The organism is Flavonifractor sp. An4 (assembly GCF_002161755.1).
In the GTDB taxonomy this organism is placed as follows: Bacteria; Bacillota; Clostridia; order Oscillospirales; family Oscillospiraceae; genus Flavonifractor; species Flavonifractor avicola.
The window spans coordinates 1-57,671 of sequence record NZ_NFIL01000008.1 but is presented as its reverse complement, the minus strand read 5'-3'; the positions used below and the strand labels follow the sequence as shown (position 1 = coordinate 57,671).

The 57,671-nt window shown below is 58.8% G+C and carries 32 protein-coding genes and 1 tRNA gene (1 of these 33 running past the window's edge); 15 read left to right on the top strand and 18 right to left on the bottom strand.

The features are described from left to right. Both B5F94_RS05450 and B5F94_RS05445 read right to left on the bottom strand, forming a co-directional pair. Positions 1–59, bottom strand: partial view of a cation diffusion facilitator family transporter gene (locus B5F94_RS05450; RefSeq protein WP_087188850.1) — the 5' portion only. Its footprint begins 1,117 nt before the window's first position; only the first 59 of its 1,176 coding nucleotides appear in the window; its start codon is at positions 57–59; the stop codon falls past the left edge of the window. 138 nt (positions 60–197) lie between these two features. Further along, complete coding sequence (locus B5F94_RS05445) at positions 198–989, bottom strand: sensor histidine kinase (RefSeq protein WP_087328568.1); 792 nt, start codon at positions 987–989, stop codon at positions 198–200. 259 nt (positions 990–1,248) lie between these two features. Here B5F94_RS05445 and gap point away from each other — a divergent pair, with 259 nt between their 5' ends. Further along, the gene (gene gap / locus B5F94_RS05440) at positions 1,249–2,262 is read left to right on the top strand and encodes a type I glyceraldehyde-3-phosphate dehydrogenase (protein WP_087328567.1); all 1,014 of its coding nucleotides are present in this window, start codon (positions 1,249–1,251) and stop codon (positions 2,260–2,262) included. 78 nt (positions 2,263–2,340) lie between these two features. On the opposite strand, the gene B5F94_RS05435 is transcribed toward gap, so the two are convergent. Beyond that, positions 2,341–3,180, bottom strand: a complete 840-nt coding sequence (locus B5F94_RS05435; RefSeq protein WP_087328565.1) for a pyridoxamine kinase — start codon at positions 3,178–3,180, stop codon at positions 2,341–2,343. 121 nt (positions 3,181–3,301) lie between these two features. Between B5F94_RS05435 and B5F94_RS05430 the strand changes: the two genes are divergently transcribed. The 5 genes from B5F94_RS05430 (at position 3,302) to B5F94_RS05410 (ending at position 9,501) form a co-directional block, all read left to right on the top strand. Then, positions 3,302–3,386: transfer RNA gene (locus tag B5F94_RS05430), tRNA-Leu, on the top strand. Positions 3,387–3,460: 74 nt separating this feature from the next. Continuing rightward, a complete protein-coding gene (locus B5F94_RS05425) occupies positions 3,461–4,762 on the top strand; it encodes a M18 family aminopeptidase (protein ID WP_087328561.1) in 1,302 nt (433 codons plus the stop codon). Between the two features lie 175 nt (positions 4,763–4,937). Beyond that, positions 4,938–5,639, top strand: a complete 702-nt coding sequence (locus tag B5F94_RS05420; RefSeq protein WP_087269713.1) for an ABC transporter ATP-binding protein — start codon at positions 4,938–4,940, stop codon at positions 5,637–5,639. 1 nt (position 5,640) lies between these two features. Then, positions 5,641–7,950, top strand: coding sequence for an ABC transporter permease (locus tag B5F94_RS05415; protein ID WP_087328558.1), 2,310 nt, complete (start codon positions 5,641–5,643; stop codon positions 7,948–7,950). Positions 7,951–7,968: 18 nt separating this feature from the next. Next, positions 7,969–9,501 (top strand): efflux RND transporter periplasmic adaptor subunit, encoded by a 1,533-nt coding sequence (locus B5F94_RS05410; RefSeq protein ID WP_087328553.1) that lies wholly within the window; start codon positions 7,969–7,971, stop codon positions 9,499–9,501. 50 nt (positions 9,502–9,551) lie between these two features. Here B5F94_RS05410 and B5F94_RS05405 read toward each other — a convergent pair whose 3' ends face one another. Then, positions 9,552–10,871: a hypothetical protein gene (locus B5F94_RS05405; protein ID WP_087328551.1), complete on the bottom strand. Its 1,320-nt coding sequence runs from the start codon at positions 10,869–10,871 to the stop codon at positions 9,552–9,554. Further along, entirely contained in the window at positions 10,868–11,335 is a 468-nt protein-coding gene (locus tag B5F94_RS05400) for an RNA polymerase sigma factor (protein ID WP_087328548.1), read from the bottom strand. Before B5F94_RS05400 ends, B5F94_RS05405 begins: the two co-directional genes overlap by 4 nt. Before the next feature lie 141 nt (positions 11,336–11,476). Here B5F94_RS05400 and B5F94_RS05395 point away from each other — a divergent pair, with 141 nt between their 5' ends. The 6 genes from B5F94_RS05395 (at position 11,477) to B5F94_RS05370 (ending at position 17,975) form a co-directional block, all read left to right on the top strand. Next, the gene (locus tag B5F94_RS05395; RefSeq protein ID WP_087328544.1) at positions 11,477–12,280 is read left to right on the top strand and encodes a M55 family metallopeptidase; all 804 of its coding nucleotides are present in this window, start codon (positions 11,477–11,479) and stop codon (positions 12,278–12,280) included. Positions 12,281–12,291: 11 nt separating this feature from the next. Continuing rightward, the gene (locus B5F94_RS05390; protein WP_087328542.1) at positions 12,292–13,080 is read left to right on the top strand and encodes an NYN domain-containing protein; all 789 of its coding nucleotides are present in this window, start codon (positions 12,292–12,294) and stop codon (positions 13,078–13,080) included. A 403-nt stretch (positions 13,081–13,483) separates the two neighbouring features. After that, positions 13,484–14,776 carry a UDP-N-acetylglucosamine 1-carboxyvinyltransferase gene (locus B5F94_RS05385; protein ID WP_087328539.1) on the top strand — a complete coding sequence of 431 codons (1,293 nt, stop codon included), beginning with the start codon at positions 13,484–13,486 and terminating at the stop codon, positions 14,774–14,776. Between the two features lie 65 nt (positions 14,777–14,841). Further along, complete coding sequence (locus tag B5F94_RS05380) at positions 14,842–15,630, top strand: MBL fold metallo-hydrolase (protein ID WP_087328623.1); 789 nt, start codon at positions 14,842–14,844, stop codon at positions 15,628–15,630. Then, complete coding sequence (gene rlmH, locus B5F94_RS05375; RefSeq protein WP_087328536.1) at positions 15,627–16,115, top strand: 23S rRNA (pseudouridine(1915)-N(3))-methyltransferase RlmH; 489 nt, start codon at positions 15,627–15,629, stop codon at positions 16,113–16,115. The genes B5F94_RS05380 and rlmH overlap by 4 nt, the downstream gene beginning before the upstream one ends. Before the next feature lie 132 nt (positions 16,116–16,247). Continuing rightward, the gene (locus B5F94_RS05370) at positions 16,248–17,975 is read left to right on the top strand and encodes a phospho-sugar mutase (protein WP_087328534.1); all 1,728 of its coding nucleotides are present in this window, start codon (positions 16,248–16,250) and stop codon (positions 17,973–17,975) included. Positions 17,976–18,028: 53 nt separating this feature from the next. On the opposite strand, the gene B5F94_RS05365 is transcribed toward B5F94_RS05370, so the two are convergent. The 6 genes from B5F94_RS05365 to B5F94_RS05340 form a co-directional block, all read right to left on the bottom strand. After that, complete coding sequence (locus B5F94_RS05365) at positions 18,029–20,395, bottom strand: S-layer homology domain-containing protein (RefSeq protein ID WP_087328531.1); 2,367 nt, start codon at positions 20,393–20,395, stop codon at positions 18,029–18,031. Positions 20,396–20,407: 12 nt separating this feature from the next. Next, entirely contained in the window at positions 20,408–21,616 is a 1,209-nt protein-coding gene (locus B5F94_RS05360) for an ABC transporter permease (RefSeq protein WP_087328526.1), read from the bottom strand. Next, positions 21,613–22,308: an ABC transporter ATP-binding protein gene (locus tag B5F94_RS05355; protein ID WP_087328522.1), complete on the bottom strand. Its 696-nt coding sequence runs from the start codon at positions 22,306–22,308 to the stop codon at positions 21,613–21,615. The genes B5F94_RS05360 and B5F94_RS05355 overlap by 4 nt, the downstream gene beginning before the upstream one ends. A 1-nt stretch (position 22,309) precedes the next feature. Beyond that, a complete protein-coding gene (locus B5F94_RS05350) occupies positions 22,310–24,328 on the bottom strand; it encodes an efflux RND transporter periplasmic adaptor subunit (protein ID WP_087269677.1) in 2,019 nt (672 codons plus the stop codon). A gap of 293 nt (positions 24,329–24,621) precedes the next feature. Beyond that, on the bottom strand, positions 24,622–25,212 hold the full coding sequence (locus B5F94_RS05345) for a metallophosphoesterase family protein (protein WP_087328519.1): 591 nt from the start codon (positions 25,210–25,212) through the stop codon (positions 24,622–24,624). Next, positions 25,209–27,080 (bottom strand): BMP family ABC transporter substrate-binding protein, encoded by a 1,872-nt coding sequence (locus B5F94_RS05340; RefSeq protein WP_087328516.1) that lies wholly within the window; start codon positions 27,078–27,080, stop codon positions 25,209–25,211. Before B5F94_RS05340 ends, B5F94_RS05345 begins: the two co-directional genes overlap by 4 nt. Positions 27,081–27,346: 266 nt before the next feature. On the opposite strand from B5F94_RS05340, the gene B5F94_RS05335 reads away from it, so the two are divergent. Then, a complete protein-coding gene (locus B5F94_RS05335; RefSeq protein ID WP_087328513.1) occupies positions 27,347–29,038 on the top strand; it encodes a hypothetical protein in 1,692 nt (563 codons plus the stop codon). Between the two features lie 52 nt (positions 29,039–29,090). On the opposite strand, the gene B5F94_RS05330 is transcribed toward B5F94_RS05335, so the two are convergent. Beyond that, positions 29,091–30,284, bottom strand: coding sequence for an aminotransferase class I/II-fold pyridoxal phosphate-dependent enzyme (locus B5F94_RS05330; protein ID WP_087328511.1), 1,194 nt, complete (start codon positions 30,282–30,284; stop codon positions 29,091–29,093). 217 nt (positions 30,285–30,501) lie between these two features. Here B5F94_RS05330 and B5F94_RS05325 point away from each other — a divergent pair, with 217 nt between their 5' ends. Further along, positions 30,502–31,779: an S-layer homology domain-containing protein gene (locus tag B5F94_RS05325; RefSeq protein ID WP_158100258.1), complete on the top strand. Its 1,278-nt coding sequence runs from the start codon at positions 30,502–30,504 to the stop codon at positions 31,777–31,779. 148 nt (positions 31,780–31,927) lie between these two features. On the opposite strand, the gene B5F94_RS05320 is transcribed toward B5F94_RS05325, so the two are convergent. Next, positions 31,928–37,219, bottom strand: a complete 5,292-nt coding sequence (locus B5F94_RS05320; RefSeq protein WP_158100257.1) for an S-layer homology domain-containing protein — start codon at positions 37,217–37,219, stop codon at positions 31,928–31,930. 455 nt (positions 37,220–37,674) lie between these two features. Then, entirely contained in the window at positions 37,675–39,864 is a 2,190-nt protein-coding gene (locus B5F94_RS05315) for an S-layer homology domain-containing protein (RefSeq protein ID WP_158100256.1), read from the bottom strand. A 287-nt stretch (positions 39,865–40,151) separates the two neighbouring features. Between B5F94_RS05315 and B5F94_RS05310 the strand changes: the two genes are divergently transcribed. Beyond that, positions 40,152–41,348 (top strand): histidine kinase, encoded by a 1,197-nt coding sequence (locus B5F94_RS05310; protein ID WP_087328499.1) that lies wholly within the window; start codon positions 40,152–40,154, stop codon positions 41,346–41,348. Between the two features lie 195 nt (positions 41,349–41,543). On the opposite strand, the gene B5F94_RS05305 is transcribed toward B5F94_RS05310, so the two are convergent. From B5F94_RS05305 to B5F94_RS05290, 4 genes are read right to left on the bottom strand one after another with little or no spacing between them, the layout of a single operon-like run. Beyond that, on the bottom strand, positions 41,544–42,953 hold the full coding sequence (locus B5F94_RS05305) for a S8 family peptidase (RefSeq protein WP_087328496.1): 1,410 nt from the start codon (positions 42,951–42,953) through the stop codon (positions 41,544–41,546). Positions 42,954–42,957: 4 nt separating this feature from the next. Beyond that, the gene (locus B5F94_RS05300; RefSeq protein WP_087328493.1) at positions 42,958–49,614 is read right to left on the bottom strand and encodes an S-layer homology domain-containing protein; all 6,657 of its coding nucleotides are present in this window, start codon (positions 49,612–49,614) and stop codon (positions 42,958–42,960) included. Positions 49,615–49,626: 12 nt separating this feature from the next. Then, positions 49,627–57,153 (bottom strand): immunoglobulin-like domain-containing protein, encoded by a 7,527-nt coding sequence (locus B5F94_RS05295; protein ID WP_087328490.1) that lies wholly within the window; start codon positions 57,151–57,153, stop codon positions 49,627–49,629. 16 nt (positions 57,154–57,169) lie between these two features. Further along, a complete protein-coding gene (locus tag B5F94_RS05290; RefSeq protein ID WP_087328489.1) occupies positions 57,170–57,457 on the bottom strand; it encodes a hypothetical protein in 288 nt (95 codons plus the stop codon). Positions 57,458–57,671 lie beyond the last annotated feature (214 nt).

The following is a 57,671-nucleotide window of genomic DNA, read 5'->3' as shown; positions in this document are numbered from 1 at the left end:
GCCGGGTCCTGTACCTGCTGATAATCTCGTACAAAATGCCGGACCAGAAAATCCGTCATATAGGCTCACTCCAAACCAAAAAACAAGATTCTTATTATTATCCCACGGAAGGCCGGTAACGTCAAGTTCCATACCGCTTTCCTGGGAATAGAAAAAGAGCGCTGCGCCAAGCGCCGCGCTCTTTTTTCATTTGTATCTTACTCCAGGTCAGCGGGTAAAAAAGCCTCGTAGGGCAATACGGCGGACAGCTCCACCATCAGATCGGAGAAACCACCCGACCGGTCCCAGTCTGTCCGCGGGGTACGCAGCACCGCGCCCCCCTCCGGCGGCCGGATGGGCAGAGAGACCACCGCCCGGGACCCCCGGTCCTCCCGCTGCTCAAATACGATAGCCCCGCCGTGGAGGGCGGCGATCCGCCGGGCCACCCGCAGGCCAAGGCCCAGGCCGTCGGGCCGGTGGAGCAGCTCCTGCTCTTTCTTCTCCTCCGGCGGCAGCAAACCGGGGCCGTCGTCCCATACGGTAAGCACCGCCCGGTCCTGGCGCACCGCCAGGCGCAGTCCGGTATGCCCCCCTTTTCCGGCCGCCCGAAAGGCATTGGAAATGAGGCCCAGCAGCATCCGCCGCAGCTGGGGGCCATCCCCGGTGGTGATGAGGCTGCCCCGCTCCTCCTCATAAGAGAACTCCAGGCCCGCCTGTCCCGCCAGGGAGGCCACCTGCTCTCCAAGGCCGCGGCACAGCCCGGCAAGGTCCAGACTGGTCCGGGTCACTGTCAATTCGTCCTCCGGCAGCTGGAGATATTCCAGATTGCCCAGCATCCGCATCATGCGGTACATACTCTGGTGGAGGATGGCCAGGTAGGGCTCATATTGGCGCCCTCCCTTCTCCTGTACCACCGGCGTCAGCAGCTGCACCGCCGCCGCCAGATTGTTCATCTGCTCCCGGAACTGCTCCACCAGCAGCAGCCCCAGATCCTCGGAAACAGGCTCCATGGGCCTCCCTCCTCCTCTCAGCTCCCAAAACACGGTAAAGTCAAAGTCAGTATAGCAAATATTTTGTCGAATCTCAAGGAATACGGTCGTATTACATCGAAACCGCCACGTTTACCGATAACCACCATATAAATTTATACAGTTTCCCCAGTAAGTTTTGCATTTTTCCTCTTTTCATTCCCGGCAGATTAGTCTATAATGTAGTCGCGCCAAAGAAAGATGTATTAAGAGGCTATTTAGAACAAAGGAGAGATTCACTATGAGCATTAAAGTGGGTATTAACGGTTTTGGCCGTATCGGCCGTCTGGTGTTCCGCGCCGGCATCAACCGCTCTGACATCGAGTTCGTGGGTATCAACGATCCCTTCATGACCCCCGACTACATGGCTTATATGCTCCGTTACGATACCATGCACGGTCAGTTCGACGGCACCATCGAGTACACCGATGACGCCATCATTGTCAACGGCAAGACCGTGAAGTTCTTTGCCTGCATGGACCCCAAGGACATTCCTTGGGGCGAGGTGGGTGCTGAGTACGTCGTGGAGTCCACCGGCGTGTTCCTGACCCAGGAGAAGGCCCAGGCTCACATTGACGCCGGTGCCAAGAAGGTCGTTATGTCCGCTCCTTCCAAGGACTCCACCCCCATGTTCGTGATGGGCGTCAACCACAACACCTACACTTCCGACATGAAGTTCGTGTCCAACGCTTCCTGCACCACCAACTGCCTGGCTCCCATCGCCAAGGTGCTGCATGACAACTGGGGCATCACCGATGGTCTGATGACCACCGTTCACTCCACCACCGCTACCCAGAAGACCGTCGACGGCCCCTCCAAGAAGGACTGGCGTGGTGGCCGCGCTGCTGCCGGCAACATCATCCCCTCCTCCACCGGCGCCGCCAAGGCCGTGGGCAAGGTTATCCCCGAGCTGAACGGCAAGCTGACTGGTATGTCCATGCGTGTTCCCACCCTGGACGTGTCCGTTGTTGACCTGACTGTCAACCTGGCCAAGCCCGCCAAGTACGACGAGATCTGCGCCGCCATGAAGGCTGCTTCCGAGGGCGAGCTGAAGGGCATCCTGGGCTACACCGAGGACGCCGTTGTCTCCTCTGACTTCCTGGGCGACGCCCGCACCTCCATCTTCGACGCCGGCGCCGGCATCGCTCTGACCGACACCTTCGTGAAGGTCGTGTCCTGGTACGACAACGAGTGGGGTTACTCCAACAAGGTCCTGGACCTCATTGCTCATATGTATTCCGTGGACCACAAGTAAGTTACTTGAATCCAAAAAAGGGACGCTGCATCAGCAGCGTCCCTTTTTTATGTTTGTCTCTCTGATGTTAGGCGGCGTTTACACCAGTTCTTTCAGCAGGGGCTCAAACTGAACCCCTTCCAGAGGCTGGGTACCCACCTCCAGGGTGCAGGCCACGCAGCGCTGTACAAAGTCCACTGCCTGCCGCACCGATCCGGGCAGCTCGTCCCCCCGCATCAGGGCGCCCAGCAGCACGCTGGCAAAAAGGTCACCGGTGCCGGGGAAGTGGGCGGGCTCCTGGTGGGCCATGGCAAAGCCGGTAGTGCCGGTGATGCGGTCAAAATAGCTCGCCCCGATTTGGCCCTCCGTCAGGCTGACACCGGTAAGCACCACCGAACGTTTGCCGTCCAGACTCAGCCGCTCCAACCAGTTCCGGATGCCCGTCTCCTCCGTGGGACGGTTGGCGTAGTCCTCGTCCAGCAGCAGGGCGGCCTCGGTCCAGTTGGGGGTGATGCAGTCGGCCTGGTCAGCCAGCTGACGCATTTTAGCGCACAGGTCTGGGGTACAGGTGCGGTAGGGCTTTCCGTGGTCTCCCATCACCGGGTCCACCAGTACCCGGGTGTGTTCTCCCCGGAACTGCTGATAAAAGCGTTCAATGATGCGGATCTGGTCCGCTGAGCCCAGGAAACCGCTGTAGATGGCGTCAAAGGTCACGCCCAGCTCCGCCCAATGGGCTGTGGTCCCCTCCATCTGGCCGGTCAGGTCCAGAAAGGTGGCTTTATCGCTGGGCGGGAAAGCGGTATGGGCAGAGAGGCTGGCGGTAAGCAGGGGGCAGCACTGGCTGCCCATAGCGGACAGCACCGGCAGCACCACCGTCAATGAGCAGCGGCCAAAGCCCGAAATATCCTGTATGGCAGCAATCCGGGGTGCAATTTCCATGGTATGGTTCCTCCTTTGGGCTGCATATGCCATTTCATTATAATGCCTTCCTGTCCCTGCCGCAACCCCCTGTCGGAATTGACATTTTCCCTCGCGGATGCTAAACTAGTGGACACAACAGGCGGGCATGATGGAATTGGTAGACATGCGAGATTTAGGTTCTCGTGCTTCACGGCGTTGGGGTTCGAGTCCCCATGCCCGCACCACACTGCCGCGGACGTTGCCACGTTCGCGGCTTTTTATCATATCTTTGGATCTTTCACCCAGGAGGTTACCAAATATGGATACCCTGCATCAACTGATGAATTTTATTTCCCGCAGCCCCAGCCCCTACCACGCCGTGGGCAGCGCCGCCGCCCTGCTGGAGGAGGCCGGCTTCACCCGCCTGGAGGAGTGCGCGTCCTGGACCCTGGAGTGGGGCAAAGGCTATTACACTACCCGCAACCAGAGCAGCCTCATCGCCTTCCGGCTGCCTAAAACCGCTCTCACCGGCTGGCGTATGACTGCCGCCCACAGCGACTCCCCCACCTTTTATATCAAGGGCGACGTGCTGGAGGGGGACAAGCGCTACCTCCGCCTGTCTGCTGAAGGCTACGGCGGCATGAACTGTGCCTCCTGGCTGGACCGGCCCCTCACTGTGGCAGGCCGGGCCATTGTCAAAACCGCCCAGGGCGTGGAGAGCCGTCTGGTCTACCTGGACCGGGACCTGCTCACTATCCCCAGCCTTGCCATCCATCAGCAGCGGGATGTGAACCGGGGCCATGACTACAATGCCCAGAAGGATATGCAGCCCCTGTACGGCCTGGCGGGCAGCCCCTCCCTCACCCAGCTGGTGGCCCAGGAGCTGAACGTGAATCCCGAGGACATTCTCTCTACCGATCTCACCCTCTGCCCCCGGCAGCAGCCGGTGGTGCTGGGCCCCGCCGGGGAGCTGTTCCAGGCCCCCCGCATTGACGATCTGGGCTGCGCCTACGCCACCCTGGAGGGCCTGCTCACCGCCGCCCCTCAGGACAAGCTGGGCCAGGTCTACTGTCTCTTTGACAACGAGGAGGTGGGCAGCGGCACCCGGCAGGGAGCCCTCAGCTCCTTCCTGCCCGATGTGCTCTCCCGCATTGCCCATGTCCTGAAGCTGGACGACCAGCAGGTGCGGCAGGCTCTGACCGGCAGTATGCTCCTCAGCGCCGACAACGGCCACGCCGTCCACCCCAACTTCACCGAGAAGGCCGATCCCGCCAACAAGGTCTACCCCAACGGCGGCGTGGTCATCAAGCTGTCCGCCAACCAGAAGTACACCACCACCGGCCTCACCGCCGGTCTGTTCAAAGCCGTCTGCCAGCAGGCCGGAGTGCCGGTGCAGATCTTTGCCAACCGGGCCGACGAGCCCGGCGGCTCCACCCTGGGCAATCTGCTCAGCCAAGCTGTCAGTATCCCCATGGTGGACATCGGCATGGCCCAGCTGGCCATGCACTCTGCCGTGGAGACCGCCGGCAGTCAGGACCCGGCCTACATGGCCAAAGCCTGCGCCGCCTTCTTCCAGGCCGGCTTTGCGCCCATCGCCGACGGCATCTATCAATTTGCATAATACCAAATCATCTGCGGTTACTTCGGAAACCGCAGATGATTTTTTATTCAGCCTTTCCCCCAGGGATTGAGAAAGCAAATATGCCGTGTTATAATATAGCATAATAGCACAAATAATTTCTCTAATTCCACCGATATCCGTATTTTTTAACCAATTTCAGGGAGGTGTCGTCCCTATGGCAGGCGTTCGGCTGGAGCACGTGTCCCGGGAATATATCATGGGCAAAACGGTGATCAAAGCGGTGGACGACATCAGCTTTACCATCCCCGAGGGCAAATACACCATTATTCTGGGGGCCAGCGGCGCCGGTAAATCCACGGTCCTCAACATTTTGGGCGGCATGGACTCCCCCACCGGCGGCAAGGTCTTTGTCAACGAGAAAGAGATCTCCGGGTTCAACAAGAAGCAGCTCACCCAGTACCGCCGGGAGAGCATCGGCTTTGTGTTCCAGTTCTACAACCTGATGCCCAACCTGACCGTGGAGGAAAATGTGGAACTGGCCAGCCAGATCTGCCCCAACCCTCTGGACACTCGGGAGGTACTGCGTATGGTGGGGTTGGATGAACGGCGGCGGAATTTCCCCGCCCAGTGCTCCGGCGGCGAGCAGCAGCGGGGCGCCATCGCCCGCGCCCTGGCCAAAAATCCCGACGTGCTTCTGTGCGACGAGCCCACCGGCGCCCTGGATTATGTGACAGGCAAATCCATCCTGGCCCTGCTGTACGACCTGTGCAAGCAGAGCAAAAAGACGGTGGTAGTGGTCACCCACAACGGCGCTCTGGCTCCTACCGCCGACGTACTGATCCGCATGAAGAGCGGTAAGATCGAATCCTTTGAGCAGAACCCCAACCCGGTGCCCGTACAGGAACTGGAGTGGTAGCATGATCTGGAAGAATTTTTTCCGCGACCTTCGGCGCACCGCCTCCCGGCTGATCTCGGTAAGCATCATCACCATGATCGCCGTGGTGGTATATACCGGCCTCAGCGGCATCATTTATAACGTAGACCGGCTGATGGGCGACTACTACGACACCCAAAATGTGGCCGATTACTGGATCTCCGGCACTGGCCTGGATCAGGGGGACTGCCGGGATCTGTCGGCCATCACAGGGATTACCGGAGTACAGCCCCGGGTGGTGCTGGATGCCGAGGACCGCTATGACAGCGATCTGACCCTCACCCTCTACGGTGTGGCCAATTTTTCCATCAATACTCCTTATATTGTGGAAGGCTCCCTGCCCCAAAACAGCCGGGAAATCTTCCTCAGCGACCAGTACGCAGCCGCCCACAGTCTGGAGGTAGGTGACTGGTACGAGATCACCCTCACCGGCCTGGGGATCCACCTGCGGCTCCAGATCTGCGGTGTGGGCAAGGACCCGGAGTGCCTCTACAACATCAACGCCACCAATCCCTCCCCCGACTTGTCCCGTTTCGCCTTCGCCTATGTGGACGAGGAGGTCCTCAGCGGGGTGATGGGAGCCAATCAATATACCCAGATCTGTATCACCACCGCCGATGACATTCCCGCCTCTGCCATCCGGGAAGCCATCGATGATGCGCTGGGCAACAAAGTGGTCAACATCCTGGCGCTGAAGGACAACCAGCCCGCCTATTCCCTGATGGAAGGCAAAGACAACCTGGTACCCATCCTCACCTTCTTCCCCACCCTGTTTTTCCTGTGCGCGGTACTGATGATGGTGAGTACCATGAACCGGCTCATTGAAAATGCCCGTATGGACATCGGCACCTTCAAGGCTTTGGGCTATAACGACCACACGATTTTGATCTACTATCTGCTCCATGCCCTGCTGGTGGTGATCGTAGGGTTTCCCATCGGCGCGTTGCTGGGCAAATACATCTCCCAGCTTATCGTGTGGACCATTGCCACCGGCTGCGACCTGCCCCCCTACACCATTGTCCACGATTTCTCCGCCTGGGGCCAGGCGGCAGGTCTTACCGCCCTGTGCTGCCTGGGCAGCGCCTGGCTGGTGGCCCGCTCCCTGTTAAAGGAAAGTCCCGCCCAGTGTATGCGCCCCAAGCCCCCCAAAAACGCCAAGACCGTTCTGTTGGAACGGGTGGGTCCTCTGTGGCGGCGGCTGGGCTTTAACAGCAAGTACATCATCCGCAACACCTTCCGCAACAAGGTGCGGATGCTCACCTGTGTGGTGGGTATCGCCTTCTGTATGGCCCTGGTGTTCATGGCCTTTGCCATCAAGGACTCCATGGATGCCTACTCCGATGCCCTGGCCAAAAATCAAAACAAGTATGACGTAATGGCCAGTCTGAACAGCTCAGTCACCGAGGCCCAGCACAGCCGGTTGACCAACGCCCCCGGCGTCACCGGGGCAGAACTGGAGATGACCACCGCCTGTTGGATGTATACCGACGATCAGCGGACCACCTCCACTTTGACGGTGACCGAGGATACCGTCTCCCTTCACCTGTATGATCCCTATGCCACCGGGTCCCTCACCCTGCCGGAGGACGGGGTGGTGCTGGAAAAGCTGCTGGCTGACGATCTGGGGGTGGAGGAGGGCGATATCATTACCCTTCGTTTTACCGGCGACAACCATTACTACAGGTTAAGGGTCGCAGAGATCAACCGGTGCGTCAGCGGCGCCTATATCAGCCGCAGTCTGTGGCGGGAGCTGGGCAAGTCCTATACGCCCACCACCGCCTATCTCACCACCCAGGATGCCGCCGCACTGGAAACAGAACTGGACCGGTACGACTTTGTGGACGGCTGGCAGAGCCGGGAGGCGGTGACGGCCGCCGCAGTGGAGAAGATGACCAACACCTCCATGGTGGTGTACATCCTCATTCTCTTTGGCGGCGGGCTGGCCTGCATCGTCATCTATAACCTGGGCATCATGAGCTTCTATGAACAGATCCGCAGCCTGGCCACTCTGATGGTCCTGGGCTTCTACGAAAAAGAGATCAAAAAATTGCAGCTGAGCGAAAACCTGATTTTCGCCGGAGCCGGTATCCTGTGCGGCATTCCTCTGGGCATTGCCCTGGATCGGTTCCTGATCCTCTCCATCACCGCCATGCCTCTGGAGGTGATCATCACCCCCATGGCCATCGGCCTGTCATGCGCGGTCACCATGATCTTCGCCCTGGGCGTCAATGTGATCATCGGGCGAAAAATGCGGGAGATCGATATGCTGGGCGCACTGAAAAGCGTGGAATAGCACACGGGGGTGTTTCTTATGAAAGTTGTGTATTGGCGGCGGGGCACGGCTCTTCTGTCTGTGCTGGGCCTGCTTCTGCTAAGCGGCTGTTCCGGCTCCGACCAGGACGAGTATCGCACCGTCCAGCCTGATACCGGCCCGGTGGAGTACCGGGTGGAGGATACCGGCACTGTGACCTATGCCGACAACTATACCATCGTCCCCACTGTCAGCGGCACCGTGACGGAGTGTACCTTTCAGGAGGGGGACACCGTAACGGCAGGTCAGACCCTGTACACCATTGACTCCGATGCCCTGGAGGATCAGATCGTCCAGGCCCAGCTGTCGGTGGACAGCGCCAAAGTGGCCCTGGAGCAAACGGTGGCCTCTCTGGGGCAGGCCAAGGTCAGTCTGTCCCAGGCCCAAGCCGCCTGCGCTGACCTGACGGTGGTCTCTCACGCCTCCGGCTCGGTAACAGCGGTCAACGTCCATGTGGGTGATTTCATCTCCTCCGGCACGCCGGTGGCCCAGGTGGTGGACAGCGTGAATCTGAAACTCACCGTCCCCTTCGCCCTGGAGGACGCCAAGGCCCTGACACCGGGTGCTGCTGCTGTCATCTCCTTCCCCGGCAAGGCGGACACCCTCACCGGCACGGTGGTGCGGGTCTATGATACGCCGGTGGCCCTCAGCGGCAGCCGCACCGGCGTCAACGTGGAATTCTCCTTCCGCAATCCCGGCACCCTGGCCAGCGGCTCCACCGCCATGGCGTCGGTGAACGGGGTGATGTGCATGGAGGCAGGTACCATCTCCTACACCACCGAACAGTCCATCTACGCCGGCCAGTCGGGTCAGGTGCTTACCCTCTCCATTCAGGAGGGCGAGACAGTCACCGCCGGGCAGACGGTGCTCACCCTGAAAAATGACAGCCTGACCAACGCCGTGGACAACGCCCAGCTCCAGGTAGACAACGCCCAGCTCCAGGTGGACGCCGCCCAGGTTCAAGTGGACTCGGCTCAGGCCAGCCTGGACCAACTTACCGATCAGCGGGAGGACTACACCATCACCGCTCCGGCGGACGGGGTCATCCTCTCCCGCACTTCCAAGGAAGGGGATCTGGCCTCCGCCGGCAGCCCCATGGCGGTGCTGGCCCAGCCTGAAGCCCTGTGCGTCCACGCCAGCATTGACGAACAGTACATCGACCGGGTGGGCACCGGCCAGAGCGTATCCATCACCTTCACCACCGACACCGGGGAGCAGCGCACCTACACCGGCTCGGTGCGGCGGGTGGAGGATACCGGCGTCACCTCCGGCGGCGTCACCGACTACACCGTGGAGATCGCCCTGGACAACACCGACGGTCTGCGGGACGGCATGAATGTGTCGGTGTCCATCCTCACGGAGGGGAAGGAGAACTGCCTCCGTGTGCCTGCGAAAGCGGTGGATGGAGATACCGTCCAGGTCCTGCGAAACGGCAAGGCCGAGACGGTCACTGTGGAGACCGGCCTCTGGGGCAGCGAATATGTGGAGATCCTGTCCGGGATCACGGAGGAGGACACCATCGTGCTTCCGTAAACAGAACAGCGCCTGCCGCGGCAGCGGCAGGCGCTTCTTTTCTCCAGATCTTAATCCAGGCTCCATTCTCCCTGGCAGCTGTTCACAAGGGCGGCGGCCTCCTCCGGGGTAAGGCCCTTGATGGAATAAGTGACGGCCACCGTGGGCTCCCCGTTGCGGAAATAGTGAACAGTGAAGGATTCGTATCGCCAGCCCGGGGTATCCCCCAGGTCATCGTCCACATAGCGGCCGAACCGCTGCTCCATTGCCTGGGGCGTGATCTCGTCCGGCAGCACGTCCGTGTCCAGCTGCTCACCGGTGTTGGAGTCCAGCAGCAGGGCTGCCTTCACGCTCACAGTGTCATATCCCCGGCACCACAGGATGCTCAAACTGTCCTCCACCTCGTCGAAATGCCAGTGGGCGCTTTCAAAGGTAAAGCCGTCGGGCAGGGCCGACCGGTCGGGCAGATAAGCGGCCAGCTCCTGCTGATAGGCCTCGCCCAGGGTCAGCTCCCCGCTGCCGTAGAGTCGGGCGGTACCCAGGTCCATATGCTGCCCGCCGGCGGGGGTAGTCAGGCCGTCGGCGGTAAATCCCTTGTGACCCACCACCAGATTGGTCAGCCAGGCGGCGGTCCCCTGGTCCTTGCTGGTACAGGTAAAGTTCACCCCCATGGCGCCGTCAAAATAATCCGCATGATAGGTGTATTCCTTAGTATCGTCCCCGTCCTGATCGTAGTAGAGGGAGTAGGTGGTGACCTCTACCCCATCCACATCCTGGACAGCGGCATCTGCATAGATCAGATCAATGATGGGCTCCCGACCGGGCCACAGCTCCAGGCGCAGGGTGTCCGCCCCCCGCTGACCGATGATCTCGATCCGCCAGGGGTTCCCCTCCCCGTCGTAGATCACCATGCCGCTCAGGCCGAAGCCGGTCCAATCTAACTGCCAAGGTACCTGATCGGTCCCCCCCAACACGTTGATGATCTCCTGGGCGGACAACAGCTCCATGAACCACCCCTCCGGATAGGCGTAGTCGCCTATCACGACGTCCGAGCCGGTACAGTCGGGGTAATGGTAATCATACCCGGGTACATTGGGGAAGCTGTGGGGCTGTCCTCCGAAGGCATCCTCCACCACCAGGGCATAGCCCCGCTCCGGGATGGTCTGTGTCACGGCAGGCGTGGCCGCTACCCCCGCCGTGGAGTCCGGCCCGGCCAGACTTCTCCCCTGCCACAACTGCCAGCCACCTACCGCCGCCACCAGACAGCAGGCCGCCAGAACGCCCGCGGCCAAAGCGGGACGGGCCCGACGGGGCCGCTTTCCCTCCAACACCCGGCCCGCCAGGGATTCCGGAGCGGAGATGCGGTCCATATAATTACGATATCGGTTCATTGCATTTCTCCTTTCAGCAGCGCTCCCAGCTTTGCCCTGGCCCGGGTGAGCCGGGAGCGAACGGTACCCTCCCGCCAGCCGGTCATTTCGGCGATTTCTGCGGTCTGATATCCCTCATAATAATAGAGGTGGAGCACCGCCCGGTCCCTGGCAGGCAGGGCCCCGATGGCCTCCATCAGGCTCTGCTCCTCCGGTCCGGCCGCGGGGTAGGTGTCCAGCAGCGGGGCGGTGCGCCTCCGCCATGGTGACCGCAGGCGGCTCTTGCAGCCATTGACGGTGACCCGCAGCAGCCAGGCCTTCTCGTGGGCGGGGCTTTCAAACTCCGGCCCCTTCTCCAGGCAGCGCAGGAAGGCGTCCTGCACCGCGTCCTCCGCCTCATGGGCATCCCCAAGAATGGCCAAGGCAGCCCGGTACAGGGTATTTTGATGGATCTGAATCAGCGATTCCAACCGGTTGGGGTCCATGGTTCCCGCTCCCCCTTTCACCCTGTATACGCTTTTAGACGGCAAATTGCTGCAATGGTTGCACAAAATAGTAGCTCCGCCAAGTTGCCTGAAGGCAAAAAACTATGATATACTGAAAAAAACACTTGGGAGGCCTGTCTTATGCAATTTTATCTCAGCGCCGACATTGAGGGCACCTGCGGCATTGCCGATTGGAAAGAGACCGAGCGGGGCTCCGCTTCTGATTATGAACCCTTCCGCAAACAGATGACCGCCGAGGTGGCCGCCGCCTGTCAGGGCGCCCTGGCCGGTGGAGCGGAGGGTCTGCTGGTAAAGGACGCCCACGACTCTGCCCGCAATCTGGACGCCGCCGCCCTTCCCCGTCAGATCCGCATCTTCCGGGGCTGGACCGGCGATCCCCTGTGTATGATGGCCGGCCTGAACCGGGAAACGTTTGGCGGCGTACTTTTTACCGGCTATCATGCCTGGAGCTCCTGCGGCGGTAATCCATTATCCCATACCATGACCACCGACTGCGCTCAGGTGCTGCTCAATGGAACTCCGGCCAGCGAGTTTCTCATCAATGCCTATATTGCAGGTTACTTCGGCGTACCCGTCTGTTTTCTGTCCGGGGACAAGGACCTGTGCGACAGCGCCCGGCAGCTCATCCCCGCCATTGTCACCGTCCCGGTGAATGAGGGTGTGGGGGGCGGTGTACTTTCCATGCACCCCAGCGCCGCAGTGGAAGCCATTCGGAAAGGGGCGGAGGAGGCCGTGGGCCGGGCGGAGGACTGTACGGTGCCTATGCCGAAACACTTTGAGACTGCCGTTACCTTCCACGACCACAAACTGGCCTACCGCCGCAGCTTCTACCCCGGCGCTTGCCTGAAAGACAGCCGTACCGTCTCCTTTGCGGCAAAGGACTGGTACGAGATGCTGCGCTTTTATCACTTCGTACTGGCTTAAGGAGGACCGCCATGTCAGAACAGACCGACCTGCGCCTGGCAGTGCTGATCGACGCAGACAACGCGCCCCGCTCGGCCTTGGGCGACATCATGGCGGAGGTGGCGGTATACGGCACCCCCACCATCAAGCGAATCTACGGAGACTGGACCACCCCCAACCTGGCCTCCTGGAAGGGCCCTCTGCTGGAAAACGCCATCACACCCATCCAGCAGTACAGCTATACCACCGGCAAGAATGCCACCGACTCGGCTATGATCATCGATGCCATGGACATCCTCTACACCGGCCAGGTGGACGGCTTCGTGCTGGTGAGCAGCGACAGCGATTTCACCCGTCTGGCCGTCCGGCTGCGGGAGGCGGGCAAAAAGGTCTACGGTATGGGAGAGCGGAAAACCCCCAACCCCTTTATTGTGGCCTGCGATAAATTTGTTTACATTGAGGTCATCCGGGCGGCAGCGGAGCAGGCCAGGGCGGAGGAAGAAAAACCCAAGGCCCAGAAGCCCCAGAAAAAGAAGGAGGCTCCCGCACAGCCTCAGGAAGCGGAGCACAAGGTCCCCCAGGCGGTGGTCAAGCTCATTGCCGAGTCGGTGGACACCATTGCCGATGAGGACGGCTATGCCGCTCTGGGCGAGCTGGGCAATCTGCTGGTGAAAAAGCAGCCCGACTTCGACCCCCGGAACTTCGGTTTTTCCAAGCTGTCCAAGCTGGTCAAATCCCTCTCCCGCTTTGAGGTGGATGTGCGTCCCACCAGCCAGCCCAACGTGACCCACATCCTGGTACGGGATAAACAGAGCAAATAAAGAATGTCATCCATATTCTTCCACGGGAGGCTGCGAAATTCATAGCTTCCCGTGGCTTTTTTTGTGCATTTTTCAGAAAGACAGAAGCAGTCCCATAGGGTATAATATTCCGGACCCAATGCGCCGGGCAGTACGGATCTTTTTTCCGGATTCTGCGTCCGTTTTGTCTGACTCGTTGGTATATTTCCCGCATAGCAGGGTAAATTATGATCAAAACATCACTGTCACAGAGGCATTAAAGAAATGTCTTTGATTTTATGGCAGGTTATGTTATAATGTATACGTATTGGAGCGCTCTGCCGCAGGCAGGCGTTTGCAGATGCTTTATGGTGCCGGTCTGATCCGGCCTTGGATGCCGCCGGCGTGGGTGTGTTCCCCGGCGGAAGGAATAGAGGGTTGCATTTTGACAAAGTATGTGATTCACGGCGGGAAACCGCTTTTTGGAGAGATCGACATCAGCGGCGCAAAAAACGCCGCTGTTGCCATCATCCCCGCCGCCCTGTTGGTGGACGGGGTATGCCGCATTGAAAATCTGCCTCAGATCAGCGATGTGACGCTGCTGCTCAATATTTTGCAGGAACTGGGCGCCGACGTGCGTACGGTCAACCGTACCACCGTGGATGTGGACTGCTCCCACATCCGCAACGCCCGGGTACCTGAGGAACTGGCCCGCAAGATCCGGGCCTCCTACTACCTGATCGGCGCTCTGCTGGGCCGCTTTGGCTCCGCGGAGGTACCCCCGCCCGGCGGCTGTGATTTCGGCGGCCGGCCCATCGACCAGCACATCAAGGGTTTTGTGGCCATGGGGGCCAACGTGGACGTCCGGGGCGGCTATATCCATGCCAAGGCCTCCAATGGCCGGATGAACGGCACCCAGATCTATCTGGATATCGTCTCCGTGGGCGCCACCATGAATATCATGCTGGCCGCCGTGCTGGCCGCCGGCATGACCATCATTGAAAATGCCGCCAAGGAGCCCCACATTGTGGACCTGGCCAACTTCCTCAACTCCATGGGCGCCGAGATCATGGGCGCCGGCACCGACGTCATCAAGATCCGGGGCGTGGAGCGGCTGACCGGCGGCACCTACTCCATCATTCCCGATCAGATCGAGGCGGGCACCTATATGACCGCCGTGGCTGCCACCGGCGGCGAGGTGCTCATCAAGAACGTGATCCCCAAGCACCTGGAGTGCATCACCGCCAAGCTGCTGGAGATGGGCGTGGACGTGGAGGAGCAGGACGACGCCGTGCTGGTGCGCCGCACCGGCAAGCTGACCCGTACCAACGTCAAGACCCTGCCTTACCCCGGCTTCCCCACCGATATGCAGCCCCAGATCGCCGCTGTCCTCTGCCTGGCTGAGGGCACCAGCGTCATCACCGAGGGCGTGTGGGACAACCGGTTCCGTTATGTGGACGAGTTCCGCCGCATGGGTGCTCAGATCCAGGTGGACGGTAAGATTGCCGTCATTGAGGGCGTGGAGAAGTTTACCGGCGCCCGCATTCAGGCCTGTGACCTGCGGGCAGGCGCGGCCATGGTCATTGCCGGACTGGCCGCCCAGGGCACCACAGAGATCGGCCACATCCACCACATCGAGCGTGGCTATGAGGACATCGTCCGCAAGCTGTCCGGCGTGGGGGCCGACATCCGTGTGGTGGTCACCCCCGACGAGGACAAACAGGCCCAGGTTGGATAATCAACATAAATCTTATGCAGGCGGGGGAACTCCCCCGCCTGTTTTTTCTGGAAAGGAGCGATTTTGTGCTTCAACTGTGTACCCTGGCCAGCGGCTCCAGCGGCAACAGCCTGCTGGTCAGTGACGGCGCCACCCACATCCTGGTGGACGCCGGCATCTCCTGCCGCCGGATCACCACCGCCCTGAAGGGGCTGGGCGTCGACCCCGCCAGCCTGTCCGCCGTGCTCATCACCCATGAGCACACCGACCACATCTCCGGTCTCACCACCCTGACCAAGCAGCGGAAAGTGCCGGTGTACGCCAGCCGGGGCACCGGTCGGCAGCTGTGCTACCGCATCGCCTTTCTGGAAGAGGTACTTCACCCCTTCACGCCGGGGGAGTGCTTCTCCATCGGCTCCATCGACATTGAGACCTTCCCCACCCCTCACGACGCCGCCGAGAGCACCGGCTACGCCCTCTCCGCCGGCGGGCGGAAGGCGGCGGTGGTCACCGACCTGGGCCATGTAACAGAGGCGGTGAAGGCAGGCATCCGGGGCGCCAATCTGCTGGTAGCCGAGGCCAACCACGACGTGGAGTGGCTCCGCTCCGGCCCCTATCCCTACTTTCTCAAGGACCGCATCCTGGGCGACCGGGGCCACCTGTCCAACGAGGCTGGGGCTGCCCTGGTGTGCTCCGCTGTATCGGCAGGCACCTCCGCCGTGGTGCTGGCCCACCTGTCCCACGAGAACAACACCCCGGAGCGGGCCCGGCAGGTGGTGGGGGATTCCCTCACACGCATGGGAGCCGTTCCCGGCCAGGACGTACTGCTGGATGTGGCTCCCCGCAGTGAGCCGGGACGGAGGTACACTGTATGAAAGGAAGTTCCATCCATATCATCTGCGTGGGCAAGCTAAAGGAAAAGTTCTACATAGACGGGGCGGCGGAATACGTCAAGCGGCTGGGGGGCTACTGCAAGCTCCAGCTCACCGAACTGCCCGAGGAGCGGCTGCCGCAAAATCCCTCCCGGGCCCAGATCGACGCCGCGCTGGAAAAGGAAGCGGCAGCGGTGACCGCCAAGCTGCCCAAGGGCGGGGCGGTGGTGGCCCTGTGCGTGGAGGGCCAGCTTCTCTCCAGCGAGAAACTGGCCGCCCGTCTGGAGGGGTGGACGGGCCAGGGCAAAAACACCCTGACCTTCCTCATCGGCTCCTCCTACGGGATGCACCCCTCCCTGAAAGAAAAGGCCGATCTGCGACTGTCCATGTCCCCCATGACCTTCCCGCACCACCTGGCCCGGGTCATGCTGCTGGAGCAGATCTACCGCTGCTTCAAGATCGTGGAGGGCTCCGGGTACCACAAGTAAAGAGCAGGAAATTTTTTGCAGCTTACGGCGTAAACTCCCAAAAAACAGGGTAGATATACCGGTCAGTTTGTGCTATAATCACAAGCGCAGAGATGTGCTTTTGCTGAAATTGAGGTATTGGAGGTAATTCCCATGGCTTATCGTGATGTATATGAAAAGTGGCTGAACAGTCCCGCCCTCAGCGAGGCGGAGAAGGAGGAACTGCGTTCCATCTCCGGCGACGAGAAGGAGATCGAAAGCCGCTTTTTTGCTCCTCTGGAGTTTGGTACCGCCGGTCTGCGCGGCACTATGTGCGTGGGCCTGCATCAGATGAATATCCACGTCATCCGCCACGCCACCCAGGCTTTCGCCGAGGTCATCAAGGCTGAGGGCCCCGAGGCGGTGGAGCGGGGCGTAGCCGTGTGCTACGACTGCCGCAACAACTCCGAGACGTTCGCCCGTGAGACCGCCTGTGTCATGGCGGGCAACGGCATCAAGGTCCGCCTGTTTGACGCCATGCGTCCCACCCCCGAGGTGTCCTTTGCCGTCCGGGAGTACCACTGCATCGCCGGCGTCAACGTGACCGCCAGCCACAATCCCAAGGAGTACAACGGCTACAAGGTCTACTGGCAGGACGGCGCTCAGCTGCCCCCCCACCACGCCTCCGCCATTGCCGCCAAGATGGAGGAGCTGGATCTGTTCGACTCCATCCAGCGTATGGACTATGACAAGGCTATGAAGGCCGGCCTCATCACCCTGATGGGCGAGGAGACCGACGAGAAGTTCCTGGCCAACGTGATGGGTCAGGTCAACGACAAGGCCGCTGTGGAGAAGGTGGCCGACACCTTCAAGATGGTGTATACCCCCTTCCACGGCACCGGCTACAAGCTGATCCCCGAGGCTCTGAAGCGTCTGGGCATGAAGCACGTCATCTGTGTCCCTGAGCAAATGGTCATTGACGGCAACTTCCCCACCGTGGTCTCCCCCAACCCGGAGAATCCCGAGGGCTTCTACCTGGCTGTGGATCTGGCCAAGAAGGAAGGGGCCGACTTCATCCTGGGCTCCGACCCCGACGCCGACCGCGTGGGCATCATGGTGCGCAACGACCAGGGCGAGTACATCACCATCTCCGGCAACCAGACCGGCGTGCTCCTGCTGGACTACCTGATCGGCGCCAAGCAGCGCACCGGCAAGATGCCGGACAAGCCGGTGGCCCTCAAGACCATCGTCACCACCGAGATGGCCCGCAAGGTGGCCGAGACCAACGGTCTGGCCTGCTACGACACCTTCACCGGCTTCAAGTTCCTGGCCGAGAAGAAGGACAAGCTGGAGAACGCCGGCGAGGGCAAGGTGATCTTCGCCTACGAGGAGAGCTATGGCTATATGCTGGGCGACTACGTCCGGGACAAGGACGCCGTCACCGCCGCTCTGGCCCTCACCGAGATGGCCGCCTGGTACGCCGGTCAGGGCATGACCCTGTACGACGCCCTCCAGAAGTGCTATGAGAAGTACGGCTTCTACGGCGAAAAGACCCTGAACCTGGTGATGCCCGGTCTGGACGGGCTGAAGAAGATGGCTGACCTGATGGCCGGCCTGCGGGAGCACCCCCCGGTGGAGATCGCCGGCGTGGCGGTGACCCAGCAGAAGGACTACAAGGACGGCTCCGTGGTCACCGTGGCCGACGGCAGCAAGACCACCATGGAGCTCTCCGGCTCCAACGTGCTGCGCTACGAGATGGCCGACGGCACCAGCCTCATCGTCCGTCCCTCCGGCACCGAGCCCAAGGTCAAGGTGTATATCCTGGCCAACGGCGCCACCAAGGCGGAGGCCGATGAGAAGGTAGCCAAGTATGCCGCCTGGGCCGAGAGCCTGAAGGGCTGATTTGAAATGCAAAAAGCCGCCCCCGCTTCACGCGGGGGCGGCTTTTTTGATGGTTACTGCACCACTACCGCACGGACCTTGCCGCCGTTCTCCGGCGTGCGGTCGTAGTAGATGGTGATGTTGTCGGAGAAGGCCCGGGCCTGATTGAGGGCATCCATGGGGTCCTCCGCCGTAAACCACTGCTTGGTTGTCTTGTTGTAGCACACCACACTGTCCGAAATGGGCAGCACCATGTCGGTGGTGGTCACCGTCTTGGCCTTCATGTCAAAGGCGCTGCGGTGTACACCGCCCAGTTCCTTCAGGAACACATAACCGGCAATCTTGTTTTTATCCTGAAGGGTATTCAGAGAGGCGACCACACCGCCTATCGCGTTGCGGGGCACTTCCACTCCGCCCACCAGTTCCAGCTTGGTCTCTCCATTCTTGTCCGAGGTGGTCACAATTACAGTGGAGTTCACAATCTCTCCCATGCTGGAGGGGGTAGTCATGGTACCCTTGCTCATGAAGCCATAGGTGTACAGATCTCCGGTTACATCGTCCAGCACCAGCACATTGTACCGGCCGGCATAGTCCTTGCCGGCATACAGGATCTTGGAGGCTGGCACGCTGACGGCGGTGATCTGGCTGTACTTGACAGGCTGGAGCTTACTGCTGCCCACCTTCTCGTATACCGCCACGTTGTCAGCTAGGGCCACGCCGCCCAGAGTACGGGCAGCCACATCCAGCTTGCCGGTAACCCCGCTGGAGGAGCCGCCGGTGAGGCGGGTCAGGGTGATCTGGCCCAGCTTATAAGAAGAGACGGTGACCAGTTCACCCATCATCTTCTCTGCACTGTCCCCCCGGTAGGAGGTTTTGCCTTCCACCTTGCCCAGAACGCTGTCCAGCAGCTGTACCACAGCCGTTCCATCCTCGGCAATGCTCTTCACATAGCCCACTGCGTTGCCCTTGGCAGCAGCGGTAGTAACCGCACCGGCCACCTTTCCGTCACTGGTGAGCAGCAGAGTCAGAGTATCGCCAATCTTGAAGTTGCGCAGATCCTCTACCGCACAGGGCAGCACTGGCAGTTCCTTCCCCATGGCCCAGATCTTGGCCGGAGTATCGGTATTGGGGTAGACGTTCTCATACATACCGGTGAGCCGCAGGTCCGAGATGTTCATGACCTTAGCGCCGCTGTCATAGGTGGCCACGTCATACTGACGGATGTCATTGACGGTGGCGGGCATCCCGTTCTTGTAGATCTGGTAATTGCCCTCCCCCTTGGTCAGGGCAGTAAAGGGATTTCCGGAGGGTACGCTCCGAGCCACCATAGCGGTGTCAGAGGCGGAGGCGGAGCGCAGGAACAGATAGTCCACCTTGCCTTCCGCCGTGTAGTAGAAGGTAACGGGGGTGCCCGGCTTCAGATCCTGCCACAGCTCCTCATACACCTTCTTCTCGCCGTCCTGATAGATGGTGGTCTGAGGCGGCAGCTCCAGGGTCTCGCCGCCGGTGAGGCGCGCTTCGTTGTAGGCCCACTCAGCCACATTGACCGCCCGGCTGGTGATGTTCTCCTTGGGCTGGAAGGCCAGCAGCTTGTCGTTCTTGTCCAGAACCACGTCGCCCTGCATTCCTTCCAGGTTCTCGTCCAGCCCTGCCCGGTCTGTCTTGTAGGTGCCGGTGGTGGTCTTGACCGCAGTGTTGGAGCCGGCCAGGGTGGCGTTCACATCCAGCAGGATGCCGCCGTCCTCCACCTTGCAGCCCAGGCCGGTGAGGTAGAGGCTGTCGCTGCCCTTGGTCTTGGCAAAGAGCAGGTTGTAGAACAGAATGGCGGCCTGGCCACGGGAGATGGTGGATGCTCCGGTCAGGTTCAGTTTATCCAGCAGTCCAGCGGAGCCGGCCAGTCCCATATAGCCGTCGTACCAGTTGAGGCCGCCAGCTACGTCGCCGTCGCCGTAGCCCAGCACCCGCATGAGGATGGTGACCGCCTCGCCGCAGGTGATGACCCGGTCGGGCTGGAATGTGCCGTCTCCCACGCCCATGATCAGCCGGGTACCCGCCGTGGCGCTCTCTCCGTCACCACCGGAGGAACCGCCCACAGTGATGGAGGCAGCCAAATTGATGTATCCTCTGGCCCAGTGGGTGGAGCTGACGTCGGTAAAGATGGTGCGGCTGCGCTGGGCGGGCTCCTCGTCGCCCCGTCCCATGATCTCCACCGTCATCTTGCAGAATTCGCTCCGGGTCAGGGTGCCCTGGGGCCGGAAAGCGCCGCCGCCGGTGCCATTCACCACGCCCAGCAGACGCAGCATTTCGGCGGCATTGGCCTGGTCGGGATCGGTGATGTCGGTAAAGGCTGAATTGCCTGCCGCGGAGGCGGAGGGCACCACCAGCATACTCACCAGCAGCGCCACCGCCAGCAGGGCGGAAAGCCAAGTTCTCTTTTTCATGATCTCACTCCTTTAGTCTGCCCGCAGGGCCTCCACCGGCTGGAGGCCGGAGGCCTTGATGGCAGGATAGAGGCCAAAGGCCACGCCCAGGGCAACGGAGATAAAGAAGGCGCCCACCGTTATCCCGGCGTTGGGTATCAATATGGTATGGAAGGATATTTTCCCCACGATCAATGTGCCGATATAACCCACGATGATGCCAAAGATGCCGCCGATGCCGCAGATCATACAGGCCTCAATGAGGAACTGGGCAATGATGCTCTTGCGTTCAGCGCCAATGGCCTTGCGGATGCCGATCTCCCGGGTACGCTCGGTGACGGTGACCAGCATGATGTTCATGATACCGATACCGCCTACCGCCAGAGAAATGGCGGCGATACCGCCCAGGAAGCGCTGCTGCATCTGATCCTGCTCCTTACCCTCCTCCTGCATCTGGTTGGGGGTGGTGACGCTGTAATAACCGCTGTTGGGGTCGATGAGGCCCTGAAGGAAGCCCTTGAGCAGCGTGATGGCCCGGGTGGTGGACTCGGAGTCCTTGGCTTTGGCCACAAAGGTATCCATGCTGGTCCGGCTGTTCAGCACCCGGTTCATGGAGTAGGGCAGCACGATGTAGCGGTCCATACCGGTCATGTTGTTGGGGTCTTTTTCCTGATAGACTCCAATGACCTCAAAGGGGATGTTGTTGATGGTGATGGTCTGGCCCACCGGATTCATGTAGTTGAAGAGGGCGTCCGCCATCTTGGAGCCCAGCACACACACCTGGTTGTAGTTCTTCACATCCAGGTAGGCAATGTCTCTGCCCTTGGCCAATGTAAAGTTGTTGCACAGGGAGAACTGCTGGTTGCCCATCACCACTTGGGGAGATTCCTCCCAGGGGGTATTGTAGTTGTCCAGGGTCTTGGCGCCGTACTTGATGACGGTCTGATTGTACATCTGCACCACCGGGGTGACGCCCAGTACATACTCGTCCAGCTCCATACAGTAGTCGTACAGCTCATCGGATACCTTCTCGCTGTTCCAGCTGCTGGCCTGGATGTTGATGATGTTGGTGCCCAGGCTCTCATAGAACGCCCGCATCTGCTGGTTCTGGCCCTGGGCATAGGACACCAGGATAATGACGGCGGCCAGGCCGATGATGACGCCCAGCATGGTAAGGACGGAGCGGGCCTTCTTGGCCGCAATGGATTTGACCGCGATCTTGAACGCCTGGGTCAGATTCATGCGAAGGCCCCCTCTCTGTCCCCGTCATAAATGATGTGTCCGTCGGAAATCCGCACCACCCGCTGGGCGGTGGAAGCGATGCCGTTGTCGTGGGTGATGAGGATGATGGTGGAGCCCTCCTCATGGAGCCCGTGGAGGATCTCCAGCACGTGCTTGCCGGTGCGGGAGTCCAGGGCGCCGGTGGGCTCGTCGGCCATGATGATGGGAGGCTGGGTGGCAATGGCCCGTGCAATGGCCACCCGCTGCTGCTGACCGCCCGACATCTCGGTGGGCTTGTGCTCCGCCCGGTCGGCCAGCCCCACCCGCTCCAGAGCGGCTTCCACCCGGTCCCAACGCTTGGAGGCGGGCACCCCCTGATAGATCAGGGGGAGTTCCACGTTCTCCCAGGCGTTGAGGGCGGGAATCAGGTTGAATCCCTGAAAGATAAAGCCGATCTGCTTGTTGCGGATGTGGGCCAGCTGCTTGTCGGTCAGCTCGGTCACGTCCACCCCGTCCAGATGGTAGTCCCCGTAGGTGGGGATATCCAGACAGCCCAGAATGTTCATCAGGGTGGACTTGCCGGAGCCGGACTGGCCGATGATGGCCACGAACTCTCCCCGATCCACCGTGAGGCTCACCCCGTCCAGGGCCCGGACCTCGCTCTCCTCCCCTTCATGGTAGATCTTGAAGAGGTTTTTTACATCGATCAGCATATCAGCCACCCCAACTGTCGGCGCTCTGGGTGGCGTAGCCGATAAAGACCTCGTCCCCCTCGTTGAGGCCCCGCTTGACCTCCGCCCGGCTGGTGTCGTTGATGCCGATCTCCACCGGCACGGCCCAGAAGCCCTCGGGACACTCCCAGGCGGGATCGGGCTCCAGGATGGCGTTGGCGGGGGCCTCCTTGGACTTCACAAAGACGATGGTGCCGGTTTCCTCATCGGAGGAACCGCCGCCCATACCGCTACTGGCGCCGCCGCCCGCGGAGATACCCGGACCGGGCATGACGACCACACCCAGCTTACGGGCGGAGACACCGCTGTTGGAATACCGCTGCGGCACTGCCACCGCGCCGCCGCTGACAGACATATTGCCGTCTATGATCATGCCGCCGTCGTCGATAATCACATTTCCGCCGTCAACGGTCCCGCCGTCGTCGGGCAGGATCTCACCGTCAATCACGCTGCCGTCATCAGGCAGGTCACTACCGCCCATTTCGCCGTCCATACCATCCTCTCCGCCGTTCTCGGCAGGGGGAGCATCCATATTGTCGGGCAGCGTCACATTGTTGAAGCTGACGTACTTCACAGCGGCCACAGGCACGGTGAGGCAGTTGTCCGACTGGCTGGCCACGAAGGAATAGCTGACGTAAGTACCGGGGATCATGGAGCCGTCAAAGTTGTCCACCGCGACCACCGCCGGGATGGAGGCCACGCCGTTTTCTCCGGAGGCGGTGAGGGAGACGCTCTGCACCACGCCCATGTAGGGGGTGCCATACTGGTCCAGATCCACCATCATGCCCACCTTGACGTACTGGGCATTGCGCTCGTCCACGCTGATCTCCACCGTCATCTGGGAGGTATCGGCAATGCTGATGCCCTGGCCGCTCTGTACCTCCTCACCCTCCATGAGGCTGCAGGACAGAACCGTACCGGCGATGGGGGCCACGCCGTTATACTTGCTCAGCTCGTCATTGGCCTCCTTCAGCTTCTCCTGGGCAGCCTTCAGGGCCTCTTCCTTGGCGCTGATCTCCTCGTCGGAATCCTTGGCGCCCAGCTGGACCAGTACCTGGCCCGCCTTCACGTCGGCGTAATTGAGCAGTCCAAAGCTCTCCACCGGACCGGAGGCCTTGGCCTTCACCACGGTAGTCTCATAGAACTCCAGCTTGCCGTTCTGATAGGGATAGATGGGGGTGCCGTCGGCGGCGGTGAGGGAGGCGGAGGCCTCCATCCCCTCGGTGAGGGTGCCGGGGTTGTCCAGCACAAAGACCACCTCAAAGTGGGTGGCACCCTCAGGAGAGACAAAGCGGACCTTGTTGATCTTCTCCACCGTACCGGTGCGGCTGCCCATAATGGAGGGGATGGTGATCTGGGCAGTCTGCCCCACCTTGATGCTGTCCTCATAGGCATAGCTGTAATAGAGGGAGATGCGTAGCTTGGTGTCGTTGACGATGGTGGCGATGGTGTCGCCCTCGTTCACCGTATCTCCCGCCTTCAGGTTGGCCACCTCCCGCAGGTTGCCGGCATGAGGGGCCTTGATGGTCAGCTCCCCGATCTTCTCGTAGACCGCCTGGAGCTGCTTCTGGCAGTCGTCCACAGTCTCCTGGGCGGCCTTGACGGCCTCCCGGGCCGCGGTGTCGTCCATGCGGTAGAGGGGCTGGCCCTCGGTGACCTGGTCACCCTCCTTCACATAGAGCTCCAGGATGGTACCGGTGCCCGGTGTAACAGTGGCCGATTTGTTGGCCTTGGCCATGCCGCTGCCTTCCACCTTCACCTGGATGGACCCCAGCTGAACGGTGTCGGTCATGGCTTCACCCAGTCCAGTCTGATCCTCCCGGAACACAAAGTACCACAGAGCAAAGACAATTCCGGCAATCACCGCCGCGGTAATGAGCAGGCCCACGATCAGCTTGACCTTACTGCGGCGCTTTTTCTTTCTGGGGCCGGAAGGCGCCCCAGCCGGCGGCGTTTGGCCCGGAGCGGGCCGCTCGAGCACAGGCGTCTGTTGATCCGTCATATTGAACTCCTCCTTGTGTACTTGCTTGTTCACTGCCATTCTAGCATACCGGGTAAGGTAAGCAATGACAAAGCAATGACAAATTCTTAACAAATCCTTAAGTTTCCCAGTTGACTTCAGGTTGGACATCTGCCAGCACCAGTGTATGCCCTTCCGCAGGAAATCTCCGCCGAAAACCGCCGCTCCTTTCTTTGGTATACGTTTCCTTTTCACAGACGTTTTCCGTCTGAAAAGGTTCCATCTTGGAAGAAAAGCAGGCGGCGGAAGGTAATCCTTCCGCCGCCTGCTTTCATTTAAAGTTCAATCAGATAGCGCTCATACCCGTTGATCACTCTGGTCTTGCCGTAGCGCTGTTCCCGCTGGATGCTCCGGCCGTAATTCAGGTGGGTGTGTCCATGGAGATGGAGGGCGGGCTGATACTTGTCCAGCATCCGGTTAAAGGCCCGGAAGCCGGTATGGGCCAGGTCGGCGCAGGGCACCATGTCCTTGCCCGGCGCATGGGTCAGCAGAATATCAAACCCCTTTTTAAAATACAGCTTTGGGGCCAACCGTATGGCCCGCAGATTCATCTCCCTGTCGGTGTACTGGTGGGGGCCCTTCTTATAGCGCATGGAGCCCCCCAGGCCTACGATACGCAGTCCCTGGTACTCATAGTACTGCCCGTCGATACAGGTGCAACCCAGAGGCGGGTCCTTTTCATAGTGCCCGTCGTGGTTCCCATGGACATAGAGCACCGGGCAGTGGGCAAAGGTAGCCAAAAAGGACAGGTAATGGGATTTCAGGTCCCCGCAGGAGAGGATCAGATCCACCCCCTCCAGCTTATCCGGTGTATAGTAGTCCCACAGGGCGGGGGACTCATAGTCGGCTACAGCCAGAATCTTCACTTCAGCCCAGCCTCCTCAAAGCCCTGAACCCGCATCCACGCCCTGGCCCGGTCGGTCAGCTCCTCCGGCCTGGGGATGGACCCCTCCACATAGGTGGACAGCCAGTTCATGGACAGAATCTGCTGGGCGGGCAGGGGTCCGTCGTCGCCGTACACCACATGGCCCTGCTGGTTCATCAGCACCCCGTAGAAGGGGTCCAGCCGTTCGGCCCGGATGGCGTCCCGCAGCACGCCGGCCAGACGCCGGGTGCCGGCGGGCAGGCGGCGGGAACAGAGCACATCCACGATTTTCTGGTTCAGGCCCCACCAGTAGCTGATAGCGCTGCTGCCCCGGCTCTCCTTTTTCCAGCTGCCGTCCAGCACCCGCCGCACCAGGCTCTGATAAAATCTTCCCCAGTCGCAGTGGATCATGGCCAGATTATGCAGCTCTCTCGACCGGGGCCCGGCGTTAGCGGCCAGCCGGTCCAGGTAGTCGATATACACGATGCCCTTGGCCCGGAGGCTGTCAATGCCCCCGCCCTCCTTCAGGCTGTTCCAGGACAGCAGCACCCGGGCATTGGCGTTGACCATTCTGGCCCCCTGGGCAAATGCGTTGATGCTGGCAATGGTGCCGAAGGTGGGGTAGTCGGCCACATAGCCGATCCATCCGCTGCGGGACAGGGTGCCGGCAATGGCGCCCTTGATAAACTTGGCCTCATACATCCGGGGATAGTAGGTCCGCACCGAGGGATAGGAGTTGTTGAGGGAGCAGTTGAAAAATTTCACCTCCGGATGGCGCACGGCCTGCTTCACGCTGGGCAGCAGCAGAGAGGGATCGGTAGTAAAGATCAAGTCCGCCCCCTTGGCCATCGCATCGTTGATGGCCGCCTCCGCCGCCTGCTCAGTGACGGCATTTTCATAGGAGAGGGTATAGAGCTGGTCATTCATGGTATCCTCCAGCAGGTAGCGGCCGCACTCATGCTCATAGACCCAGCGGGAGGTATCGCTGCTGCCGGCGTGGATGAAGGCGGCGCACAAACGCTCGCCGATAGGATGGAAGGGGAACAGGGGCTTTTTCACCGTGTCCTCCAGCATAAGGGTCACCCCGGCGTTTTCCAGCCGGTTGCGTACCTCCTGCCGGATCATGGGCAGTTCCCGGGCGATCTGGGTGGACAGCTTGCCCTGGGAAGCCTGATAGCCAAACAGCTTCACATATACCAGGAAAGCCAGGGAGATGTACTGCTGATCGGCATTCTCCCGCAGACAGGCATCCCGGAACATATAGTAAAAGGAGCGGAAATCGTGGATCTCCTCCGCGCTCCACGCTTCCCGGCTGGGCCGTCCCATGGCCTCCATCAGCTCCCGGTACTCTCCCGGTCGCCGGAACACCAGGAAATTCAGCCCTGTCATCTGGTAGAAGTTGAGGAACTCGTAGTAGGCGGTCACCTCCGGGTCGTCGGAGGGCCGGGGCAAAAGCCGGGTGACCACCGCCGGAATGGTGATGGCCCCAAAGTATTTCAGCACGCTCACCCGCTTGTGGCCTTCCACCACATAGAAGCGGTTGAGGTATTCCACCGCTTTGATGGGGTCCCGGATTCCTTCATTCAGGTGGGCCTGACAGAGGGACGCCCACTTGCCTGCAAACTCGCTGTCAGCCTCCAGGGCGGGATAAAAGCCGGGGGAAAAGCTGTTGCGCCGCAGCTTGTTGCAGGTACCCACGATGAGCTCGCTGGGCACCTCCACCACGCCCAGGCTCTCCCGCCGCATGGCAAGTTCCTCCGGATCGCCGGGCAGCACCTGCAGGCCGGTTTCCTCCCCCCGGGCTGCCGCCGCCTTGATCTCCTTTTGTCCCAGGCGGAGCGCATTGTGGTATTCCTCCAATACGGGCATATCCGCCGTCCCCCTTTCCAGTTGGATCTTTCTTCTCTCCCAACAAACTACCACGACCGAAACAAAAATACAATCCCTTTCTCCTTCCGGCTTCTGGTTTTTGGTGGTAATAACATACAAAAAAGGAGCGCTCCGGTTGAAGAATGGCCCAAGCCGTGCTATAGTATTACCTGTTGGGCAGACCCTGGGCGGTCTGCCGTTCACCCATCCGCCCCAATCTATCCGCACCGGCCCTGCCGGTGCGTACCATAAAGGAGATTTTCCTCATGAACGAACGCAATACTCACAAGGGCACTGTTCCCTGTCATACCTGGCGCATGACCCGTGCCCAGGAAGAGGACCTGTACTACAAGCGCCCCGCGGTTCCCGGCCGCCGTCCCGCCATCGTGATGCCCGAGTCCCTGTTGGTTTCCAAGGCTCCCGCAGAGCCTGCTGCCGCTCCCGTACCCCAGGCCGCCCCTGTGGCGGCGGAGCCCGTGCCCAGCATCTTTGACCTGCGCATGGAGCAGTATGGCGACGAGCTGGCCCGGCTGTACCGGGAGCAGTTCCACGGCGACCTGGCCGCCTGGGACCGTCTGACCACTCTGCTGCGCCAGAGCTGGGAGAACCGCCGGGAGGAGCTGCGGGCTCAGGACCAGCGCCGGACCGCCGACGCCGGCTGGTACTGCCGCCGGGATCTGCTGGCCATGGCCGTGGACGCCGCCGGCTTTGCCGGTTCCCTGGCCGGGGTGGCAGACCGCCTGCCCTACCTGAAGGAGTGCGGCGTCAACTTCCTGCGTCTCAACGGTAACGGCAGCCAGGAGGAGCTGGCCGCTCTGGCCGACGCCTGCCGGGCCCAGGAGATCCTGCTGGCCCTGCCTCTGAAGGCCGACGCTCCCCAGGACGCCGCCGCCTTCCACGCCTGGATCGAGCAGCTGCTCTGCCTGGCCGGTCTGGGTGCAGACGCCATCCGCCTGGGTGACCTGTCCCGCCTCCCCCACAGCGTGCTGCGAATGGCCCGCCTCATCTGCCAGCTGGTGTGCCCCGGCGTGCTGCTGATGGGCAAGGCCCCCGCCCACGACGAGGCCCCCTACTTTGGCAGTGAGGACAAGCCCGAGTGCCATCTGCTCTGCCGGAACAACGGCGCCCTGCTGTGGAACACTCTGGCCACCGGTGACGTGTCCCTCCTCCGCCACGAGGTGGAGGGTTCCCTGTCCTCCGCCGGTCTGTTCCTCAACCGGCTCCACGGGGATAGCGGTCTGGACTGGGCCCTGGACTACAACTGGCTGAAAGAGCACTGCGGCACCGACGAGAATGCCCATCGCCAGTACCTCAACGACTGGGCCACCGGCAAGTTCCCCGGCAGCAACAGTCGGGGCGAGCTGTGCCGTGAGGGCAAGGTGTGCGGCACCACCGCCTCCCTGTGCGGCGTGGAAGCCGCCGACTATGAGCAGGACAGCGTCAAGCTGGAGCAGGCCGTGGCCTGCGACCTGCTGCTCCACGCCTTCCTGCTCACCCAGAGCGGTATGCCCCTGCTGACCTGCGGCGACGAGGTGGGCCAGCTCAACGACTACAGCTACCACGAGGACGCCGCCCGGGCCGATGACGCCCGCAACCTCCAGCACGGCCCCTTCCAGTGGGAGCTGGCCGCTATGCGTGACAATCAGGAGACCCGCCAGGGCAAGCAGTTCCAGGGTCTGCGCCGCCTAGAGCAGCTGCGCGGGGCGGAGCCCGCTTTTGACGCCCGGGCCAATGTGTGGACCTTCGACACCGGCAATCCCCATGTGCTGGGTCTGGGCCGCTGGTATGAGGGCCGCAAGCTGGTGGCACTGTTTAACTTCAGCGGCGACTTCGTCACCGCCGGTGCCCCCGAGGGCGGCGCCTTTGATGAGCTGATCTACGGCGGTCACTACGACGAGATCGGCCATGTGGAGCTCTATCCCTACGGCTTTGTCTGGCTGCTCCAGCAGGAAGCCTAAAAAACATACAAAACGGACCGGGAACTGAGTTCCCGGTCCGTTTTTTCTTTGGTCACCGTTCCGGCAGCGTCCGGACAGCCTTCTCCAACAGCTCCAGCAGCAGGGGCATCTGTTCCCGCTCGGGCAGCATCAGCCGCACCGCCCGGCAGTCCAGGCCCACATAGCTCTCGCAGCTAACTGTGAGCAGCCCCTCCCCTATCAGGTGGCGCTGCAAATGGAAGGTGGGGTCCTCTGTCTCCACATAGAGCATGAGGATGGGGGTACTCTCGCAGGTGACCGCCGCCCGGAGATTGCGTCCATACCGCTTGTTGTACCTCTCTATAGCTGCCAGCAGTTCCCTCTTGCTCACAATCACCGGCTGAATGCCAAAGGGTTCCTCCGGCCGCTCGAACTTGGTCTCCAGCGCGGTCTGGGCCAGCACCCGGGCAATGCCGTTGCTGTTGAAGGGCAGCACCAGCTTCTCCAGCTGAGGCAGCAGACCGCTCTGGGTGGAGCTGACCCCGTAGCCCAGCCGCACCCCGGCCATACCCCACCCCTTGGAGAAGCTGCGGGTCACAATCAGGTTGGGATGGCTGGGGATCAGGTTGATGGCGCTGGCGGAAAAGGGCAGGTACTCGGCATAGGCCTCGTCCACCACCAGCAGCTTTCCCCACTCCTCCGCCCGCCGGGCGATGCGGGCGATGTCCTCCAGACTGACCGGCAGGCCGGTGGGGTTGATGGGATTCTCCACGATGAACAATCCATACTCCGCCGACATCTTGGCCAGATAGTCGTCCACATGGAAGCGGTAGCCGTCGGAGCGGTCCAGATAGCAACACTCGTACACCGAGCCGGTGCAATTCACATGGTCCACATAGGCTGTGAACTGTGGGGCGTGGCCCAGCACTTTCTTGCCTCTGGTGAGGCACAGCAGATTCAGATTGCACAGGATGTCGTAGGAACCGTTGCCCAGGATGATGTGGTCGGCAGTGAGCCACCCCTCCCCCACCCCGTTGCCCCGGTACCAGTTGGCCAGAGCCTCCTTCAGGGTGCCGCCGTGGGGATAGTATTTGATCTCGGCAAAGTTGCCGCCGTGGGCCTCCGTCCGCTGCTCAAAGGCGTGGAGGCGCTGGAAGATACAGTTGCCCAGCAGATCGGCGTTGACCCCCAGGGAGCAATCCAGCTTGATATCCCCCTCCGGCAGGCTGCCTGCATAGTCCTTTGAAACGTAATCCCGCACATAGGGATTGATCTCCAGATGAAACATCCCGCTCCCCCCTGTTACAGCTTTTTCCTGTCTGTGCTTTCAGGATAACACCGATTCTTTTCAAAGGCAAGGTCCATCCTGACAGCGTCTTTGAGGATGACCCGCTGTTTCCACCCCGGTCCAGTGCTTCTGATACACTATGCAGCTGGCAGATTGTTTTCCCCGCTTAATGGGCCTAGAATGGGACTGCATAAACCCAGTCTTAACGGAGGTGTCTATGATGAAAAAACGCTTGCTATCCCTTGTGCTCACCCTGTCTCTTTCGCTCTCCTTGTGCCTCACACCTGCACTGGCAACCGCCGGACTCTCCAACTTTACCAAGAGCAAGCCCTATACCCCCGGACAGTTTACAGATGTGGCCTCCTCCACCTGGTACACCTCTGCCGTCCAGGCCGCCTATGAATACGGCCTGATGCAGGGCTCCAGCGACACCACCTTCAATGTAAGCGGCAAGCTGACCATCGGCGAGACCATCGCCATCGCCGCCCGGCTCCACGCCACCTATCAGGGAAACGGACACACCTTCTCCACCAGCGAGCCCTGGTATCAGACCTATGTGGACTACGCCCTGACAAACGGCATCTGCCAGGCCTACCCCGACTATACCGCCGTCATCAGCCGGGCCTCCTTCGCCATGATCCTGACCAATGCCCTTCCGCCCGAGGCGCTGACCGCCATCAATACGGTGGAGGAAAACGGTATTCCCGATGTGCCCAGCGACGCCAACTACCATGACGCCGTCTATCTGCTCTACCGGGCCGGCGTCCTCTCCGGTACCGATTCCACCGGCACCTTTGCCCCCTTCAACCAGATCACCCGGGGTGAGGTAGCCGTCATTCTGTCCAGCATGGTGGACCCCTCCCTGCGTAAGTCCTTCACCCTGAAGGCGGTGGTGAAACCCACCTCTCTCACCCTCAGCGCCCCCAATTTCGTGGTGGACGCCGGCGCCAAGCAGAGCCTGAAGGCCACTGTAGCCCCTGCCAACACCACGCTGCCGGTGACCTGGTCCTCCTCCAACACCAACGTGGCCACCGTGGCCTCTGACGGCACCGTCACCGGCGTCACTCCCGGCACCGCCACCATCACCGCCAAGTGCGGCTCCCTCACCGCCACCTCTGTGGTCACCGTGCAGAAGGTTCCCCCCATCGGCAAACCCACAGGCTTCTACTTCACCCGCAACAGCGTCAACGGCATCACCCTCTCCTTTGACGGGAAAAACAACTCCGGCAAGACCATCAATTACTACACCGTCCATGTGACCTTCCTGGACCCCATCGGCAACCCCGCCTACGATGAGATCACCCACAAGGCTACCGCCTCGGTCCGCTACGTGGGACCCGTTTCCCCCGGCAGAAGCATCCTTGTTTACAAGCTGATGGGCTATGTGCCCGCCTGCGACGCCATCCGGATCGATACCATTGATCTGGAATATGCCGACGGGACAAAGGAGACCATCGTTTATAACCAGACGACCCATCGGGAGGAACATTTCTGATTCTGCCGCCCGGGTTGCAAAACAGGCATGAAAGGAGCCGCCCGTTGGGCGGCTCCTTTCATGCCTGTATCGTTGGACTTCTCAGCTGCTGGGACAGATATGACAGGGGCGCGCTGCTGACGCAGCGCGCCCCTGTCGGCATGGATCGTTACTTCTTCAGGTTCTGGGCAAAATTCATGAAGATCTGCGCCACTTCCGCCCGGGTGGCGGTGCCGGTGGGATCCAGCACGCTGCCGCCCTTGCCGGACAGCAGCTTGGAGCCTACCGCCCACTCCATAGCCTGGGCAGCCCAGGAGGAGGTCTTGGCGCCGTCGGTGAAAGCAGTCAGGTCGCCCTTGGCGGATACGTCATACTCCTTGTACTCGGCGTAGCGGTACAGGATGGTGGCCAGCTGCTCACGGCTCACAATGTCGTTGGGAGCAAACACGGTGTCGCTGTAGCCCTTGACGATGCCCTTGGAGGCGGCCCAGTTCACAGCGTCGGTGTACCACACGCCCTGTTCCACGTCGGTGAAGGACAGGGTGGCCTCAGCCTTGGGCTGGCCCTCCAGCCGCCACAGCATGGTGACCACCATGGCCCGGTTGGTGGTCATGAGGGGAGCAAAGGTGGTGGTGGAGGTACCGTTCATCAGTTCCTTGTCATAGACGTACTTCACAGCCTCGTAGAACCAGTCGTTGGACTTCACATCGGTGAAGGGCAGATCCGTGCCCACAGAGCCGTCGTCCTTGGCGAAGGAGGCCTTTACGGTGACGGCAGAGGCAGGCATGGTGAAGGTGTACTTGCCGTCGCCCTTGTCGGTGAGCTTGAGCTCATTGCCGTTCTTGTCGGTGACGGTGAGCTTGTCCAGCTTACAGCCCTCGTCAGGCTTCACAGTCAGGGTGATGGTGAGGCCCTTGGAGGCGCGGGTACGGCTGGCGGTCACGGTACCGTCGTCCGCCTTCTCCACGGTGATGGCGTAGGAGGTGGAGGGCGTGCTGCCAGAGTCCTCGATGGCCTGCATGGCATCCTCCAGAGCGGCAGTGGCCGCAGTCACCTCTTCCATAGTGGCCAGAGGGCTGCCGCTGAGGGCACGGGCATAGACCACAGCCTGGAACAGGTCGCCTTCCAGACCAGTGCTGGTAAAGCCCAGGCCCTTCTGGGCCACGATTTCCTCCGCCTTGGCCAGCAGGTCGTTCAGAGCGGTCTTGTCCACAGCTTCATAAACCAGGAATTCCTGTACTTTGTAGACCGTACCGTTATTGCTGGCAATCCCCTGCAGCTTGACATAGCGGGCGGAGACAGGAGTCTCCAGTGTGATGGTCTCTCTGGCCTCCCGATTGTCGGCGACCTGAGCCGCCACATCCCAGTTCTCTCCATCCATGGAGGTGAGGATCTGGAAGTCCTTGCCCACGCCGTTGGAGCGCCACTGGATCTCCACCTGGGAGATGGTGCGGGCCTGGCCCAGATCCACCGTCAGAGCGCTGTCGGCGTGGTCGCCCTGCCAGTAGGAATAGATCTCAGAGGAGTTGTCATCGCTGGTGGTAAATGCCTCGCCGTCGATGGCCTTCATGGCAATGCTGGTGCGCTGTTGGCCGTCGTCGTAGCTATCCCCGGAAGCATAGGAATTGCTGCCGGCAGCGGTGTTCTGCGCCACGTTGACCAGTCCGTCATCGGCGTTGCCGGCCACTTCGGCGGCGGAGAGCGCCTTGTTATAAACCTTCAGGTTGGCCATCTGGCCGTGGAAGTCCTGTCCGATCTTCTCCAGCGGCAGCAGCACGGAGGAGTACATGGTGGAGATCGCGCCGGGAGCCAGACCGTCCTGGTCCGCTTTCTGAGACAGGAAGGTGACCAGCTGACCATTCACATAGAGCCGGGTGGCCTGGAAGGTGCCGACGATGGTCACCTTGACCGGGGTGCCGTCAGTGGGAACCTTGTAGTTGAAGTCGCGGGTAAAGTAGTTGACATCGGCGCTCATCTTGCCGTCATGCCCCGCCACCTGGATGCGGCCGTCATAGCCGGAGAAGAGAGAGGACTCCTTGGTGTTCGCAGTGCCGTCCTCCCCGGTAAGCTTCAGGTCAAAGGACACGGTATAGGGATAGGACATGGTCTTGAGAGGCGTTGTCAGCAGGGTATTGCCGTCAAAGGCCAGCCAGCCATCCGTGACGGAACCGCCGGTCAGGGCGGCGTCATAGCCGTTGCCGCTGGCGTCGTAGACGGTCTTACCGTCTCCGGACACATTGGCAAAATCATAATCCAGCACCAGGGAGCTCTTGCTGTCGATCTCCATGGCGATCTGGGTACCGGGGCCCTCCGCCAGCCGGCTTGCCCGCAGCTCATACTCGGTAAAGGTATCATCCTCATCCGTGCCGTTCCAGGTCTTTTCGCTGACGATGGCAATGGCCCGCAGAACACGCTGGTGCACATCCCGCTCGGTCATGCCCTCCTGGCTCTGGTCGCCCCAGATCACGGCCTTGGCGCCGATCAGGTTGGGCTCGCCCAGCAGGGGATCTCCGCCGCCGAACATGGTGGGATTCCAGTCATAGAACAGGTACTCCGCGTTGGGCACATCCCGGAAACGGCGGCCCGGATTGCCGTACAGGAAGGCGTCCCGGGCGTTGATGACCTGGAACCCCTCCGCGGTACGCTTGGCGGCATTGTCGTAGCCAGGGTACCAGATGTCCAGCTGATAGTCCTTGGCCAGTTCAGCAGGCGTCTTGTCCAGCACTTCGCCGGCGGTGGAGAAGCTGCCGGTCCCGGCGCCCCACATCCGGATTTTGGTATCCGCACCCAGGTTTTTCTGGATCACCTGGCGCATATTGTCGGCAAACTGTGCAAAGGCGTTATAAGTCTTTTTATTATGTACCCAGTACTCGTCGGCGCCGATATGGACCACAGGTCCGTAAACGGCGGGCTCTTCACCCCGGGTATACTCGTCCCACAGGGTGGAGGCAAACTTGAAGGCCCGGATCTTGTTTTCGCCGATCAGATCCAGCAGCTCCTGATAACCGGAGTTGCCGGTGGCAGTGGACGCCAGCATGGTGCCGCCTTTCAGCCAGTCGATACCATCCGGATTTTCCTTAGCGTACTTGTTGTAGAGCAGGGAGTGGCCGGGCATATCCAGCTCGGTCATGACGTACATACCCATGTCCTGACACATGGCCTCCAGTTCCCGCCACTGCTCCTTGGTGTAGGTGGGGTTGCCCTGATAATCCTTGTTGTTGTTGTAGTAGTCAGCGTTGACCAGATCCGCCGGAATACCGGCGTGCTTGGTCTCGGACTTCAGGCTGGGGAAGGTTTCGCTCTCCAGACGGTGGAAGCCGGAATGGGTATCAAAGGTAGCGCCGTTGATGTTGGAGTTGTCGTTATCGCTGATGTGAAGATGATACTCGCTCATCTTGTACCACAGCATGATCTTGGCGTAGTCCTGCAGCTGCTGATAGCGGTAGGGAGTACGGGCCACATCCAGCATCAGGCCCCGGACCTCATAGGCGGGATAATCCCGCATGATGCCCTTGGGAATGGCGCTGTGGGTCTCGTCCTGCCACAGGATCTGCTCGGCGGTGATGGTGCCGTACAGGCAGCCGGTGTAGGTGGGGGCATAGATATGCAGGCCCTCCTCATTGGTCACCATCAGGTAGCCTTCCTTGCCCAGATCATAGGCGTTGGGATCGGTCAGAGACTCCAGATAAATGTCGTTGGGTCCGGTGGGCGCGGTCCCGGTCACCACCTCCAGGGTAATGCCGCAGATCTCTTCCACATCCGCCTTCATGTTGGCAGCAGCCTTTTCCAGGCCCACGCCGGCGGCGTCATTGAGCACGATTTTGGAGTCGGCGGTCAGGGTAAAGTTCCCCTCGTAGCCGTACCACTCCTGTACGGTGGGAATGACCTCCGGCCTATCATTGGGCTTGGCTACCGTGGGGAACCAGGCGGCAGGATAGCTGTTACTGTGGCTGGGGACGGTCACCGTCACGTTCTTTTCCGCGTAGTTTTCCTCATTGCCGTCCTCGCTGAGGCGAAGCAGCAGAGTGACATCCCGGGGACCGATGTTCCACTGACTGATCACGCCGTCGTTGCTTACCACATTCTCCAGCTCGCTGCCCCGGACGATCAGGGAAGTGCCCTTCTCGGTCTCCGGAAGGGTGATGGTTTTGTCTGCTTTGCCAGGGTCGGACACCGTAACGCCGGACAGGATCTCTTCCACATCCAGCGGCGGATGGCGGGTGGGATTGGTGCCCAGCACCTCGATCTCCGCGATATTCACGTTATGTCCGCCGGGGGCCTGGGCATTGGTCTTGGTGATGTACATCCGCAGATAGCGACCCACCGGATCTGCGTCCAGGTCCGGATTGGTCGTTGTGGTAATGGTGTCCCGGTTGGCCGCGGTATCAGCAATATTCTGGTTCGGACCATTGGTCACAAAGGCGTTGGCGGAAGGCCGGTCCACGGTGGCCACTGTTTCCCAGGAGTCTTCCACCTCCGGGGTATCGGTGGTCTGGATCTCATAGTCCATGGCCCACACTTTGGCTTTGTAGGAAATACGGATTTCCTCCAGAGTAGACCCCGTGGCTCCAAGGTCGATCCGGATCCACTGATGGGTCTGCTCCGCATCGTCCTCGGAATTGTCACCAATAGTGAAGTTCTTCAGATCACCTGAATTCCACTTGCTGTCCATGCTGCCGTCCACCACATTGGCCGGAGAGGTGCCCTCGACGGAAGTGGAGGCTTCCGTGGGCTGGCCCAGCGCCAGATTCCAGGCATCCTCGCCCGGCTCCGGCTGAGGCTCGTCGGACGCTTTGTAGATGGAGATCTCCCGCAGGCACACATTGTTGCCCGGCGCGGCGGCGTTGGTCTTTTCCACATAGAAGCGCACATAGCGCTCCACCGCTGCGTCCTGCCCCAGGGCAGGCGAGGTGGTTTTGGTAATGGTATCGGTATTGGCGGCGGTCGCAGGCGTCACATTGTTGGTTTCGTCCGCAATGTCCTGCTCCTCGCCGTTTTTGACCGCGCCGTTAAAGGGCGCGCGCTCCACCCGGACCAGCGTGGCCCAGTCATCGCTGACGCCGTTGTCCGAGGAGGTCTGGATCTCATAGACCATGGGCCAGACCTTCATATTGTACCAGAGCTTGATGGCCTCAATGGCCACGGGCTCGGTCACATCCTTGCCCAGATCCACCGTCAGCCATTGGGGCTTCTGAGTCGTATCAGCGGTTGTTGACCCATCTTTCATGGGGCCGGAGGCCCACTGCTGGGTTTGATCGGTAATGCCGTCCACTGCATAACGCGCGGTGGGGTTATCTGGATTTTCTTCAGAAGAGACTGTGACCGCACAGCTTTCCGTCACCAGGTCCTCCAGATTGTCCGGCAGCTGAGGTCCTGCGGCCCATACCGGAAGGGGCCCTGCCAGACTGATCACCATGGATGCACTGAGCAACAGGCTGAGTGCTTTCTGCATGATCCTCATAAATATCATCCCTTTCTTCTGCTATTTTCAGTCAGGATCCTTTGGAGTTAAAAAATGTGGGGCTATTCTCTCTATAGCGCCCCTTCAGCGCCTCCTCTCCCGGCACAAAGCTTTATTTTGTATCCTTTGTACATCTTAACCAATAGTTTCCAGGTGTTTTTCTTGCAAAACGACCATTCGCATCTAGTTTAGCACCGGAAACCTTTACCGTAAGTATGATTTTTTATCATACTCACACCTGCCGCCTCTGTGAAATCGCGGGAACACATTTTGTTGGGCGGCCGCATTTGCGCCCAACCTGTATCCTTTTCCCGCGCAAAACAGTTGTACAAATATAAAAGAGCAGGCGGCCAAGGCAAATGCCTTGGCCGCCTGCCGCACTGCTGGAATCACAGCCGGAACACACAGTTTATGTTCCGCTCTCTCCCGGATTTCTGTTTGGACTTTTTCACCCATCAGCCGCTGATGGGGGTAGACAGGTTGGTCTTAAGGGCGGAGATCTGGTCGGCAGTGAGACCGATGCCGGTCAGATAATCCTCAGCGGCCTTCTGCAGGTCCACCTTGGACAGGTCGGCGCCCTTTTCCAGGCCCGCCAGGTCACGGAGCATACCCACAGCCACCTCGGAGATCAGCTTGTACTGCTCGGAGTTCTTCTCCACATGGTAGTAGTTCTCATAGGACACCATGTAGTCGGCCATGATCTCCTCCTGAGAAGCGCCCATCAGGGCCTCCAGCAGGATGGCGGTAAAGCCGGCCCGGTCCTTACCCTCGGTGCAGTGGAAGGCATAGGGGCCCTCGTGGGCGATCATGAACTGCAGACCGGTCTTGAGCTTGGCCTGGAAGTCGGCGGCCTTATAATCCACGCCCATGTTGAGGGCGATCACATTTCCCGCCTCATAGAGACCCTTGTAGTAGGGAGAATCAAAGCCCTCGGCGGCAAAATAGCCCTGGATGGCCTCGTCATCGTCGGCCAGGTTGACCACGGTCTTGACGCCAGCCTTTTCAATCAGGTCGTCGGCATAGGCAGCCCGGCCGATTTCGGGGTTCACGGGGCTGCTGGTGCGGTAGAGCACGCCCTCGGCAATGTCGCCCACGGTGATGGCGCGGAAGTTGGCAAACACCTCGTCGGAGGCGTAGTCGCTCCGCTCGTTGGTGCGCTCAAGCTGATGGGCCTGATACTGACCCAGGTAACCGGCCTTCTCAGCCAGCGTGAAGGTGACAATGTCGCCCTCCTCCACGCCGTAGGTGCCGGCAAAGTTGCCCATGTTGATGGCAACCACAAGGATGTCGCTCTCCTTATTGTCACGCACCACGCACTCGCCGGTGTTTACATCGCTGTAGGCGGTGCAGAAGGGGATCTCCAGGCTCTGGCCGTTCACAGTCACGTCCAGCACGTCACCCAGCTCCAGGCCCGCGGTATAGAGCACCTCAGGCTTGATATCCAGGTCCAGGTTGCCGTATTTCTCGATGGCGGCCACGCTGCCCACCACGGGCGCCCGGCTCACATCATAGGTGTTGGCGAAGATCGCGCCGTTGACCACCCACACGTCGGAGAAGTCGGGCTTGCCGTCCTTGTTGGGGCAGACCAGGTAATCGCCGTAACCGTGCTCAGAGACAGGATCGTTCACATGGAGCACATCGCCCCAGGCAGTGTTGACGGTGAGACGCACGTCCTTTGGAACAAAGCAGGCAAAGTTGGTGTCGGGTTCAGCCTTGGTCTTCAGATCAATGAAGGTGTCCTTGGAGCTGGTGAAATCCTCCGCCTTGAGGGCAGTACCGTCGGCCTTGGTATAGGTCTCCAGCACCTTGCTCAGCTTGGTGACCCACTGCTCGCCCACAGTACCCTTGAGGACCACGCTCTCCCCGTCATCGGTGGCGGTGTAGTCCACATTCTCCAGGTCGTTGTGGAAGGTGGTATCCTTGGAGACCATCATGCCCTGGATGGTATACTCCGCCTTGCCGGTGAGGAAGAAGTCCTCGGCATGGGCCTTGATGTAGTCCTCGGCGGGAGTCTCAAAGGTGAGCTGGCCAAAGTTCATCAGGATCTGGGCCAGCTCGGAGCGCTGGGCAGTCCCGGTGGGATTGAGTTTGTTCTGGCTGCCGGAGAGGATACCCAGCGCCACAGCCCGCTCCATACCGTCCTTGGCCCAGTCGGCCACGGAGGCGGCATCCGCATAAGTGCTCAGGTCGGCATTGTCGGCCTGAGCGCCCTGGGCGTCGGCGTAATCGGCAAAGACCTTGCCCAGCTCCTGCCGGGTCATGGCCCGTTCGCCGCCGAAGGCGCCCTGGCCCACGCCGGTGGTCAGGCCCTCATCTTCAGCCCAGGCGGCAGCGTCGGCGTACCACTGATCGGAGACATCGTTGAAGGAGGCAGCTTCGGCCACAGCAGGACGGCCCGCCATGTTGTACAGGGTTTGATAGACCATCCCCCGGGTCACGGTGAGAGAGGGGCCAAAGGCGTTATCGCCGGTGCCGTTCATGATTCCCTTTTCAGAGACATAGGAGACGGCAGGGGCATACCAGGCGTCAGAAGCCACGTCAGTAAAGACGGGGGCAGTTCCTTCCGCGGCCATGGCAGGGGCGGAGATGCCCAGCGTCAACGCGGCAGCCAGAGTCAGGGAGAGGAGTTTTTTGCGTTCCTTCATTTCAAACATTCCACCTTTCCACATTTGTATCCCACCACTGTTGGGATACTTCTTCCATGTGCCATAGTAGCAAAACCGACTTAACAATACAAGCACATTCTTGCGGTATCTTCCCTCTTCATTGATAAATACGTTCCATCAGCGTCTTTGGAGACGCTAACTGAAAAAATGACGACAAATATGAAGAACGTACAGTTGCGATGTCAGACTATCTATTTTACTCTAAAAGTGTAAGATAGAGAAAGAAAACTTGGCCAATTTGCACGAACAAACAGGAGTGGATATCGGTGGTGAAAAAAGAGATGGATGATTACAAACAAAAAGGAACCGTTTGGCTCAGAGAGTATAAAAATGAGATTGCAATCACAGTTCTAATCATTGTGATTCTGATCCTATCCCCTATGCTCTCGCCGTTTTTTCTCTCCGGCAGCAACTTGCTGAATCTGCTGCGGCAGACCGCTTATACCGCAATTGCCGCCATTGGAATGTACTTCGTGATCCTCATCGGCGGGATCGATCTCTCCATTGGCGCCACCATTCAGATCATCGGTATGGTCTCCATCACTATGCTGATCAACGGTGTGCCGGTATGGCTGACCATTCTGACTGTACTGGGCATCGGTGTGGCAGTTGGGCTAGTGAACGGACTCTTCGTTACCTACGGCAGACTACAGCCCTTCGTGGTAACACTGGTGACCAAGCAGATTACACTAAACGTGCTGGAGGAGAGCGCCAGAGAAGATGGAACCTGCTATGAGGAGTCCGACGGCCTTATGCGGCAAAAGACACCGACGGAGCTGCTCCAGGTCCTGCTTCAGCGAGAGGCGGCAGCCCAGATTATGACAAAAGAGGCTGAGATCAACGCCCTGCAAAGCCAAATCAATCCTCATTTTCTGTACAACACCTTGGAAACCATCCGCGGCCAGGCCCTGTGCTGTGGGGCCACTTCCATTGCCGATGCTACAAAAGCGCTGGCCGAGATTTTTCGATACAACATCAGTCAAAAAGGGGCCATGATCAGTCTGAAAGAGGAACTGGCCAACATTGACGCCTATATGAGGATACAGAGCATTCGCTTCAATGACCGCTTTACGCTCCACTCCGATGTGGCAGAGGATACCCTCTATATTCAAATTTCCAAACTTCTGGTGCAGCCCGTAATTGAAAATGCCCTGAAGCATGGGCTGGAGGTCAAACGCGGGAAGGGAAATATCTGGATCTCTGCATTTCGCACAGCAAATCGTCTGGAAATTACCGTGGAGGATGACGGCGTAGGGATTTCCCCCACCATTTTGAAAAGGCTGAGTGAAAAACTGGCTCAAGGCCAAGCAGAACGGCTAGGCAGTTCCACCACCTCGAACATCGGCTTGGCTAACATCAATGAGCGGATCAAATTGATTTATGGCACAGATTACGGCGTCACTGTACTAAGCGCAGAGCAGCAGGGCACTCAGGTAATTCTATCGTTAGGTATTCTGTCCTGACATATATGGCAGGTGCAAGGGTAAACCGGGCCTCCGGCCCATATCTACCAGAATAGTTATCAAATATACTTTACTAAAGAAATGCGATATAAAAACAGCAAAACCGTAAGGGAAAACCTTATACAACAAAGCTCCCCAAAAATGAGAAGTCCGTTTTTCGATGAAATAGTTCGAAAAACGGACTTCATTCATGTTTTACTGTTCCAAAAAACGTTTCAGGATTGCGGCAGCTTCTGCTCTCGTTGTATCACCCCGGGGGTCAAGCAAGTTGTTTTCTTTGCCTGAAAGCAGACCATAACCGACGGCCCACGCTACACTTTCTCTTGCCCAACCGGAAACAGCGTCCGCATCAGCAAACACAGTCAGGTCGCCTTGGCTGGCCGTATGGATCCCCTTGTAGTCTGCATAGCGGCTCATGACTGCCGCTATTTCCTCGCGGGTCATATTTTGATCAGGCGCAAATTTCCCATCGGAGACTCCTGTAATGATGCCGTTTTCCGACGCCCAGCAGACAGCATCCGCATAATACGCATCTTCCGCAACATCATCAAACTTCAGCACACTGTTCGTTTGCGGCCAGCCATCCGCCCTGTAAAGTATGGTAATGAACATTGCCCGCGTCAGGAGTTCATTGGGAGCAAACTCAGTGTCGGACACCCCGAAAAACAATCTGTTCTGTTCGGCATAGCAAACGCTGTCAAAATACCAATCTGTCTTATTCACATCGGAGAAGCAAGAAATTTCACCCTTGTCAAAAAGGCTTAAATGCTCAAAAAACAGGTTTGGATCAAAGATGCCGTATCCGCTTTCTGCATCATAGCCTTTTTCGCATATATCCTCACAGCTGGATCGCAAAAAATACCGTATCTGGTGGGGCAAAAGTTCCGGATAAGCTTCAAGGGCGGCAGCAGCATAGGAGGTAATCAGCGCGGCTGAATAGGATGTACCCGTCACCAGTTCGTAATCGTCTGCGTTTTTTATGGAAACAGCATTTACCTTTTCGCCGGAAAAGAGCAAATCCAGCCCGCTTCCGTGACAGGAGAAAGCAGAAGGCTCCAGCGTTTCGTTATGGCTTCCGACGCCGATCACCGTAGAATATGCGGCGGGATAATAGACACTTCCCCCGTCGTTTCCGCAGGCCGATACAATCAAAACGCCCTTCTCTTCCGCATAGTCAACCGCCTTTTTTAATGCTTCGTTTTCCTTCGGTACACCGCTGCTGATATTGATGATCTTGCAGCCGTAGCTGTCAATGGCGTCGTATATGGCGCTGCAAATGGCTTGGATGCCTCCGTTTATGGCGACGCCTGACGGGTACTGTGAATAATATACCAGCGGTACGATCTGGCTCTCACTGGACGGGGAGATGATTTCATTATCCAGCGTGCCGAGAATTAAGCTTGCAACCCTTGTTCCGTGACCGACCTTATCCTCAGTGCCGTCGTGTTCCGAAACATAGTTCTTTCCCTCCAGAATCCGGCTGCTGTCAAGAATATGCTCTTTTTGTGTGACGCCGGTGTCAATCACACCAATTTTAACAGAGGCGGCAAATGCCGCCTCTGTTAAAATTACGATAAGCAATAAGAGTATCAGTATTTTTTTCATAGGCTTATCTGTTCTGAAGCAGGGTATAAATCAGTCTTGTCAGTATGGTTGCGGCTTCTACACGGGCAGCCAGGCCTTGCGGTTTGAAGCTTCCATCCTCGTATCCGATGACGAGTCCCAGATTTCTGGCCGCCACCACAGAATCGTATGCCCAGCTGCTGATCTGCCCATCATCCGTGAATTTACCGGCGGGTTCAGCCTCTATCTGATATCCTTCGTACTTCAAATAGCGGTCTATCATGGTACAAATCTGCTCGCGGGTAATCTTGTCGTTGGGACCGAAATGCTCCGCGTCATATCCCTCGATGATACCGTTGTACGCGGCCCAGGAGACATATTCCTCATACCACGAACCGGCTTCAACGTCGGTGAAGCTGTGGGCATCATAGGTACCCAAATTGCCGTGCATTCTGCCAAGCATCGTTACAAACATTGACCTTGTAAGGTCTCCTTCCGGGACAAACAGGTTGCCTCCCACACCAAGCACCACTTCTCTGGCCGATGCGAAATCCACATAATCGTAAGCCCAGTGGGTCTCCGGAACATCATCGAAGTTGATGCCATCCACAACGGTGATCCTGTAAGTCGCACGGACCGGTGCAATAAACCGGAACACTCCGTCTACAACGGCAGACTTGGCAACTGTGATATAGGTTCTTCCGCCGTCTGTGCTGTACTGTGCCACGACATGATTCTCGTTTTCAACCGGTTTTCTCAACGGATATGTAACAAGTTCGCCTTCCTCGGCAGTTACCGTTGCAATAATATCTGTGACCGAAGTGGTCGGGCGTCCGCTGCTTTTCGCTTTGAAATTGGCTTTTGCTTCTACGGACGTGTTCGGCATGGTAAAGCTGATTGTGGTCGCGCTGGGATCGGATACGGTCACACCCGTGAGGACCCAGCCATTGAAGACATATCCGTTGTCGGGGGTCGCGGTGAGCGTTACCAGATCACCAGGGGCGTATCTTCCGCCGCCCGTAACCTTTCCGCCGATGGTAGAGGTGATTGTTACGCTGCCCTCCTCCAGCGGCGCGCCAAAGGTTACGGCATCGGTCAGGTAGGCGCCCTTGGTAACTTCCAGTCCGCCCTCCACAAAACCCTGGGAATTTCCGCTGATCTCCAGCAGTCCGTCGGCGTCAACATATGCGCTGCCTTCCACCGCGGTACAGTTCCATGTAACGTTGGGACCGGTCAGTCTGAACGTGGTTCCGTCAGGCGTCACGCCCGCAAGGGTGAGGACGACGGTCGTATCATCCGCCGAAGCCGGAATGTTTCCGTTGTCCACGACGTTGCCATTGATCAGCACCTTTACCCGCTGCAGATCCGCCAGGCCGCCGTGGGTGACGGTGGCATACTCCGTCAAGGAGTTCCCCGCCGCGTCTGAAGCAGTGATGCAGAGTTCTCTCTGGGAGGCGTCATTGGGTGCGTAAACGGTAACGTCAAAGCTGAACAGGCCGTCCTGATCTATGGTTCCGCCCAGCTGCGAAACGGTCTTTCCCGAGCACACTTCGACTCCGTCCGATGTGATGGTGAATCGTGCGTCGCTGTCCGTCACACCGCTTACGGTAACCATTCCGTCCTTGTTGTATGTACTTCCGTTGAGCGGCGCGGAGAGCATGAGCCTGGGCGGGGTCGTATCAACCACAAAGGAATAGCTGTACTGGAATCCATCGCCCTGGCCGTCTTTCCCCTTGATGGTGAGGGTATGACCGCCCTCTTTCAGCTCCGTAAGCGGAATGGAGATGCTTGCGGTATCCGTAAAGGTGTCGTACGCTCCGCTTCTGTATCCGTCGCTGTCCGGGGTGAGAGCTCCGTCAACGCCCCATTCTCCCGTTACGTGTTCCGTTACACTGGCCGTAAAGCGGATATCGCTTGCAGTGTAGGTCTCCCTGACAACGGATACTTCCTGCGCAGGGGTACTGGGATCGTTATCATGGTCAGCCATCACGCGCTCCGTGATCTCCTGCTTCTGCACGTCCGCCTGGATCGTCACTTCCGGTGTGGTCATCTCCGGCACGGTGATGGAACTTGTCAACACCTCTTTGCCGTAGACCACCGCGTCGTACGCGCCATTGCCGTCCGAATCCACCAGGCAGTAGGGCGTGACGCCCACCTTGTAGCTCTGTCCGGCGACAAGGCCCTTTTGCTCCTCAACGCCGTTTTCGTCCACACCGGTGTAGCTTCCGCCGATGGTAATGACGGTCGTGCCCGTTTCGCTCTTGGTATATGCAAGTCCGTCAATGTCCGTGGCTGTCCCGTCCGCATAATACACCGTCGCCAGGTATCCCATCGTTTTTGCATCGCCGGTCTGTGCCACGTCCACGCCCAGTTCCAGGTTGCCGGCGGGATAGACGCTGGAGATCACAACTTGCCCCGGCATATTGGCGTTGGTATAGGATATCGGGGAGGTGCTGTAAACCGCGCTGTTGACCTCATCCTCTTTGGAATATACCGCACGAAGGTAATAGGTTCCCGAGGGCAGATCCATAGGCAGAGCCAGCGACGCCGTTGTGCCAGAAAGGGCAGCGGCATCTTCGATGCTGCCAAGGTATCTGACGCCGCTTTCCGCCGCGGGATCCGTATCCTCGGTCAGATAGAAGCTGATCTTGTCCAGCTCCGCCGTCTTCGTTCCGGTCCACGTCACATTCAGCTGATTGCCGCTGATGCTGGCGCTGACTTCCGTCAGTTCGGGGAGAGGATCCACGTTGTAGATCACGGCGTTGGCCTTCGTCATGCCGGTGGAGATGTACCAGTCCTTGCCGTAGTCCGCCAGATCGGTCACGGTGAAGGCGTAAGACGCCTTCTTCGTATTCATATCGAAGGTGAGGTTTGCGTTGGCGCTTTCCATATTCCTGCCGTCATATACAACGATGGGATACGGGGTTCCGGTCATATTTTCGTTGGAATTTACTTTGAACTGGTTGGCGATCTCCCGGGCCTGCTCCAGACTCTCGGCATCGTAATCGATCCGCACGATGGCGGCCGCGCCTTCTGTGTACGCCCCGAGATTGAATTTGTGCAGCAGCAGATCGCCGCTGGACTTGAGTGTCGCGTCAAACAGCTGCGGCAGCTCCGACGTGTCCACAATCTCCGCCGCTTCCATACCGGAAATGTTGGTGCCGATCCGTGCATAGAGGGTCTGGCCCCGTTCCTCATCATAGTATACGGGAATATCCTCGTGTCCCAGCAGTTCCGGGAAGCTGGGCTTGGCAAGGGAATCTCCCGTACCGAAATCCACCGAGTTATCGCCCCAGTAATAGGCGATTCCCACGCGGACAGAAAGGATCTCCACATTGCCCCAGATCTTTTCGGTGCTGATGCCCAGATCTGCTCCGGCCACCGTTGTACCGCCGAAAACCGGCACCGACTCCGGAATGTTCACCGACGCATGGGCAAACATCTCAAAAAACCAGTCCGTGTAGTTCTCTCCGATCAGAACGATGTAGCCTCCGCCCTTGATTACGCCCTGGAACAGATTGACCGAGATGGACGCCTCCAGATCGATGCCGGGATACCACTCCAGCCCCAGGCTGATCTTCTCGATGGCGTCGATGGTACCGAAAATCTTGAGATTCTCCGCCTTCAGACTGATGCCGGTGGCGCCGACAGTCAGTGTGGCCTTGCCGTCCAGAACCTGCACGATACTGAAGCTGGCCGTTACGATCAGCTTGAGCGGCGGCACCGAGTCCGTCATAAAGATGGTGTCGTAAATATCGGAGATTCCGCCGCCGCCGCCCTTGAGCCAGACGACGCCGCAGCCATCGATGTTGAGGCCCGGATTGAACCCACCGATGTAGAAATAGATGTCGTCGGGTACCGGGATGTCGTCGTGGCTCTTGAAGGAGAGCTTCGCCTCCAGCGAAAAGTTGGCAAGCTTCATGCTACCCTTAAATCCGAACGACCAGTCGTTGATGGTGTTGACCTCCAGGGTACCGGTGACCTTGGGCAAGGCGGAAATATAGTTTTGAATGCCGATATCCACCTTAAAGTTCACGCCGATCAGGCCCTCGCCGCATCCGTAGAGAATATCACGGACCATTACGGAGGCGGAAATCTCCTTATTGTCGTCTCCGCTCTCGTCGATGTTCGACCAATCGTATGTCCGGTACAGCGCGTCGTTGTTTGTGTAGATATAGCTGTCAACGCTCTGCGCCTCTTTGTAGTTGCGCCAGAAATCCTTGATCTTCTGCCAGTAGGTGGTCTTGAGGGACTGATCCGGATTTTCGGCAAGGCTCTGGCCAGTGGGTTCCGGGCTCTTGGTAAAGCTCAGATCCAGGCTTGCCGAGAAGGAGATGACCCGGCCGAGTTCCTTCCCGTCGTCGTCCTTCATAACGCCCAGTTCGCCGTATGCCATCTGGAACACCATACCGGCAATGGTCTGACCCGGGCTGTAGGTGGTGGGCCACAGGAGCATAATAGTGTTGTCGTTGAAATTTGGATCCCGGACGCCGTTTTTGTCATAGGGAATCAGAGAAAAGCTCTTTCCCTGTTCCAGCCGCGTGAGTCCCGATTTGCCATTCCAGATGGTGGTACGGGCATTGCTGGTCAAAAGCTCGCCGTCAAATTCCACCACCACATCGGTGAGAGGCTGTCCCTCCGGCACATCCTTGTCATAATACACAGACATGGTGCCGTTTTCGAAGTCCATGGCGCCGTTGATGTTGACGCAGTTGTCGACCTCGTACTCTCTGGTCTCCTGATTGACACGCTTGGTGCTGGTTGCGCTGTAATACGTTCTCTTGGAGCTGTCCTCCAGCGTGTAGGTGGACTTTGAAAATTCACCCCGGAAGATCAGAAGGATCTCGGAATATCCGCCGGCGTCCTGGAACTTCTGGAAGGCTTCCTCGTCCCGGAAGGAGTCGATTTGATAGGTAAAGTCGCCGCCGCTCTGATATTTGGTCACCGTCAGGATGCCGTAGCTGTCGTTTTTGTACTTGACATCCTCCGACACGGTGAAGCTGAGGCAGGATGCCGTCTGATGCTGGTATTCTTTCTGGATTACGGCCTCCGAGACGGCCGCATCGGTCCACTCCAGCTGCAAGTACCAGCTTCCGGGCGCCATCTGGACCGAGTCGTCGATGGCCACATCCATCACGCCGTCCTTGATGCTGATAAACTCGTGGGCGATGGTATGCGACGTCTTTCCGTCCACGCTGCGGGCAACCATATTCCAGTTGCCGCGGTTATCCAGAAGCGCCGGGTTTTTGACCGTTACATACAGATGCCTTGTCCCGGAGGAATAGATGACCTTGGGCGTCATCTCGGTAAAGCTCACCTTGGGAATGCTTCCGTCGGCGCCCGGCAGGAGGATGTAGGCCACTTGCTCTCCCAGTTTCTTCTCTTCCACGATGGCGCCCTGGGTCTCCGACGTGTCATAGATGCCGATGGTGATCCGCTCATAGGCCGCCGTATCGGTTACTTGGGCCTGGAAATACAGGGTTTTGGAGTTGATATCCCCCACCTTCACATCGGCGTAGGTAATGATGAATGGATCGGTGGAACCGAACTGGGAATTGTTTTCCGCGCCCATGTCTCCCAGCGAGCGCAGATTCTCGGTGGTTCTGACCACCAAAGAAATGTTCTCATAATTCTGGGCGGTGTCGGAGGCGTAGTTTTCAAAGGTGACGCCGGCTGCAAAATCCGCAATGCCCTGGTCCGTCTGCCGGACATAATCGTCTCCCGCGTCATTCAGCGTAAGGCGCAGCGGAGCGGACACGTCGACGGTCATTTTTTCTGCCGCGGAGACATCCTTGTGGGAATACACGCCGTAATAGGTCACCATGCTTACGGGCGTGCTGCCCACGCTGCCCAGATCGTAATAGAGGGCGTATGCGCTGTCCGCCGTCAGATAATCGTTCTGGGTCTTGGTAAAGTCCATGGAACTGTCCGGCACAAAATCAAACAGGGACGCGGCCAGATTGTTCCAGTGGCCAAAGGCCGCCCGATAGGGCATGGCCTGGGGACTGTTGACCGAATAGGCGGCAATTGCCGGGTCAAAAACGTTGTCAAGGCAATAGAAGTTCTGCGGAATGGGGTAGGCAGTACCATCCAAAATCTGCTCGGTGGAGATGGCGTGGGTGACCGACTCCTCGTCTACCGCCTGATAGGTTCCGAAATCGTAGCCGCCCAAGGCGGTGTCCCAAAGGACACGCGCCTTGATGTTGGCGTTGCTACCGCTGCTGTTGGTGGCACTCAGGGAGATCGAAACCATGCCGTGCTCGTTGGAGCTATCATTGGCCAGGGAGATGGTCTGGGTAAAGGTGTAGCTTCCCACAGACCAGACGGCAACAATGTCGCTGTTTTCCGTGGCCTGGGTCACGGAAACGCCCTGGTGACTGGGGTCGCTGCTGTCCCCGTACTTGCCGCCGAAAATATAGTCGGAGACTGTCCCGTCCGCTTCTGTGACACGGAACGAAACAAAGGAGGTGTCATACTCGCCCGTGTGATAGAGCAGATCTTTATTGTTGTCCGACTTCTTCAGTGAGTCACCGTTGACCGTATTGACAACAAACCCGCCGTTTTCCTTGGAGACCTGCACCCGGATATAGCCGTTATCCAGGGAGTAGGCCTCATGTTCTGCTGCCAGCGCGGCGACTCCCTCCAGAGGCACGATCCCCAGAAGCAGAACCACGCAAAGCAAACACGATAGGATCCTTTTCATATTTTCGCCCCCTTACGCTTCTACATAGAGAATTGCGCGGAATGTCATTCTGCTCTGCGTAATGACAGATACCGTATAGAACCCCGGGGTAATGGTGAAATTGCCGTCGTCATCGATCTGAACGTCTGCACGCTTGTTCTTGATCTGACCGATGGTCAAAATACCCTTGCTGATTTTCACCGTATACGGTTCCAGGACACCGGGCGCGATGTTCTGGATATGGGAGACCTGGATGTTATGGGTCCCTGCCTTGAGTACGGTCGTGCCTTCCGGCTCGATCAGTGTGCCGTCGAGATAAATTCCGGGGTTGTTCTTGTCGTAGACCGAGACGTAGCGGACCGCGGTGGCTACATTCCCCGCCTGGTCCTGCACCGTGTACGTCACGCTGTAGATGCCGACCTCCGCGAGATTGACGGCGCTTGCGTCGTAAGTCCAGTTTTCCACCATGGCCTGGCTTTCGGGCTCCCAGGCCGTGACGCCTGCGTCCAGGGCGGCCGTAAGCTCTGCCTGAGCGCTGTCCTGGCGGATGCGGATGGTGCCGCCGACAAAGCTGATGGCCGGGGGCGTGCGGTCGATGTTCCCCACGGGGATGTTGGTCACGCTTTCATTGCCGGCCAGATCCGTCGCAATCACAGAATATACGCCGTTTTTGCTAAAGGAAAGTTCATGGGTCCCGTCGGCCTGCAAGGTGTATTCCTTCCCGTCCACCGTCAGGGTACAGTCTTCGTCCACGGTCACCGTGAGCTTCTGGTCCGTACTGGTGACGGGCAGCTCCGCCGGGTCGGGGGTAAAGGTCAGCTTGGGCGCCGTCCGGTCAATGTTGCTCACCGTAACCTTTGCCACCGCGCGGTTGCCCGCCTCGTCCACAAACAGATACTCGAAGGTGCCGTTCTGGGTGATGGTGACCTCCAGCGGCGTCTCGTCGTCATAGATGACGCCCGCCTTGCCGGCGGTGGAACAGAGGACGCTCTTGTCCGGCGTCATGGTCACGGCCACCGCAAAGGGGACGTTATACCCGCTCCGTTTCAGCTCCGTGGTCTTCACGTCCACGGTGGGAACCACCTTGTCGATGGTTTCCTCCGGCAGATACACTTCGGCTTCTGTGCTTTTGCCGTTGGGGGCCGGAACCTGGAACCTGAGGCCGATCCCGCCCTGCTCGAAGCACACCGTCAGACCGTTGGAGGTGACCGTATAGCTGGCGTGGCAGTTCTCGATATCCTTGATGTTTCCGGTGGGAAGCTCGGTCCAATCCGATCCGTTGTAGGAATAGTGGGTCAGCTTGACTTCTTCCACGTCAAGGGCCTTGTTGGATGTGATATGTGCGTAGACCGAGGTATTGACCGGCGTTTGGGTGTACCAGCTGGAGTCCACCTGGCCGTCGTTTGAAAGATACGGCGGCGTCCATGTGGTGGTAAGCGTCGGCGGGTCGGAGTCAATGCCGGTGATTTCCACCTTTGCACTGTCGCCCATGTTGCCCACATGGTCCTGGAAGAGCAGTTCCTCCGTGGCGTTCTCCTTGAATACCTTCTTGTACCAGCCCGCGTATTCTCCCGTGGTCTCCCGCTCCAGGCTGCCGTTCAAGATCGTCACAGAAGCGTTCTGGAGATTCGTACCATTGTCGATCTCCGTGTCGTCATTAGCCTTGTCGGTGAATTTCACATAGACGGTCTGCTCATAGAGGCCGCTGTGCACAATCTTCTGCTCCGCCACGGGCTTGGTGGTGTCAAACCAGTGTTTCAGATCCGCTGCCCGGATCGTGATGCAGGAGAAGTTGTCGTCTCCGGCCGCAGTTTCCCCGGACGCATTGTCCACCACCGCGATGGTGAAGTCGGCAGCCAGGTCCGCAGAAACGGTGACCGTGTTTCCGGAGATGCTTACCCCGGGCACAGTATCGCTTACCGCCTCGCTGTATGTAAGGGAGGCAGGCGGGCTGTTCAGCACCACGATCTTGTAGCTGGAGTAGTCCGTAGCGCCGACCTTCAGGCTGTATCCCTGTACGTAACCGATGCTTGTAAACTCGTTTGCAACATCGTTTGCCGCCGTATCCTTGGAGAAGGCGCCCGCGGCGGTGTAGTTGTTGAAGCGCTTGGCGTAGACGTCCACCACCACGGTGGGCGCGGTCGTGTCGGCGTAGGGCTCCGGCGGCTTGGCAAAGGTAATGCCGTAGTCCGCGAGATCCACCACAAGGCTGCCCTCGTTGCCAAAGTCGTCCACATATTGGAACTGGTAGGAGCAGTCGGTATCCTGGTAGCTAAATCTCACCTTCGCGTCGGTGCCGCCGGTGGGCGAGACATAGCGGCTGGTTTTGTAGGATACCTCCACATAGCTTGTGGTCTCGATGCCGTCGGGGAATTCTTCCAGCAGTTCCTCGGCCGTATACTCCTGGCCGAACTGGTCGAAGTAGAACCTGGGCTCCGCCTCCGGCGCACCGTCAATCATGTTGTCAATGTGGATAGTCAGCACATCCGCCCGCTGATAGTAGCCCTGGTTATACAGCTCATCCCGGGAATAGGCTCTATCATAAACGAACACCATGATGGTTCCGTTTTCCTGGCGGGTGATGGTCCGTTCCTTGGTGGGCAGGGACTCCCAGTTGGCATCGGAGATGGCCTGGATTTGTCCGTTGCCAAGATCCTTCCAGAACATGAAGGCCCGCTCGGTGTCCTCCACGCTCATGCGCGCCGTAACGGAAATGACCTCCTTGGTATAGGTCTCCGGCGAGATGGTCAGCTCCACGCCGTACTCGCCGAATACATCTTCCAGCACCAGCTCCTGGGTATAAAGGGTGCCGAAAATATCATAGAAGGAGATCTCGGTGGTGCCGTCCTGGGTCACGGGGAAGCCGTCGATCCACTCCGTCTGATAGCCGGTGGGCTCGGGCAGAATCCAGGATTTTTCGGGCTGCACCGGCACATTGAAGGGCAGCATCAGCGCATAGTCATAGCCGGTGCCGATCTGCTGATATTCCGGCTGTACGCTGCCGCTGTCTACAACATGGGGCTTGGTATTGGTGGCGGTGACATCTTTGATCTCGGTGGTGCCGGTATGGCCGAACTTGTCGGTGGCCTCCACCGTCACGTCAAACTTGATCTCCGCGTCATCGCTCTCTTCCAGAAGGTATTTGGCGGCGCCGTAAATCGTGACGTCCAGATAACCGTCTGAGGTTACTTTTGGCATGACCGCCTCCACCCGGTAGATGCCCGTGCTACTGACATTCTCCGCTTCCCAGAGGAACTCCATGTCATCCTCCGGGGTGATCTCACCCCAGTAGTCGTCGAATTCGTCGATGGCCAGTTCAAAGGTTGCCTGCTGTCCTTCTGCGTCTCCACTCACATCCGGTTGTTCCACTCCCAGCCGCTGGGAATAGGCCTCGTCGAAGATGAGCTTCAGATCAATGGTGCCGTCCATCAGATAGGTGGTCAGCGACAGGTCCGTGATCCGGAGCTTGATCTGATACGTTCCGTCAGACTCCGTGCTGCCCTGGGACGTAATCACCGGAGCGTCCTCGTCCCGATAGACATTGAAATATTCCTCAAAATAATAGATGCTTCCATAGGTATTGAGCGCGTAGAAATAATACCACTTATGTCCGGGGGCTGCATCGCAGCGATAGGTGCCGTCGGCCTGGGGGAGCAGTTCCAGTTTGTTGGTCCCGTCGCTTGTAAAAATCCGCACTCCCTCCATGGACTGGCCCTCATCCGGAGTAAAGACCAGCGTATTGTCGTCGGAAATCGTCACCTGCGTGTCCGCATCCTTCTGGGTCGAGAGCGTGCCGGACACATCCAGCCAGGAAGGATAGATGGTGTAATACTTGATTTCCGACTTTTTCCCGTTGGAGAGTACAGTCCGCACCGCGATCACGTTGTTGGTATTCCGGATCAGGCACAGGGGTGCATCGCCTTCGGCTCCCGGATCTGCGGGGTCGATACCGGCCACATATTCCGCGGCGCCTTCTTCATCGAGGATCGTGAGGTCCAGGCCCCGCGTCGAGCCGCTCCTGTAAATGGCGGCAGTGTCTTCCGTCTGTCCTGCCGTGACATTCCAGATCAGCTGATCCGTGTACAGGTACATGGTTCCGCTCGTTTGAATATTCTCTGTTGTCAGATAGATCTTGTGCTTGTCGTATGGTCCTCCCCAATATCGGTCTGTTTCATTGGAGACCGGCAGATAAATCACATCTCCGCCAGGCTCAACCTCCTGCTCCTGAATACCTGTGGAATATGCCATATCATGATTGACGGAATCGCACTCCATCTTCAGAGAGGTGATGCCGAACTCCGACGGATCGGGGGCGGTCCGCCCGTCAAGATACTTCGTCTCACTGGCGCGATAGAGGTACAAACCGTTTTGCCCGCTGTTTTTTGCCTGAAGATTCACCTGGAGATAGAAGGACCCCGTTGTCGTGTACTCTCCCGCCGGCAGGGTGATGGTCTGTTTTGCCTGGGGCTTCAACGGAATATACAACGTTTCAAAATCAGCACTGATTCCCCATACCATCACATAGGATTTATCAAAATTGATGAGATCATAGCCCCATTCCGGCATACCATCACCCAGGTCGATCTCATAGGTCAGGCCCTCCAGAGTGGAGAGCATCGGCTCCGAGGTATAGTAGTAATAGGAATTGTCGGTGGGATCAGGAATGTCGCTCACGGGAGTGATGCTGATATCGGGGAAGAAGTTTTGTCCTTCTTTGAACGGCGTGACCGCGCGGATGGTGTAGCTTTCCTCGCTGACCTCATAGGAAACATTTCCTGCCTGGGTCACACATTCGTTTTCATCAAAAGCAAACGCACCCTTTACGCCGGCAATGATGTAGAACTGATAATCGCCGGTGCGGTATCCGAAGGTTTGAGAATACGGCTCGCTTCCGTCATTGAGCAGGTAATTGTTCAAATATTCGATGTCCGTATCCGTTTTCTCCAGAACAATAAAGTTCCTTCTGTCATCCGACTGTACTTTATACCATTTTTCGTCATCATACGTCATTCCGCCCTCGGTGCAGGCGTAGTACTCATTGTCCTTACCCGGCACCGGATGCAGGCCCAGCAGGAAGCCGCCGGAGCCCTCTTGGGGTTGGTAATAGATATAAAAATCGGTGGCGTAGTCTTTATTTGTGCTGACGCTGTACGCGATCTCTTTCAGATTGTACCGATGCGCGCCCAGACCGTATACCACTTCATTGCCGTTTTTGTCCGAGACCTTGACCCAGAGATATTTGTTGAAATCCTCGCCGGTTTTCACGTTTTCGGTGATGGTAATCGTGGCGGAGGTCTGGTCGAGAATATCCTCCGCCGGCACCTGGTCGATGTCCTCGGCAGCCGGCTCTTGGTCGCTGTCCGTCCACAGATAACGGGCCTCATTCAGGGCGGTGGCTTCCTTGAGGTTGACCTTTACGGTCAATTCGCCGCCTGTATCGGTAAGTTCTCTGGTCACCTCGCCCAATTCGGCCGTGGGATAGGTGTTGTCCCAGAGGGCGTCGATGGCAAAGGTGGCTGTGCTCTCGTTGCCGGCATAATCCATCACCTGGAAGTCCAGCTCTGTATCCAGCACCTCATAGGTGACATCGTCCACCTGCTTGATATGCAGGTATTGGGTTCCCTCCACCTGGGTAAATTTCCAGTAGCCATTGTTTATAAGGGCTCTTGTCCACTCCGTCGGCTCCTCGGCCGAAGAGGTGACTGCGTAGTCGAAGGCCATGAAGGAATAGGTGTCCGTTCCCTTGCGCCATCTGAAGTAGCCGTTCAGTCCGTTGGTCCCGGACCCATCGTCCTTGATGGTAAACGGGACGTAGAAACCGCTGCCGTCCTCATAGGGTACAACAAGATATACGTCATCCGATTGCCCCATCGTGGTGGTGATCTCCGGTTTCACCACATCCAGATACAGGGTCGTGGTATTTTTGCTGTTTACATCATCGGCGGAAACCGACAGCGTATTCCCAGCCAAATCATAGACCGCTCTATCGAATCTAATGCTCTCGATGCGGATGATGCCGTCCGCGTCCTCGCAGGTCATGTTCTCTTCCATGGTTAGCGTGCCCAGGGTAATATAGGTCACATTTCCCTTGGACGGGCCATGGCCCTCCCCGCCCTGGCCTGCGGCGGTCTTGATCACGCTTGTGCTGGTCAGCGTGACGGGGTTCCCATCCTGGGTCAGGTTCGTGGTGGCCGTGAGACCGGTGTACTCTCCCTCGGCAAGATCCAGAACCTCGCTGAAGCTCAGGCCGAAGTCCACGCTGTCGCCCACGCCCAGGTGGGTGTCGCTGTTATCGGCATCGTTGGAACCGGTCATCGCTTTGATGTTTGCGTTGTTGGCGGTGACGGTGGCGCTGATCTTGGAAAGGGCTGGAGCCTTGGTATCAATGTAGCTTTCCGTCACGTTATAGGTTCTGTCCGACTCCCGCATACCGTTGCCGGCGATGTCGGTGATGTACGACGTGGCTTTGGTGTAGCCGATGTCGTTGGAGTTGCTGAGCCCTTCGGTGGAGAGGGTGAAGCTCTCGTCCTCGAAAACCACCTTGAGGTCACATTCCTTCATCAGCGGGCTGAAGTCCACGCTGGTGATCGTCTTCTCCATGGCCGCGCTGTCGGCGGGGACCGTGTAGGAGAAATACAGCGTGTCGTAGTCCAGCTTGGTCAGCATGGCCTTGGGATACTTGTCGGAGCTGAGCCCTTCGATGGCAAGGCCCACATACAGATCGTCATGGGCAGCGCTGTCATCGGCAAAGCGGATGGGCTCGTCAAATTTGACTTCCAGATTCACCACATCGCCGGCTTTCAAAATCCGGTTGTCAATGCCGGTTACCGAATCGATGGACGGCGCGTTGTTGTCCATATAGGTGATGACCGGCTTGGTCAACGACGCGTCGCCTTGGCACTTGCAGCTTTTATTGCCGCCGTCGTAATAGGTGCCCTGCAAGCTGACGGCAAAGTATACCTTGGGAGAAACTTCGTCGCTATTGTAAGCGACCGTGCTGTAGCCAGTGGAAAGGCGTTCCGTGTCTTTTGCCATGTCCCGGCTGTTGATGAAGAGGGAGGGATTGTACCGAGTGCCCCTAACCCAGTATCGATAGGACAGCATGACAGCCGTGGTAACATTGGCCGTATTGTTTTTCAGATTAAAAAGTCCCGACTTCCAGGAATGCTGATGCTTGTAATTGTGAAAGGAAGCCGAGATGGAGGTTTGCAGGTTGTTGCCCTTCATCCGCAGTTGGCCAATGTCCACGTTCTTCATATTGATCTGCGCGCTCGCATTGACCAGATTGTTTTCAAAGGATAAGTTGAACAGGCTGCGTTTGGTGGCCGCGTTGAACTTGCTGTCTGCGCTGATTTCCCGGTTATACAGCTTTTCGTCGATGCCGGTCTGTGCGTTATAAATGGCCACCTCCGGCTTAAGGCGCGTATATGCCACATCTCCCGCCGCCAGGGCAGGGATCGACACCGTCGGCAGGAGCAGAATCAGCTGCACAACCGCCAGCAGTGCCGCCAGAATCCGCTTTGGCCTTACCCGCCCTTTTTTCCCCATTGTGTTCCTCATCATCGCACCCTCCTTCTCATGCTTTCCTGTTCTTCTCATGTCCGCACACGCCAAGCAAAGTGTTCGAAAACGGTCTGTAAAAACGGCAGGAGCCGCAGTCGATCAGACCCTCGCCTGCGTCCCTGTGTTCGCCGAAGGGACAGGCATCTTCCAGCGTCAGCATGATTGGATGCCCCTCCGGCGTATAGATGGGATGTTCCAGAAAGTCCGGGTATACTTCCATGTATTTTCCAGATTTTTCGTCATACTGAAGCGGAATCGTGAGTGTTGCGCCTTCGACCTGATATGTTTTTGCCTTTTCCACACGCCAACTCTCCTTTCCTGTTTCGTATGGTTTTATCATACCATGGATCCATATTTTTGAAACCACCCGTTTGGGGGTGAAAAATGGGTAGGTACAGTGAATTGTCAAACTAAGTGCAACAGGAATTGAGTTCGAAGTCCCATAATTCCTGGGCAGAATGGAAATTCAAAACTTTGCGAGGCCTGGCGTTAATTAACGCCAGGTTTCGTTTTAG

Excerpts from the sequence above, each read along its gene's own strand:
- B5F94_RS05445 (WP_087328568.1), bottom strand. The coding sequence starts at position 989 with ATGGAGCCTGTTTCCGAGGATCTGGGGCTGCTGCTGGTGGAGCAGTTC.
- gap (WP_087328567.1), top strand. The coding sequence starts at position 1,249 with ATGAGCATTAAAGTGGGTATTAACGGTTTTGGCCGTATCGGCCGTCTG.
- B5F94_RS05435 (WP_087328565.1), bottom strand. The coding sequence starts at position 3,180 with ATGGAAATTGCACCCCGGATTGCTGCCATACAGGATATTTCGGGCTTT.
- B5F94_RS05425 (WP_087328561.1), top strand. The coding sequence starts at position 3,461 with ATGGATACCCTGCATCAACTGATGAATTTTATTTCCCGCAGCCCCAGC.
- B5F94_RS05420 (WP_087269713.1), top strand. The coding sequence starts at position 4,938 with ATGGCAGGCGTTCGGCTGGAGCACGTGTCCCGGGAATATATCATGGGC.
- B5F94_RS05415 (WP_087328558.1), top strand. The coding sequence starts at position 5,641 with ATGATCTGGAAGAATTTTTTCCGCGACCTTCGGCGCACCGCCTCCCGG.
- B5F94_RS05410 (WP_087328553.1), top strand. The coding sequence starts at position 7,969 with ATGAAAGTTGTGTATTGGCGGCGGGGCACGGCTCTTCTGTCTGTGCTG.
- B5F94_RS05405 (WP_087328551.1), bottom strand. The coding sequence starts at position 10,871 with ATGAACCGATATCGTAATTATATGGACCGCATCTCCGCTCCGGAATCC.
- B5F94_RS05400 (WP_087328548.1), bottom strand. The coding sequence starts at position 11,335 with ATGGACCCCAACCGGTTGGAATCGCTGATTCAGATCCATCAAAATACC.
- B5F94_RS05395 (WP_087328544.1), top strand. The coding sequence starts at position 11,477 with ATGCAATTTTATCTCAGCGCCGACATTGAGGGCACCTGCGGCATTGCC.
- B5F94_RS05390 (WP_087328542.1), top strand. The coding sequence starts at position 12,292 with ATGTCAGAACAGACCGACCTGCGCCTGGCAGTGCTGATCGACGCAGAC.
- rlmH (WP_087328536.1), top strand. The coding sequence starts at position 15,627 with ATGAAAGGAAGTTCCATCCATATCATCTGCGTGGGCAAGCTAAAGGAA.
- B5F94_RS05370 (WP_087328534.1), top strand. The coding sequence starts at position 16,248 with ATGGCTTATCGTGATGTATATGAAAAGTGGCTGAACAGTCCCGCCCTC.
- B5F94_RS05365 (WP_087328531.1), bottom strand. The coding sequence starts at position 20,395 with ATGAAAAAGAGAACTTGGCTTTCCGCCCTGCTGGCGGTGGCGCTGCTG.
- B5F94_RS05360 (WP_087328526.1), bottom strand. The coding sequence starts at position 21,616 with ATGAATCTGACCCAGGCGTTCAAGATCGCGGTCAAATCCATTGCGGCC.
- B5F94_RS05355 (WP_087328522.1), bottom strand. The coding sequence starts at position 22,308 with ATGCTGATCGATGTAAAAAACCTCTTCAAGATCTACCATGAAGGGGAG.
- B5F94_RS05350 (WP_087269677.1), bottom strand. The coding sequence starts at position 24,328 with ATGACGGATCAACAGACGCCTGTGCTCGAGCGGCCCGCTCCGGGCCAA.
- B5F94_RS05340 (WP_087328516.1), bottom strand. The coding sequence starts at position 27,080 with ATGCCCGTATTGGAGGAATACCACAATGCGCTCCGCCTGGGACAAAAG.
- B5F94_RS05335 (WP_087328513.1), top strand. The coding sequence starts at position 27,347 with ATGAACGAACGCAATACTCACAAGGGCACTGTTCCCTGTCATACCTGG.
- B5F94_RS05330 (WP_087328511.1), bottom strand. The coding sequence starts at position 30,284 with ATGTTTCATCTGGAGATCAATCCCTATGTGCGGGATTACGTTTCAAAG.
- B5F94_RS05325 (WP_158100258.1), top strand. The coding sequence starts at position 30,502 with ATGATGAAAAAACGCTTGCTATCCCTTGTGCTCACCCTGTCTCTTTCG.
- B5F94_RS05320 (WP_158100257.1), bottom strand. The coding sequence starts at position 37,219 with ATGAGGATCATGCAGAAAGCACTCAGCCTGTTGCTCAGTGCATCCATG.
- B5F94_RS05315 (WP_158100256.1), bottom strand. The coding sequence starts at position 39,864 with ATGAAGGAACGCAAAAAACTCCTCTCCCTGACTCTGGCTGCCGCGTTG.
- B5F94_RS05305 (WP_087328496.1), bottom strand. The coding sequence starts at position 42,953 with ATGAAAAAAATACTGATACTCTTATTGCTTATCGTAATTTTAACAGAG.
- B5F94_RS05300 (WP_087328493.1), bottom strand. The coding sequence starts at position 49,614 with ATGAAAAGGATCCTATCGTGTTTGCTTTGCGTGGTTCTGCTTCTGGGG.
- B5F94_RS05295 (WP_087328490.1), bottom strand. The coding sequence starts at position 57,153 with ATGAGGAACACAATGGGGAAAAAAGGGCGGGTAAGGCCAAAGCGGATT.